Source organism: Vogesella indigofera, from assembly GCF_028548395.1.
Classification (GTDB): Bacteria; Pseudomonadota; Gammaproteobacteria; order Burkholderiales; family Chromobacteriaceae; genus Vogesella; species Vogesella indigofera_A.
This window is the reverse complement of the sequence record NZ_JAQQLA010000009.1, coordinates 109454-165750: the sequence shown is the minus strand read 5'-3', so window position 1 is coordinate 165750 and position 56297 is coordinate 109454. Positions and strand designations below refer to the sequence as shown.

The following is a 56297-nucleotide window of genomic DNA, read 5'->3' as shown; positions in this document are numbered from 1 at the left end:
TTGCTGTCCGCGCCCGTTCCTGCGCCGTCCGCGTCGGCACCGCGCGGCGACCACCGCGCTGTGGCGCCGGCCGCAGCGCGGCCGCCGGCAGTGACAGCAGAGTCGACACCGATACCGGTCGCGCGTCGCGCCACGCCTGCCGCAGCCGCGCCACCCGCGACGGCACTGGCGGCCGGCAAGGCCGCACCTGCTAGCGGGAGCGCGCCGGCCAGTGCCAGTAGCAGCACGGGTAGCAACGCTGCGGCCAACCTTGCCCCGGCTGTCGCCGGTGCGGCCTCACCGCCAGCCGGTGATGGCAACACTGCCGCCGGTGTGGAAAAGACAGGCGAAAGCCGCGCGGTGCGGGTACGCTTTGCGCCGAAGCCTGCCTATCCGGCGCTGTCGCGCGAGCTGGGCGAGGAAGGTGTGGTGTTGCTGCGCATCTCGGTCAGTGCCGGCGGGCAGTTCGAGCAGGTGCAGCTGTTGCGCTCCAGCGGTTTTATCCGCCTCGATCGTGCCGCACGCGACGGCGTGCGCAGCTGGCGCTTCGACGCCGCGTGGCAGGGCGGGCAGCCGGTGGCGGACAGTATCGATATCCCGGTACGCTTCCGCCTCGACGAGTTGTAGCCGGTCGCACTGCCCGCAGGTGGCGATGTCGCGCTGCCGCTGGCGGTTTTTTCGTGAAAATTACGCTTTTGGCCGGCAAAACCGAAAAATCGAGCGCGTTTTCGATAGAGAATGGCCAATGACGCGAGGGTGGTCACCGTTTGCGTTGCGACGTTTGTTATAATACTGTCCTGAATAATGGCCACAGCAGTGGATAAGGCTCGATGAGCGACATACAAATAGGCTTGCTGATGCTGGGGGGGATCGTCATCGCCCTGGTGTTCGCCTTCAATACATACCAGGAATGGCGCTTTCGCAAGCGGACCCGCCAGGCCTTTTCACGTCATCACGCCGATGTGCTGCTGGACGTGCCCAAGAATCATGTCCGCGACGGCAAGCAGGAACGGCTGGAGCCGGTGCTGCTGCAGGACGAGGACGATACCCCTGCCTACCTGAACGACACCCCGCCGCTGCACGCCTTTACGCCGCCGCCCGCCGTCAGCGAGCCGCAGCCGGAAGAGGACGACGAGGTGGTGGCAATGGATGCCGCCGATCACCAGGCGCTGGTGGTGGCGCTGCTGGATCCGTCGCTGGATTTCATCGCCGAGGTGGTGTTTAGCCGGCCGCTGACGCTGTCGTCGCTGCCGCGCTTCAATGTCGCCAAGCGGGTACAGGCCATCCTGCGCAGCGAGCGCGGGCTGTGGACGCCGGCCGAGCTGCTGCCGGGCACCCGTTACAAGCAGGTCAACTTTGGCCTGCAGCTGGTTGACCGCAGTGGCGCAGTCACCGAGCAGGAGCTGGCCAGCTTCTGCCAGCAGATCAACCATTACGCCGAGCAGTTCGATGCCCAGGTCAGCTTCCCGCAACGGCAGCAGAAACTGGTGGCCGCACGCGAGCTGGACCGCTTCTGTGCCGACGTCGACGTGCTGATAGGCATCAATATCGTGCCGGTGGCGCCGATCTCCGGCGCGCGCCTGCGCAGCGTGGCCGAAGCCGCCGGCCTGCAGCTGGAGCCGGACGGCCAGTTCCACTACCTGGCCGACTCCGGCAACTCGCTGTACTCGCTGGCCTCGGCCGACCAGACGCCGTTCACGCTGCACAACCTGCTCGACAAGTCGTTCCCGGCGCTGACGCTGCTGTTTGACGTGCCGCGCGTGGCCGGCGGTGCCGCGGTGTTCGACCGCGCCATTGCCTTCGCGCTGCAGCTGACGCAGGAATTCGATGCGCGGCTGGTCGACGACAACCGTCGCGAACTGAGCGAAGCCGGACTGCTGAAGATCCGCGAGCAGCTGGTACGCATCTACGGCAATATGGACGACCGCGGCATCGCGCCAGGCAGTGTCGCCGCCTTGCGCCTGTTTGCCTGATTCCTGCCGTTTCATTGTTTCCGCACGCCGGCCCTTGCCGGCGTGCTGCATTTCCGGGGCCGCAACATGACCGAAGCCACTTCCGAACAGCGCCAGCGCGCGCAAGCCTTGGCCGCGCTGCTGGAGCGCTACAACCACGAGTACTACGTGCTGGACGCGCCGACGGTGCCGGATGCCGAGTACGACCGCCTGTTCCGCGAGCTGCAGCAGCTGGAGGCCGACTGCCCGGCGCTGTCCGGCGACAGCTCGCCGACGCGCCGCGTGGGCGGTGCGCCGTTGCCTGCGTTTGACAGCGTTATCCACACGGTGCCGATGCTGTCGCTGTCCAACGCCTTTTCCGACCTGCAGCAGGACGACTTTGGCCTTCGTCATGCCGAGCTGATCGCCTTCGACGAACGGGTCAGCAAGGACCTCGCCGCAGCCAAGGTCGAGTACGCCACCGAACCCAAGTTCGACGGCCTCGCCGTGAGCCTGCTGTATCGCGACGGCGTGCTGGTGCAGGCCGCCACCCGCGGCGACGGCAGCAGCGGCGAGAACGTCACCGCCAATATCCGCACCGTGCGTTCGGTGCCGCTGAAGCTGCATGCGGCCAACGTGCCGGCGCTGCTGGAAGTGCGCGGCGAGGTGCTGATGCTGAAGCGCGACTTCGAGCGCCTGAACGACGCGCAGCGCGAGCGTGGCGACAAGACCTTTGCCAACCCGCGCAATGCCGCCGCCGGCAGCCTGCGGCAGCTGGATTCGCGCATCACCGCGCAGCGGCGCTTGTCGTTCTTTGCCTATGCCATCGCCCAGGTGGAGGGCGCCGACTGGCCGGCCAGCCACGCCGGCGAGATGGACTGGCTGGCAGAACTGGGCTTCCCGGTGGTCGCGGCCGAGCTGCGCCCGGTGGTGCAGGGCGCCGCCGGGCTGGCCGGCTACTACGAAGGCGTGCTGGCGCAGCGCGCCAGCCTGCCGTTCGAGATCGACGGCGTGGTGTACAAGGTGAACAGCCGCGTACTGCAGCAGCGGCTGGGCTTCGTGTCGCGCGCGCCGCGCTGGGCGATTGCCCACAAGTTTCCGGCCGAGGAGGCGCTGACCCGGGTGGAGGCCATCGAGGAACAGGTTGGCCGCACCGGCGCCATCACCCCGGTGGCGCGGCTGAAGCCGGTGTTCGTCGGCGGCGTCACGGTGACCAACGCCACGCTGCACAACGAGGACGAAGTGCGGCGCAAGGATGTGCGTGTCGGCGACACGGTGATCGTGCGTCGCGCCGGCGACGTGATTCCGGAAGTGGTGTCGGTGGTGCTGGACCAGCGCCCGATGCGGCCAACGTCCGGCGGCGACCTGTTCAGCAGTAGCGAGGAGCCGCAATACCCGGCCTACCGCCTGCCAAGCGCCTGCCCTGTGTGCGGCAGCCACGTGGTGCGCGAGGAGGGCGAGGCCATCGCGCGCTGCTCCGGCGGGCTGGTGTGCAAGGCGCAGCGCACACAGGCGATCCAGCACTTTGCCGGCCGCCGCATGATGGACATCGACGGCCTCGGCGAGCGCTACATCGACAAACTGGTGGAGTTCGACTACGTGCATAGCGTGGTCGACCTGTACCGGCTGACGCTGGATGACCTGCTGCAGATGAAGCGCCGTGCCGACGAGCAGGAGGGCATCACGCCGGAAACCGTCAAGGCCGGCAAGGTGGCCACCAAGTGGGCCGACAACCTGATCGAGGCCATTGCTGCCAGCAAGACCCCGCCACTGGCGCGCTTGCTGTTCGCGCTGGGCATCCGCCACGTCGGCGAATCCACTGCCAAGACCCTGGCCGACTGGCTGGGTACGCTGGATAACGTGCGCCGCGCGCCGCGTGCGGTGCTGGCGGCGCTGCCGGACATTGGCGGCGTGGTGGCCGATGCCATCGCCGAATTCTTTGCCGAGGCGCAGAACGAACAGGTGATCGATGCGCTGCTGGCCGCCGGCGTGGCACCGGCCGACGAGCACGCGCCCAAGGCGCAGTTGCGCGACAAGCTGGCTGCGGCCAACCTTTACGCGCGGCTGAACGTGCCGCGGCTGACCGAGGTGCGCGCGCAGCAGCTGGCGGCGCAGCAGGGCGAGCTGGCCACGTTGGCCGCGCTGCCGCGCGTGGCGGTGATCCAGCTTGAGCTGCCGGCCGAGGTGGTCAACGCGCTGGCCGACTGGCTGGGTGAGCCTGACCACCGTGCCCAGCTGCAAGCCATCGCCGCTTACTGTGAGGGCATCCTAGCGGCAGCGCCGCAGGTGGAAGCCGGCGCCGACAACGCCACCGTGGCCGGCAAGACCTTCGTGCTCACCGGCACGCTGCCCACCATGGGTCGCGACCAGGCCCGGGCGCTGATCGAGGCGGCTGGCGGCAAGGTGTCCGGTAGCGTATCGAAGAAGACCCACTACGTGGTGGCCGGCGCCGAGGCGGGCAGCAAGCTGGACAAGGCTGTGGAGCTGGGGGTGGCGGTGCTGGACGAAGCCGGCCTACTGGCCTTGCTGGCGTCGTGACGGCAGGCAAAACTAGAGCGGTGGCGATAAAACGCCTACAATTGCCCGCTACTTAACATGTTGTCCGGATAAAAAGACTCATCATGCAAAAAGTTACCAAAGCGGTATTTCCGGTGGCCGGCATGGGCACCCGCTTCCTGCCCGCCACCAAGGCCAGTCCGAAAGAGATGCTGCCCATCGTCGACAAGCCGCTGATCCAGTACGCGGTGGAAGAGGCGGTGGCCGCCGGCATCACCGAGCTGATCTTCATCACCGGTCGCAACAAGCGCAGCATTGAGGACCACTTCGACAAGGCCTACGAACTGGAAACCGAGCTGGAAAACCGCAACAAGAAAAAACTGCTGGAAACGGTGCAGGAGATTCTGCCGGCCAACGTTAGCTGCATCTACATCCGTCAGGCGGAGGCGCTGGGACTGGGGCACGCGGTGCTGTGCGCCAAGCCGGTGGTCGGCAACGAGCCGTTCGCGGTGATCCTGGCCGACGACCTGATCGACGGTGAGCCGGGGGCGATGGAGCAGATGGTGCGCGTGTTCAACGAGACCCACAGCTCGGTGCTGGGCGTGGAAACGGTGGCGCGCGAGGAAACCGGTTCCTATGGCATCGTCGAGGTGGCCGCCGATGGCAATGGCCGACAGCAGGTATCCAGCATCGTGGAGAAACCGCATCCCGACGTGGCGCCGTCCAACCTGGCGGTGGTCGGTCGCTACATTCTGACGCCGCGCATCTTCGACAAGCTGCTCAATACCGTGCCGGGCGCCGGCGGCGAAATCCAGCTCACCGACGGCATCGCCGCGTTGCTCAAGGACGAACCGGTACTGGCCTATCCGTTTACCGGCAAGCGCTACGATTGCGGCTCGAAACTGGGCTATCTTAAAGCCACGGTAGAGTACGGCCTCAAGCATCACGAGGTCGGCAGCGATTTTGCCGACTTCCTGTCCCGCCTGCCACGCGACTGAGCGCAAACCCATCCATCACGCCGCCTGCCGTGTCAGGCGGCGTGCCGTTTTCTTGAATAAGGACTCATCATCATGGCTAATGTTGCCGAAGCCCGTGGCATTCTGAATAGCTCGGACATCCTGTTTTCCGCCGAAGAGGTCAATGCCGCGGTCGACCGCATGGCCGCCGACATCACCTCCGAGCTGGGAGAAAGCTATCCGCTGGTGTTGTCGGTGATGGGCGGGGCGGTGGTGTTCACCGGCCAGCTGCTGCCGCGCCTGATCTTCCCGCTCGATTTCGACTACGTGCACGTGTCCCGCTACGGCGACAAGACCCAGGGTGGCGAGCTGGTGTGGAAGACCGCGCCGAAGGAAGACGTGCGCGACCGCGTGGTGCTGGTGCTGGACGACATCCTGGACGAAGGTCACACCATGGCTGCGATCCGCGACAAGGTGCTGGCCATGGGTGCCAAGGCCTTCTACAGCGGCGTGTTCGCCAACAAGCTGATCAGCAAGGATAAGCCGATCAAGGCCGATTTCGTCGGCATCGACGTGCCGGACCGCTACGTGTTCGGCTACGGCATGGACGTGCGCGGCGCCTGGCGCAACCTGCCGGCCATCCATGCGCTGAAGTAAGCCTGGCGATATATCCCGGCCAGCCCGCAACCGTAAATGTTGCGGGCTTTTTTCATGCCTGCGGATTAGAATTCGGCACAGAGCAGCCATAACAAGGAGAACGTCATGCTCGCCATCATCGGAGGCAGTAGCCTCGCCAAATTGCCCATTCTCGAAGTGAACCATCGCCAGGTTGTGCGTACCCCGTACGGCGATCCGTCCTGCGCGCTGACCTTCGGCCGCATCGGCATGCAGAACGTGGTGTTCATTGCCCGCCACGGCTATGGCAACTCCATCGCCCCGCACGAGATCAATTACCGCGCCAATATCTGGGCCTTGCACAGTGTCGGCGTCAAGGGGGTGATTGCCATCGGTACCGTCGGCGGCATCCGCCCGGACATGGTGCCGGGCAGCCTGGTGATCCCCGACAATATTGTCGACTACAGCTGGGGTCGCAAGCACACCTTCTTCGAGGGACCGGAAAAGCCGGTGGTGCACGTCGACTTCACTTGGCCGTTTGACCGCGAGCTGCGCGCCCGCCTGGTACAGACCAGTCGCGAGGCCGGCTTGAGCGTGATCGACGGCGCGGTCTATGCCTGTACCCAAGGACCGAGGCTGGAGAGTGTGGCGGAAATCCGCCGTATCGAGCGGGACGGCGCCGACATGGTCGGCATGACCGGCATGCCGGAGGCGGCACTGGCGCGTGAGTTGGCGCTGCCATATGCCAATCTCAGCCTGGTGGTGAACTGGGCGGCCGGCAAGGGCAATAGCAGCGATACGGTTGCCCTGCCGGAGACGGTGTTCGAGCAGGGGGTCAGCAAGATCTTGGCCGTGCTGACGCAGCTGGCAAAATGAGCAACTACTGGCATTCAGGGAAGAGACGATGGCAGAAACCCAATTGAAAAGCATGATCGCCCCCGCGTATCTGGCGCAGTTTTCCTGTCTTGGGCCGGCGTGCCCCGACACCTGCTGCTATGGCTGGCGAGTACCTGTCGAGCACGAGGCTTACCTTCGGCTGAAGAACCTTCCCGATAAAGAGCTGAAACCGCTGCTCAAGAAAGCGTTGCACCGCGGTTCAGGTAGGAGCGGTAGCAGGGATTTCGGTTTTCTGTCGATTAGTCACGCGGAGCACGCGCGTTGTGAGTTGTTGGGAGACGATGGTCTGTGTCAGCTTCACAAAAAGTGTGGCGAACAGATATTGCCCGATGTCTGTGCCACCTATCCCCGTGCCACCAAGTCGGTGGCCGGCGTGCTGGAGCAGTTTGCCTCGCCATCCTGCCCGGAAATCGCACGCCTGATCATCGAAAACGAGCGCGCCTTGCAGCTGCAGCAGCTGCAACTGCCTGCCCGTGCCAGTACGATTGCCAGTATCCCAGAGGCGATTGCCAGTCCGGAAATGGAGCAGGTACGCGCGTTTTTCCTGGCTATTCTGGGGGCAGCGGAAGTGCAGTTATGGCAAAGGCTGGCCTTGCAACTGCTGATCGCGGAATCATTGCAGCAGACGGTGGATCAGTTCGATGCGACCTCTGGTGCGGTATTGCTGGACGACATCGCGGCCCTGTTGCTCGACTGGCAGCAACAGCTGCAGAACGGGCAGGCGCTTGCCGCGCTGCAAGGCTGGCAGCGCCACGAGCAGTTGCACATCAAAACGTTGGCCGCTGCCAGCCGGGTGCGGGCCGATCTGCACTTCAATCGCCCGCGTTACCTGGAGCTGATTACCGAGGCATTGCAAGCGCTTGGGGCGGGCCAGCTGGAGGCGGAGGTGGATGAGGCGGTGCTGTGCCGGACTTTCGCCGCAACGGCGTTGTCCGCCGAGGTCGAACAATGGCTGGGCCGCATCCTGCTCAATCACGCCTATACCGGTTACTTCCCACTGCAAGGACAGGTCGTGCAGGATGTGCAGCAGCTGTGCATGGAGTACCTGCTATTGCGTTTCTGGCTGGTGGGCCTGACCGCAGCAAGGCAGCGGCAGCTTGAGGCCAAGGAAGTCATTGAGCTGGTGTACCTGTTTTATAGAACCAGCATTCATCAGGAAAACTATTTGCCTTCCTGCATGGCCGGCTTCGAACAGGCGGGTATGGTGAAGCCGGAGCACTGGCTGTTGTTGCTGCCTGATTAAAAATTTTCACCGGATTGCTAAAGCTTTCTTTCGACGGTCCGATAAAGCTTGGGAAGGCGGTAGCAGCGGCACGGGGCCGGCTGGTACAACGCCCAGATTGATGATTCCAAGGAGCAACCATGCTGACCATCAACACTAACGTGGCTTCGCTGAACTCGCAGCGTAATATGTCCGGTTCCCAAAGCGCCTTGTCCACCTCGCTGCAGCGCCTGTCGTCCGGCCTGCGCATCAACAGCGCCAAAGACGATGCCGCCGGTCTGGCCATCTCCGAGCGCATGGGCGGTCAGGTTCGCGGTATGGATCAGGCTCGTCGCAACGCCAATGATGGCGTGTCGATGGCGCAGACTGCTGAAGGCGCACTGTCTTCCGCTGGTAACATCCTGCAGCGTGTCCGTGAGCTGGCGGTACAGTCGTCCAACTCCAGCAACTCGGCTTCCGACCGTCAGGCTTTGCAGTCCGAAGTGACGCAGCTGACCTCCGAACTGGACCGTATTTCCCAGACTACCGAATTCAACGGCCAGAAGCTGCTGGATGGCTCGTCCGGCACCCTGACCTTCCAGGTCGGCGCCAACGCCAACCAGACCATCCAGGCTACCGGTTCCAACTTCCGCACCAGCAACTACGGCAACAACAACGTCACAGTAGCAGGTACTGCTAGTAAAACGGCAACCAACGTGGTTGCGGCTAAAGACATTACCGTTGCCGGTTCGCTGGGTTCGGCCAAGTACACAACTGTGGCAACCGACAGCGCCAAGACCATTGCGGCCAACGTCAACAAGCTGACCTCGCAGACCGGTGTCACCGCTTCCGCCAAAACCGAGTCCAACTTGACCCTGGCCGCCAGCGGTACATTCGCGGTGAACATCACTTCCGACAACGCTACCGCGGTGACCGTATCGTTCCGTACTGGTGCATCGGTGAGCAGCGCCGATGACTACTCCGAAGCGATCAATGCCATTAACGCCGCCAGCGGCAAAACTGGTGTGACCGCAGAGTTTGATTCGTCGCTGGGCGGCATCAAGCTGACCAACGCTACCGGATCGGATATCCAGCTTGCCAACCAGGCAGGTTCTGGCAACATTACAATGGCGACCTACAACAATACCGGCACCACGCCGGCGCTGGTTGCCGCTCCAGGTGCCACTGCTGCTGGCGCCACCACCATCGCAAACGGTACCGTGGTGTTTGACTCCGACAAGAGTTTCTCGGTGACCGACGCTGGTTCCGGCTTGGTACTGGGTGGTTCGTCGACCCTCAAAACCGTGGCTTCGTTGGACGTGACTTCGTTCGCCAACTCGCAGAATGCGATCAAGATCGTTGACTCCGCACTGCAGGCGATCAACGGCCAGCGTGCCCAGTTCGGTGCCCTGCAGTCCCGCTTTGAGAACACCATCTCCAACCTGCAGTCTTCGTCGGAGAACCTGAGTGCCTCGCGTAGCCGTATTCAGGATACCGACTTTGCCGCAGAAACAGCTAAACTGAGCCGTAACCAGGTGTTGCAACAGGCTGGTACCGCCATGCTGGCGCAGGCCAACCAGCTGCCACAGCAAGTACTGTCGCTGCTGCGTTAATCTAGGTGGGTGAGGGCGTGGCCCTCCTGTAACCCAGCGTGCCTGGCGTGGCCTCCACGCCAGGCTTTTCGTCTTGGAGGTGTACTATGTCGTCATTATCACCACTGTTGCCTGTTGCCACACCTGTTACCACCGCCTTGTCTGACAGTGCCGGTCGCTCTGTGCCGTTGCCGGCCCAGCAAGCCAGCGCCCCGACGGTGCCGGTTTCTGCCGGTGCGGTGCAAGCGCTGTCCAGTGCTGCTGCCGGTGGTCAGGGCAAGAACGTGCTGGACAAGGAAGAGCTGGCGCAAGCTACGGAAAAGATCAGCAAGCTGGTCGCCACCTTTGCCAGCGAACTGAACTTCTCCATCGATGAAGATCTGGGCGTGCCGATTGTGAAGGTGATCGACAAGCACACCGACAAGGTGATCCGCCAGATTCCGACCGAAGAAGTACTGGAACTGTCCAAGAACCTGGACAAGCTGGTCGGTGTTTTGTATCAGAGCAAGGCGTAATTTTGGTTGCAGCAAGCGTAGTGCCGGCTGGCCCTACGACTGAATAATGGCGGGAGAAATATCATGGCATTGAGTTCGAGTGGTCTTGGTTCCGGGATGGATATTGACAGCCTGGTTTCCAAGCTGATGAATATTGAAACCCGTCCGTTATTGAAGCTGCAGCAGAAGCAACAGGTTTTCGAAAGCAAGATCTCGGCGGTCGGTCAGGTTAAGAGTGGCCTGGCGTCATTCCAGGCCGCGCTGAAGGCACTGCAGGATCCGGCCAAATACCAGACATTGTCGTCGACCACCTCCGACAAGGACGTGGCAGAGATCAGCGCCGGAGCCAAGGCGCCGGTGGGCGGCTTCAGCCTGAAGGTGGAAACGCTGGCCGCAGCGCAGAAGCTGTCGTCGAGTATTTTCACCAGCAGCAAGACCGCCATCAATGGCGCGACCGAGGAGACACTCAGTTTTTCCTTTGGTACCACCTCCGGTGCCACCTTCACTCCGCTCTCCGGCTCGACCCAGAAGGATGTCAAGATCCCGGCCAATGCCACGCTTGAGCAGGTGCGCGATGCGGTCAACAAGGCCAATATCGGTGTCAGCGCCAGTATCGTCAATGACGGCAGCGGTTATCGGCTGATCTACTCCTCTGGCAAGACCGGGACCGAGAGTACGCTGAAGGTCACGGCTGCCGGCGGCGCCACTTCGTCTCTGGCGAACCTGACCCATGATCCGGCGGGCACGACAATGACGGTGTTGCAGCCGGCCAAGGATTCCGTGTTTTACGTCGATGGTCTGAAAATCACCAAGCAGTCCAACACCGTCAGCGACGCTATCGATGGCGTGACGCTGACGCTGAAGAAAGAGCAGGAAGCAGGCGATGCGGCGCTGAAGATGAGTGTCAGCCGCGACACTGCCGGCATCAAGAAAACACTGGAAGACTTTGTGAAGTCGTACAACGACTTCACAAAGGTGTTGAAGGAGACCACGGCGGCGACGCCCGGTAACGCACCCGGCGAGGCCGGCTCATCGTCACCGTTGAGTGGTGTGACGGCGATTCGTGGTATCGAAACGCAATTGCGTGCCGCTTTTGGCGCCGCCACCAAGAATAGCGGCAGCTACCAGGTTGCCAGCCAGCTGGGACTGGCCTTTGCCAAGGATGGCAGTCTGAGCCTGGACTCGAGCAAGCTGAGCAAGGCGATCGAAGCCTCGCCCGATGATGTGGCCAAGTTTTTTGCCACCGGTGCCCAGATCGATGGCAAGGGCATGTCCTATGTGTCGAGTACTGCCAAGACCGTGGCGGGCAGCTACGAAGTCTCCGTCAGCGCCCTGACCAACGGTTACAATCAGGCTGGCAACGTGCCGACGCTGCCGGTATCCGGCACCAACGCGTTTTCGGTCATGGTCGACAACACTACCGTCAACGCTCAGGTTACCGGTACCTATAATAGTGCCACCGAATTGGCCAAAGCGCTGGAAACTGCCATCAATGGTGATGCCGGCCTGACTGCAGCCAAAGGAAAGGTTTCAGTCAGCGTCGATGAGGATAGCGGCAAATTGCTGATTTCTTCGGTCAAGACCGGCATCGATTCCAAGGTCAACGTGCTGAGTGGGCTGGATTTTGCAGGCTTTGCCGCCGCTAGCGGTGTCGCCGGCTCGGCGAGTGTGGCCGGTACCATCGGCGGTTACGCGGCACGTGGTGACGGTAGCAAGCTGATCGGGGCGATCGGCACCCCGGTGGAAGGCCTGACCATCGACCTCAGCGGTGGTACCATCGGTGACCGTGGCTCGCTGACCTACACGCAGGGCTTCTCCTTCAATCTGGACAAGAAGCTGGAGGGGATGCTCAGCACCAATGGCACACTGGACTCGTTTAACAAGGGCCTGAACGCGTCGCTGAAAGACTTGCAGAAACAGCAGGACACCATGGCCAAGCGCCTGGAGACAACCGAGGCCCGCTACAAGGCCCAGTTCAATGCGATGGACCGCCTGCTGGCGCAACTGAACGCCAGCAGCTCGTTCCTGACCCAGCAAATCAGCAGCATGCAAAAGAGTTCCTGAACTGGATAACATCGATTAAGGCTTCATCATGGCACTTTCTAGGCATATGCAGGCCGCTTACGGTCGCTCCGCACTTGAGACCGAGGTATTGGTAGCGACCCCTCATAAACTGGTGCTCATGTTGCTGGATGGTGCGCTGCAGGCGATCCGGCGCGCAAAGATCGCGATGGAAGCCGGGCAAGTTGCTGACAAAGGCATGCTGATCGGCAAGGCGATCTCGATCGTGGACGAAGGACTGCGCCTGGCGCTCGATCACGAAAAAGGCGGCGACATTGCCAGCAACCTTGACCAGCTTTACGAATACTGCACCCGCCAGTTGTTCCAGGCCAACATCAATAACGACCCCGCGTTGCTAGACCAGGTGTGTGCACTGTTGAATGAAATCCGCGATGCTTGGGTACAGATCGGGGTGCCGGCCAACGCGCAGGGCAGTGCGCCGGGTGACGCAGGAAAAGTGTATGGCGCAGCCTGAGCTGGCGGAAGACTGGCGCGCCTGGCTGTCGCTGGCGCAAGTGCTGTCAGCCGCGGTCGAGTCCCAGGACTGGGAGCGGGCGGTAATGCTCGCGGAGCAACTGGTGGCGGCACAGGCAACACTGTCGCCATTGTCGGCGCTACCTGCCGCAGCGCATGACGGGGTGTTGGCCGAACTGCTCAGCGCGCAGCGTTTGCTGCAAGCCCTGACCCAGCAGGTCACCGCCAGCAAAGGCCAGTTGCAACCGGAACTGGCGCTGCTGAAAACGCGGCAAAACCTGCTTTCTACCTATAAAGACAGCCTCTAGCCGGCACCGTTTTACGGTGTGGAGCGGGGCTTTTGCCGTTGCGGCCAAGCTGCAAACGACGCTGTTATCCTGCCGATTGCGTGCCATAGTAAAAGCAGTGTTGCCGTGCCGCACCGTGTTCCTGGATGACTGAGGGCAGGCCGGCATCGCTTGTGATCGTTACCCTGCCAGCATCAACAAGCTTGAGGACATTCGCTCTTTACCTGAGCCAGAGGGAGTGTCCGTGTTACCGGAGTCGTGATCATGACCATTTATCTGGTGTTGCTGATTGGCCTGATGATCGCGCAGGCCGTTGCAATCTTCTATCTGTGGCAACGGCTGTTGCGCATCGAATCCGAGCGCGCGGTCGAGGCGGTCAGCCATGAGCAGCTGCAGAAGCAGTTGGCGGCCGCACAGCGCAATATCCAGGACATTGCGCTGATGGCACAACAGAAAGTGCTCGAACACGAGCCGCGCCAGCAGTTGCCGGCCGCCAGCAGCGAGGGCATCAGCCCCTACAATCAGGCGGTAGAAATGTTCAAGCGTGGCCTGGGCAGCGCCGATGTTGCCGAGCGCTGCGGCATTTCCCGCAGCGAGGCCGAGCTGATTCTGTCGCTGTACCGCAATAGCCCCACTTCATGATTTCCCTGCCCCCGATTCTGGCACCGGGCAAACAGTCGACCGGTGCGGCCGAAGCGTCGACGATTGTTGCCAATCGCCCCGGCCGCGAGACGACGCGCAGCCCGGTCGAGGTTGCCTCCTCGCCCGCACGCTTGCCGGCATTGCAGTCCGGCGAGACCGTCACCGCCCACATCACCGAACGCCTGCCGGATGGCAAGTTGGCCGCCACCATCAAGGGTGAGGCCTTCGTGCTAAGTCTGCCCAAGGGCATGACCGCCGATGGCAATGCGCTGTCGCTGCGCGTGACCACCGGGCCGCCGCTGTCGTTCAATCTGCTGGACGTGCTGCAGGACCCGGCGACGGCGCTGCGCAGCAGCGAGCTGGCGCGGGCGGTGTCGGCTGCACTGCAGGACGACAACAGTACCGCGCTGCAAACCCTGTCGCAGCCGGGGCGGCTGCCCGATCTCGCCCGTGGCGAGGTGGTCACCGGCCGGCTGGCGGAGCGTTTGGCGGACGGCAGCGCGATGGTGCTGATCAAGAATGCGGTGTTTAACCTGAAGGCACCGGCGGACGGTCTGCTGACCAGGGAGCCGATGCTGTTGCGGGTAGGCGCGACCATGCCGCTGCTGCAGTTCGACCTGTTACGCCTCAATGCACTGCCGGACGAAAAGTCGGTACCGGTCGCCTTTACCTCGGCCGGCCGCTATCTGAACGGTTTGCTGGATGCGGCCTCAACACAGTCGGCGGCACGTGGCAGCCTGACCCTGCTGACCGACCCGGCGGCGCCGGGTGCTGGCGAGCAGCTACGGCAGTCGGTGGAAAAAAGCGGCGTCTTCTACGAGTCGCACCAGCGGGCATGGGTCGATGGCCGCCTGTCGCTGGAAGAGCTGAAGCTGGAGCCGCAAGCCAAGCTGCTGCACGAGGGCCGGGCCGGGCTGTCGCCGGAACTGGGGCAGCTGGTGCAGAAGCAGCTGGAAGTGCACGAGCAGAAAGTGCTGGTGTTCCAGGGGCAGGCGTGGCCGGGACAGGCGGTGGACTGGGAAATCCAGCGCGAGGAAGTCGCCGAGCGCGAAGCGGATGGCGAGCTGGAACTGCCGGTGTGGCAAACGCGACTGAATCTGGAACTGCCGGCACTGGGTGGCGTCGGGGCACGGCTGCGCATGGTGGGCAAGCAGGTGCAGGTGGTGTTCGATGCCGATGATGGGCAGACCGCACTGCTGATCGAACAGTATCGCAGCCGGCTGGGCTCGGCGCTGGAGGGGGCCGGTCTGGCACTGGCCAGCCTGCTGGTCAAGCACGAGGCCGACGATGAAGCCTGAGCATCGCCGTTCTGCGGTCGCGCTGCGCTACAGCGAGGACAGCGCGGCGCCAAAAGTGGTGGCCAAGGGCTATGGCCGCATGGCCGAGCGTATCATCGAGCAGGCGAAGGAAGCCGGTGTTTTCGTGCACGACTCGCCGGAGCTGGTCAACCTGCTGATGCAGGTAGACATGGACAGCCACATCCCGCCGGAGCTGTATCGCGCGGTGGCCGAAATCCTCGCCTTCCTGTATTTCCTCGAACACCAGGCCACCGGCAAGGACATGAATTTCGAACAGTGGCTGGCACAGCGCCAGCCGCCTCCATCCTGAGCCGGCGAGTGGCCGGCTTGGATTTCTCTGCTTAGGAACATGATGAAAGTTGCGTATATCGGTCTGGGGATCATGGGGCGCCCGTGTGTGGAAAACCTGCTCAAGGCCGGACATGAAGTCTGGGTCTGGGCACGGCGGCGCGAAAGCGCCGAGCCGCTGCTGGCGCAGGGCGCGCACTGGGCGGACAGCCCGCAGGCACTGGCGGCCAACGTCGAGGTGCTGGTGACCAATGTTTCCGATACCGCCGACGTCGAGGCGGTGCTATTGGGCGAGCACGGCGTGGTGCACGGTGCGCGGCCGGGGCTGGTGTGCGTCGACATGAGCACCATTTCGCCGATCGGCGCCCGCGAGATCGCCGCCAAGCTGGCCGCCAGCGGCATCGACTTCCTCGATTGCCCGGTGTCCGGCGGTGAAGTCGGCGCCATCAACGGCACGCTGACAATCATGGTCGGCGGCAAGGCGGCGGCGCTGGCCACCGCGCGGCCGGTGCTGCAGGCGATGGGCAAGACCATTACCCATATCGGCGACAGCGGGGCAGGCCAGGTGGCCAAGGCCTGCAACCAGATCGCGGTCGGCGTCGGCGTGGCGGCGGTGGCGGAAGTGATGAAGCTGGCCAAGGCTTGCGGCGTGGACCCGGCGCCGGTGCGCGAGGCGCTGCTGGGCGGCTTTGCCAGCAGCCGGGTGCTGGATGTGCACGGCCAGCGCATGATCGACGACAACTACGCGCCGGGTTTCAAGGCCAAGCTGCACCAGAAGGACATGGGCATCGTGCTGGACACCGCGGCGTCGCTGGGCATCAAGCTGCCGGAGGCCGCGCGTGTCGCTGGCCTGATCGACCAGCTGGTGGCCAATGGCGAGGGCGAGCTGGACTCTTCCGCCATCGCGCGCCTGATCTGGCAGGACAATGACTGAGCCGTGCTGAAAAAAATGCGGCCAACCTTGTTGCAAGGTTGGCCGCAATGGCGTCTGCGTCTCGGTGACTAATGCTTACTCGACGTTCTGAATCTGCTCGCGCATCTGCTCGATCAGCACCTTCAGCTCCACCGAGGCCTGCGTGGTTTCGGTGGCGACCGACTTGGAGCCGAGGGTGTTGGCTTCGCGGTTGAGTTCCTGCATCAGGAAGTCCAGCCGCTTGCCGACCTGGCCGCCGGTTTTCAGGATGCGACGGATTTCGGAGAGGTGCGTGCTCAGGCGCTCCAGCTCCTCGTCAACGTCGATCTTCTGCGCGAACAGGGCGAACTCCTGCTTGATGCGGTCGTCGTCGACATTGCCCAGCGCCTCCTGTAGCCGTGCCGACAGCTTGGCACGATAGGCATCCAGGATCAGCGGCAGGCGTGGCTTGATGTCGCTGATGATCTGCGCCATCGATTCCAGCCGGTCGCGCAGCACCTGCGCCAGTTTTTCGCCTTCGCGACCGCGGGTGGCGCGGAAGTCTTCCAGCACCACCTTCAGGCCGTCGAGGCACAGCTGTTGCAGCACTTCCGGCGGCAGCGAATTGGATTTCAGCACCCCCGGCCAGCGCAGCAGCTCGCCCATGCCCAGCTCGCGCATTTGCGGCGCGATGGTCTTGACCTGGTTGCTGATCGCCAGCAGGCGCTGCACCATGTCCGGGTTCAGTTCCAGCTGCTGGTTGTCGTTGTCGTTCTGGCTGATGCCGACGCGGCATTCCACCTTGCCGCGGGTGACGCGGCCGGCGATCAGCTCGCGCAGTTGCGCCTCGATCACGCGCAGCTCTTCCGGTAGCCGCATCTGCACGTCGAGGTAACGGTGGTTCACCGCGCGTAGTTCAATGGATAATAGGCCGCCCGGGAAGTCACGGGTGGCGGAGGCAAAGCCTGTCATACTCAGGATCATGGGAGCTCCGGCTGTCATGGTTTTCAGGAAGACATGCCCCGAATAGCTAGGGTTCCGATTCAGGGGCCGCTACACTATAACAATGCACATGACGCAATCCAAGCAAAGCGCACTGCCCGCCGGCTTCCGGCTGGATGACTACACCATCGTCCGCGAGCTCAGCTCCGGCGGTTTCAGTCAGGTCTACCTGGCGCTGGATCACTACGACCGCAAGTTTGCGATCAAGGAATACCTGCCGCTGGACATGACCAGCCGCCAGCCTGGCGGTGAGGTCACCATCATCGACGAGCTGGACCGCGAGGCGTTCCGTGTCGGCCTGAAGTGCTTCTTCGAAGAGGCGCGGGTGCTGGCCGGCATCCAGCATCCCAATATCGTGCGGGTGGTGAACTTCTTCCGGGCCAATAACACGGTATACATGGTGATGGAGTACACCGAGGGCCGGCCGCTGAGCAAGGAACTGACGCTGGCTGCCGGCAGCCTGCCGGAGGCGCGGCTGCGCAAGTTGTTTGCCGAGCTGATCGGCGGCCTGCGCGAGGTGCACCAGCAGCAGCTGCTGCACCTCGACATCAAGCCGGCCAACATCTACCTGCGCCGCAACGGCTCGCCGGTGCTGCTTGATTTCGGTGCCGCGCGCCAGGCGCTGCGGCGACCGGGGCAGGCGCTGACCGCGATGTTCACACCGGGCTATGCCGCACCGGAACAGTACGACGCCAAGGCCAAGCTCGGGCCGTGGACCGATATCTACGGTCTCGGCGCCAGCCTGTACGCGATGCTGGGCGGTGGCCGCCTGCCGTCGGCGGACGAGCGGCAGCAGGCCGATACGCTGCAACCGGCCAGCCAGCGCTTTGCCCGCCACTATTCGCCGCAATTGCTGGCGCTGGTCGATGCCTGTCTGCAGCTGGAGCCACAGCGGCGGCCGGACAGTCTGGAGCAGATGCAGCAGCGCCTGCTGGCCACTGACTATGTCACGCCGCTGCCCTCGCTATGGCAGAAGGCCGGCGCCTGGCTGACGGGGAAAAAGCGATGAAGTTTGCGCTGGCAGTCGATTCCCGCATCGGCGGACGCGGCAATAACGAAGACCGCCTGGCGGTGACCTGCTCCAGCGAGTGCGTGCTGCTGGTGGTGGCCGACGGCATGGGCGGCCATATCGACGGCGAAGTGGCGGCGCGGATCGCCACCGAGGTGCTGGTGCAGCAGTTCCGCTGCCAGGCCACCCCGCGGCTGCTGCAGCCGGGCGACTTCCTGCGCTGGGCGCTGGGCGAGGCGCACCAGGCCATCATCGACCACGCGATCGCCCACCACCTGCGCGAGATCCCCAGCACCACGGTGGTGGTGGCCATCGTGCAGGACGATACCGTGTACTGCGCCTACGTCGGCGATTCGCGGCTGTATCTGCTGGAGCAGGGCGCGGTGCGTTTCCGCAGCCGCGACCATTCCCACGTACAGCGCCTGATCGACAGCGGCCAGCTGAGCGAGGCCGAGGCCGCGGTGCACCCGGCGCGCAACCGCATCTACAACTGCCTGGGTGCGATGGGCGAGCCGGAAGTCAGCGTTCTCCATCCGCTGCCGCTGCAGGCCGGCTGCAGCGTGCTGCTGTGCAGCGACGGGCTGTGGAGCGTGGTGCCTGACCCGGAGTTGGCGCGCGTGTTCAACGGGCGGGTGGCGCCGGCGGTGCTGCCGGCGCTGATGGCGGTGGCGGAAAAACGCGGCGGCGAGCGCGGTGACAACCTGTCGGCGGTGGCCTTCACCCTGCTGCCGGCGGATGCGGTGCTGGACGGTCGCAGCGGCTTCATCGACAGCCACACGCTGGCCGGTTTCCTGCCCGATGACGCCATCCCCGGTCTGCTGATGGAGCATGAGCTGGCCGCCGAACTGTTGCCCCGGCAGCCGCACTGAGCGGCAAGCCGCCGCGCATGGCAGGGCGATCGGGTAGAATCCCGCATTATCCCTGACAAGAGCCTCGCGCCATGCGTTCATCCCAACGACTTGCCGACGCGCTGCGCAGCGTCCGCATTACCCGCAACTACACCCGCCACGCCGAAGGATCGGTGCTGATCGAGTTCGGCGACACCAAGGTGATCTGCACCGCCAGCATTGACGAAACGGTGCCCGGCTTCCTGAAGGGCAAGGGCCAGGGCTGGGTCACCGCCGAATACGGCATGCTGCCGCGCTCGACCCACAGCCGCATGCGCCGCGAAGCGGCCAGCGGCAAGCAATCCGGTCGCACCCAGGAAATCCAGCGCCTGATCGGGCGCAGCCTGCGCGCGGTGGTGGACCTGACCAAGCTTGGCGAGCGCCAGATCCAGATCGACTGCGACGTGATCCAGGCTGACGGCGGCACCCGCACCGCCAGCATCACCGGTGCCTACATCGCGCTGGCCGATGCCATCAACGGCCTGCTGGCCGCCGGCAAGCTCAGCGAAAACCCGCTGCGCCAGCACGTGGCGGCGATTTCGGTCGGTATCGTCGACGGCGTGCCGCTGCTGGATCTCGACTACGAGGAAGACTCCGGCTGCGAAACCGACATGAACGTGGTGATGACCGGTGACGGCCACTTTGTCGAGGTGCAGGGCACCGCGGAAGGCGTACCGTTCAGCCGCGAAGAAATGAACGCCTTGCTGCAACTGGCGGAGAAGGGTATCGCCGAACTGGTGTTACTGCAGCGCGAGGCGCTGGCGGAGTAACGGACGATAAAACAATGGCGCCATGAACAAACAGGGTTGGCCGCATGCGGCCAACCCTGTTTTGCTTGATGCCGTCGCCCGCGCTGACGCGGGGCGGTATCGCGCTGACAGCTTACTGAGCTGGTTTGGTTTCAGCTGGCTTAACCACTTTTTTAGCAGCGGTCTTTTTGGCTTTAACGATCTTGTGCTCAACTTTTGCCGGTGCTTTTTTCGCAGCTGGTGCAACGGCGGCAGGCGCGGAAGCGGCAATAACCGGCTTTTTGGCATCGGCGGCAAAGCCTGCGGAAGCTGCAACGGCGAATGCCAGGCCACTTACTACCAGAGTCAGTTTTTTCATGATCAATCCTTTGAACGTTATCGAGGCTTCAGGAGTTGCCGCCAACGCGACGGCATGGACACATGCTACGACCCGGGACTGACTGGCGTCTGTTGGCAATTGTTGTCATGTGTAACGCTTTGTAACGGCCAGCACAGACTCACTTGCGCCCCCTGCCACGGGCTGTCCTCGATGCTGACGCGACCGCCATGCGCCTGCATGATCTGGCTGACGATGGCCAGCCCGAGGCCGAGCTGACCCTTGCTGCGTGCCGCGCCGCCCTCCAGCTGCACGAAGGGCTCCAGCACCCGTACCCGCTGTTCCGGCGGGATGCCGGGGCCATCATCGGCCACGCGCAGATACTGCCAGCCATCCGCTACGGCAAAGCTCAGTCGGATGTGCTGTCGTGCGTAGCGAGCGGCGTTGTTCAGCAGATTGTCCAGCGCCCGCCCCAGCAAGGCCGGGTCCGCGCTCAGCTGTGGGGCGCCGACCTCCAGCTCGCCCCACGAGGCGTGCTGCTGCAGCGCCGGGGCCTCGTGCAGATGGGCCGCCAGCCAGGGCTGCGCGGCAAAGGTCTGCTGCTGCAGCGCGAGGTCGGGGCGCGCCAGTTGCGCGTGCAGCAGCAACTCGTCGATCAGTGCGCCGATGTCGCCCAGGTCGCGCTCGACGCCGGCATCGGTGGCGGCGGCATTGCTGCCGTCGCGCAGCACCAGTCGGTAGCGCAGCCGCGCCAGCGGGGTGCGCAACTCGTGGGCTACGGCATTGAGCAGGGTCTGCTTGCTGTCCAGCAGCAGTTGCACGCTGTCCGCCATGTGATTGAAGCCCTGCGCCAGCGGTTGCAGGCCGGATTGCGGTGGCAGCGCGACACGGACATCGAATTGGCCGTCGGCCAGTGCGCGCGCGCTGCGCTCCAGTTGTTGCAGCTCACGCCAGTGCGGCCGCATCCACAGGAACACCGGCAGCGCCAGCAGCACGCCGATCAGGCCGAGCAGGGCAATGTCGACCCAGCGCAGTTGCTGTAGGAACACCAGATACGGCATCGGTCCGGCAATCAGCACATAGGGGGTGCGATCCAGACGCTGCAGGTAGGTGGTCTCGTCTTCCTGCATGATGATCTCGCCGCTGCGCAGCGCGTGCATCGCCTCGGCGTCAATCTGCAGCGTCTCCAGCCGGGTCAGCCGCAGCTGGAAACCGAGATCATGATCCAGCGCCGCCAGTGCCTGTGGCCACTGCGGCTGCGGTACGGTGCGCAGCTCGGACTCGATCAGCGCCAGCGTGGTGCGCAGCAGGTCGGTCAGCAGGCGGGTGCCGGTGGTGTCGGCGACTTCTCGGTACACCAGGCCGACCAGCAAGGCGCCAACGCTGAAACAGATAATCAGCAACAGGTAAAACTGGATGAACAGGCGGCGCATGACGACTTACCAACCGGAGGGTGACAGCAGATAACCCTTGTTGCGGATGGTCTTGATCCGCACCGGCGCCACCGGATCGTCACCCAGCTTCTTGCGCAGTCGCGAGATGGCGATATCGATGCTGCGGTCAAAACCGTCATAGCTAAGGCCGCGCATCAGCTGCAGCAGGGTGTCGCGATCCTGCACCTCGCCGGCGTGGCTGGCCAGCTGCCACAGCAGGTCAAAGTCGGTGGTGGACAGCACGATGCGCTGCCCGTCGAGGCTGACGTCGCGGCTGCGGGCGTCAAGATGCAGGCCGCCCAGACGAAGCTGCTGGGCGGGCGCCGCCGGTGCCGCCTGCGGCAGGCTGCGGTACTGGCGCAGCTGGGCATTGAGTCGCGCGGCCAGCACCGGCGGCGGCGTGGTCTTGAGGATGTAGTCGTTGGCGCCCAGCTCCAGCCCCATGATCTGGTTCAGGTCGCTGTCCAGCGAGGTGAACATCACGATCGGTGCGGCAAAGGTTGGCCGCAGCTCGCGGCACAGCGTCAAGCCGTCCTTGCCGGGCAGCAGCACGTCGAGCAGCAGCAGGTCCGGCTGCTCGCGCGCGATCGCCGCCGCCACCTCGTCACCATGACTGACGATGATCACCTCGAAGTCGTGACGGGCCAGAAAGGTCTGGATCAGCGTGGCCAGTTCGGCGTCGTCTTCGGCAAACAGCACTTTGCAGCTCATCGGACATTCCTGCGCAAAAACGCGAGTATCCCCCTCGTGGGGCGCCAACGGCAAGTGGCGGGTAGTCGGGCCGGCCGGTCACGGCGCCTTGCCCTCCGCACCGCGACTTGCTTGACCATACCTTGCCGGGGCGGGGATAATTCCGATCCTTTTCATACGCTTATCACCGCCCCGGTCTCGCCGCACCGTTGTTCCGGTGCCGTTTGCTGCCGGCCACGGAGAAAGCGAGCCAAGCTGTCTACATGAACCCTCAAGATTTGCCGGGCACCCACCCGGAACGCACTAGCGCGATCCTGCCATCGCGCCGCCTGTCCGTGGCCCCGATGCTGGACTGGACCGATCGCCACTACCGCTATTTCGCGCGCCTGATAACCAAGAATACCTGGCTGTACACCGAGATGGTGACCACCGGTGCGCTGCTGCACGGTGATGTGCCGCGCCATCTGCGCTACCACGACGCCGAACACCCGATCGCGCTGCAGCTGGGCGGCTCCGAGCCGCAGGAGCTGGCGCAGTGCGCCAGGTTGGCCGCAGAGTGGGGCTACGACGAGGTCAACCTCAACGTCGGCTGTCCGTCGGAGCGGGTGCAGAAGGGCGCCTTCGGCGCCTGCCTGATGGCCGAGCCGCAACTGGTGGCCGACTGCGTGAAGGCGATGCGCGACGCGGTCGACATCGACATCACCGTCAAGCACCGCATCGGCATCAACGACATCGACAGCTACGATGCGATGCGCGCCTTTGTCGACGTGGTCGCCGACGCCGGCTGCCACACCTTCATCGTGCATGCGCGCAACGCCATCTTGAAGGGCCTGAGCCCCAAGGAAAACCGCGAGATTCCGCCGCTGAAGTACGAGTACGTGTATCGCCTGAAGCAGGAGCGGCCGGATCTGGAGATACTGATCAACGGCGGCATCAAGAGCAACGCCGAGATCAGCGAACACCTGCAGCACGTCGATGGCGTGATGGTGGGCCGCGAGGCCTATCACAATCCCTACCTGATGGCGGAGTGGGACGCGCTGTTCTACGGCGCCGACAGTCGCCCGCTGTCGCGCGGCAAGGTGGTGGAGGCGCTGCTGCCCTATGTCGCGGCGCGACTGCAGGACGGCAGCAACGTGCGCCACATCGCGCGCCACGTGCTGGGGCTGTTCCAGGGGCAGAAGGGCGCGCGGCAATGGCGGCGCATGCTGTCCGACAGCAAGGAGCTGCACGGTGCCGACGAGAGCCTGTTCATCCGCGCGTTGCTGGCGACGCAGGGTTGAACGGTCACGCATTCCTTGCCCGTATTCCTTGTTAAGATACGTCAGATACCCCCACGCCCGGTTCGCCGGGCTTTTTGGTTTTCAAGCGCGTAGCGCTGGCGGCCGCAAGCTAGGCCGCGCTACCCGCCGTCGGAGCAAAGCATGATCGAAAAACTGGTGCTGGCCAGCAACAACGCCGGCAAGCTGAAAGAATTCGCCGCCCTGCTGGCGCCGCTGGGCATCGAGGTGATTCCGCAGGGCCGCCTCAACGTGCCGGAGTGCGCGGAGCCGCACTACACCTTCCTCGAAAACGCGCTGGAAAAGGCGCGTCACGCCAGCCACATGACCGGGCTGCCGGCGCTGGCCGACGATTCCGGCATCTGCGTCGAGGCGCTGGGCGGCAAGCCCGGCGTGCTGTCGGCGCGCTTTGCCGGCGAGCCGAAGTCGGACGAGCGCAACAACGCCAAGCTGGTGGAAAAGCTGCACGGCAAGGCCAACCGCCGCGCCTATTACTACTGCGTGCTGGTGCTGGTGCGCCACGCCGACGATCCGCAACCGCTGGTGGTCGATGGCGCCTGGTACGGCGAGGTGGTGGACACGCCGTCCGGTAACGGCGGCTTCGGCTACGACCCGTACTTCTGGCTGCCAAGCCACGGCTGTACCGTCGCCGATCTGCCGGCCGGGGTGAAGAACGGCATCAGTCACCGCGGCCAGGCGATGCAGGCGCTGTTGGCGAAACTGCAGGCGCAGCTGGCATGAGCGTGGTCGATCTGTCTGCACTGAAAGGCGGCTTGCGCGAGCTGCCGCCGCTGTCGCTATACATCCACTTCCCGTGGTGCGTGAAGAAGTGCCCGTACTGCGACTTCAACTCGCACGAGTTCAAGCCGGTGCCGGGCGCTATCGCAATTCAGGCCGCCGACAACGTTGGTCGCAGCCGCGTCGGCGACGGCTTCGACGAGATGGCCTATGTCGAGGCGCTGCTGCGCGACTTCGAGTACAGCCTGCCGGCTATCTGGGGGCGGCCGATCACCACCATCTTCATGGGCGGCGGCACCCCCAGCCTGTTTTCGCCGGAGGCGATGGACGCGCTGCTGGCCGGCTTGCGCGCGCGCGCGCGCATCCACCCCGACGCCGAGATCACCATGGAGGCCAACCCCGGCACCTTCGAATACGAGCGTTTTGCCGGCTATCGCGCGGCCGGCATCAACCGGCTGTCGATCGGCATCCAGAGCTTCGATCCACGGCAGCTCAAGGCGCTGGGCCGTATCCACGACGGTGACGAGGCGCGCCGCGCGGTGGAGATCGCGCTGACGCACTTCGATAATGTGAACCTCGACCTGATGTACGCGCTGCCGAACCAGACGCAGGCAGAGGCACTGGCCGACATCGACACCGCCATCGCCTTTGGCGTCACGCACATCTCCGCCTACCACCTCACCATCGAGCCGAACACGCTGTTCGCGGTGCAGCTGCCGGCCAACCTGCCGGACGACGACATCTCCGCCGACATGCAGGAGGCGATCGAGGCGCGGCTGGAAGGCGCCGGTTACGTGCACTACGAGACCTCCGCCTTCGGCAAGCCGGGCCGCTTTGCCCGCCACAACGTCAACTACTGGCAGTTCGGCGACTACGTCGGCATCGGCGCCGGCGCGCACGGCAAGATCAGTTCGCACGAGGGCGTGGTGCGCGAGATGCGCTACAAGCAGCCGGCCGCCTATCTGCAGGCGGTGGCCGAAGGCAAGCCGGTGCAGACCAGCCACAAGGTTGGCCGCAAGGAGCTGCCGTTCGAGTTCATGATGAATACCCTGCGGCTGACCGGCGGCTTCGAGACCAGACTGTTTAGCGAACGCACCGGTTTGCCGGTATCCTGTATCCAATCGCAATTGCGGCAAGCGCAGGCGGACGGGCTGATCGAACAGGATCTCACCCATCTGCGGCCAACCTTGAAGGGCCAGCGCTTCCTCAACGACCTGTTAACCCTGTTCCTGCACGACGAAGGAGAAAATTGATGGCCAAGGAAATCATCCACACCGACAACGCCCCGGCGGCAATCGGCGCCTACTCGCAAGCGGTCAAGGCCGGCAACACCGTGTACCTGTCCGGCCAGATCCCGCTGGACCCGGTGACCATGACGGTGGTGGAAGGCGGCTTTGCTGCGGAAACCCACCAGATGTTCAAGAACCTGAAAGCCGTATGCGAAGCCGCCGGTGGCTCGCTGGACCAGATCGTGAAGCTGAATGCCTTCCTCACCGATCTGTCCAACTTCGGCACCTTCAACGAGATCATGGCGCAGTACATGAGCCAGCCGTTCCCGGCACGTGCCGCCATCGGCGTTGCTAGCCTGCCTAAAGGCGTGCAGGTGGAAGCCGACGCGGTGATGGTGCTGGGCGAGTAAGTCCCCGTTATTTGGTGGAATGCAAAGCGGCCTGCGGGCCGCTTTTTTATTGCCTGACGTGAGGCTGGCTGCTCGTGCCAGACCACAAACGGGAATGAATTATCTTTTTGACATGATCGGGGGTCGCTCGTACTCTTTTGTGCCAATGGCGATAGTGCATGTCGGGTGTGAAGTTGTGGCGTGCAGTCATGGTATGCCGCCTTAGAGATATTGTTCCAGAAGTGATCGCTATAGGAAATGAGCAGCATTATGGCTGCTTTACAGACAGAGGTCAGTGATGCACCGGTATCGGTGTAAATCCAAGCATTGAGATCGTTATGAACTTCACAAAGATCATTCTCCCCGTCATTTTGTCATCGTTATCGTTTGCATCGCTGGCTTCAAGCGCCACGGAAAATGCAGATGTAGCCATGGGTATCTTTCTCGATTCCTGCGCGAAAAATTATGGGAATAATGCTGACTCATCCAAGTGGGCAGCAAGCCACATGACACGAGCGAACCCTGATTTTTCAAGCAAGATTCTTCGGGGCCAGTCCGGTGAGGTGTGGGGGGCCGCGGGAAATTACCTGCTGGTGTTAACGACTAACAGTTGCGCAGTATGGTCAAGAAGGGCCGACGCTAAAACAATCAATGCCAATGTGGAAAAGCTGGCTCAAAAAATAGCACGTCCGGGTATTGATGTGAAAAAGCTCATCGATAAAACCTCTGAGGGGTATGGCGGTCAGTACCGGCAATACGGTTTCCAATTTGCGGCGCCAAAGGCAACGCAAGGCATGATTCTGCTGGCGACCACCACTGAATCAGCAACGGCCGAAGTTCAGGCTCGCATAACACTTTCTCCGGTCAAACTGTGATCCTGTTGCCAACCGGATCGGGCAGATGTAAGCCGACACGTTAGTAGTGCTGGACGAGTGATTGCCCGGAATCCGGAAGTAGAACAAAAAGCGGCCTGCGGGCCGCTTTTTTCATGGCCGCCGCGCTGGGGAATGGCCATCCGGAATGTTTTCACTTGATTGACATCTGCCGGTGGCATGCATAGTTTGAATGGATGCAGCAAGCACTGTTGCTTGTAAGGCAGTGACGGTTTGATTGCGACTCAGCAACTGGCACTTCATCACAGCAAGCCTGATCCCGGGGAATGCAGCATGACCAATCATCTAAGGCTGTCCGAAAAATGGTTTAACCGCGGATTGTGGCTGATTGCCTTTTTGTTTGCCTATTTCCTGATTGGTCTGGGCGGCACCATTGTTGGCGACCTGCCCAAGGTGGAAAGCAGGCTGTCAACGGAGGATTTTGTCGACAAGGCACTGAAGTCCAAATTAACGCTGCAGCTCAAAAAGCTGGATCAGGAAGTCATCATTGCCTCCGACAAACTGGATCAGGCAAAGCTGCAGTTGCAAACCGCGCGTGCGGATTATCAGGCAGCCAGGCAGGCGTTTGAGGCGTGGGTGACGACCAGAAATGCTACCCAAAATGCAGGCCAGGACCAGGATCTGCTGACGCGCACGTCAAAGCTGGAGAGACTGAAAATACGCGAGCGCGAGTCCTTGCTGGCCGTTGAGTCGATTCAAAAGCAACAGCTCGATACGCTGCAGGAAAAAGACCGGATCAATCGCGAAATGGCGGCATTGCAGGAGGCAGCCAGGGTCAGGTTTGAAGAGAGTTACAAGCAGATAGAGCTGCGCATCTTTGCCTATCGACTCGCCTTTGTCTTGCCGCTGCTAGCCACCGCCAGCTACCTGTTTGCGAAACATCGCAAGAAATCATACTGGCCCTTTGTCTGGGGCTTCATCATTTTCAGTCTGTTTGCCTTCTTTGTAGAGTTGGTGCCTTATTTGCCAAGTTATGGTGGCTATGTCAGATATACGGTTGGTGTGGTTGTAACATTGGCCGTCGGCAAGTATTCAATAGCCGCGCTGCAAAAATACCTTGAGCAGCAGCGTGAGTTAGAGCAGCAGCCTGATTTTCAGCGGAAAAATGACATCCAGTATGATTTGGCGCAGACCAGAATCGTGAAAGGCATTTGTCCAAGTTGCGAGCGTCCGATTGCTAAGGAGAATGACAATTTCTGCCAGCATTGCGGCATCGAGATATTTGATAAATGTGCAGGCTGTGGCACGCGGAAAATTGCATTTTCAAAATTCTGCTTTCATTGTGGCAAGAAAACAGAGAAGGATCAGCCCTAGCCGGCCGTTGTTGCTGATACGTTGTTAGTGCCCAGCCTGCGCTGTTGTCCGGAAAAATGGCAGTGAACTGTTGGCTGGTCGAGACCGTTGTTTTGCGCTTGCAGCTGTCAACAGGTGCCTGCCAGCAAACATGGGACGCAAAAAAGCCCGCTTATCGGAGCGGGCTTTTTGTTTTGATGCGGCGCTAAACGCTTAGCCGTTCTGGTGTGCCAGCTGCGGTGCGCTTTCTTCTACGTCACCGGCGGCCCGCGGCTGAGCGCAAGGTTGGCCGCAAGCCTTATCGCCGCCACGGCGCAGAATTCTCTTTTTGCCAAACCGGCCTGTTGCCGCCAGCGGCGTTGCGCTAGCGTGGAGCCGGTGATCAATGACGAAGGGGAGGGTGGCTCATGGTGGCGGGGTCGACGTTATCGTTGTTTCTGCTGGCGGTGCTGGTGTTGATGTTGTCGCCGGGGCCGAACATGGCCTTCGTGCTGTCGCACGGCATGGCGCTGGGGCCAAGGGGCGGGCTGGCTGCGGCGCTGGGCATTGCCGCCGCCGATCTGGTGCTGACGCTGCTCACCGCCAGCGGTGTCACCGCGCTGCTGGCGGCGTGGGCGCCGATGTTCGACCTGCTGCGGCTGGCCGGTGCGCTGTACCTGTTGTGGCTGGCGTGGCAGGCATGGCGTCAGCCCGGCGTCGTCCGCTTCGGCGCGCACGAGCGGGTGCCGCTGGGGCGGGTGTTCCGCATGGCGCTGCTGGGCAGCCTGCTCAACCCCAAGGCCCTGCTGTTCTTCATGGTGTTCCTGCCGCAGTTTGTCGATGCCGGCCGTGGCGACATCGTGCTGCAGCTGACGCTGCTGGGCGTGGTGCTGTCGCTGGTGGCCCTACTGTTCAACAGCGTGCTGGGCAGCTGCAGCGGCCAGCTCGGGCGTCTGCTGCCGCGCCATCCGCGCGCGGCATACTGGCAGCGCTGGGCACTGGTGGCGGTGCTGCTGGGGCTGGTACTGCGGCTGTTGCTGCTGGAGCGGCCGCTGCCGCGTTGAGGACGGACCAAGGTTGGCCGCAATAAAAAGACACTGCACGGTTCTTTCTTGCCGACAGCAGCGACGCTCAGGCGCGGCGGTGTGCCAATGCGGTCGGATTCGACCGTTTGTGCCGGCAGGGCGGTGCTGAGCATCGTCAAGTCCAAGAGGCCGTAGCATGACGGTGCGGCCAGGCTCGCTTCCGGCCACAAAAAAGCCCGCTCATCCGAGCGGGCTTTGTCCTTGCTGCAATCCGGAAGCGCTTAGCCGTTCTGGCGTGCCAGTTGCGGAGCGGCTTCTGTTTCGGTCACGTCACCGGCTGCGATGCAGGCGGCAGCGGTGAACAGCACGTCGGTGGAGCTGTTGAGCGCGGTTTCGGCGGAATCCTGCACCACGCCGATGATGAAGCCGACGGCGACGACCTGCATCGCGATGTCGTTGCCGATGCCGAACAGGCTGCACGCCATTGGGATCAGCAGCAGCGAACCACCGGCCACGCCGGAGGCACCGCAGGCGGCGACGGTGGACACCACCGACAGCAGCAGCGCGGTCGGCACGTCCACATGGATGCCCAGGGTGTGTACCGCGGCCAGGCTCAGCACCGAGATGGTGATGGCGGCACCGGCCATGTTGATGGTGGCGCCCAGCGGGATCGACACCGAGTAGGTGTCTTCATTCAGCCCCAGCTTCTTGCACAGGTTCATGTTGACCGGGATGTTGGCCGCCGAGCTGCGGGTAAAGAAGGCGGTGACGCCGCTTTCGCGCAGGCAGGTGAATACCAGCGGGAACGGGTTGCGGCGCAGGGTCAGGCCGACGATCAGCGGGTTGACCACCAGCGCGATGAACAGCATGGCGCCGACCAGTACCAGCAGCAGCTGGCTATAGCCCAGCAGCGACGACAGGCCGGTGGTGGCCACGGCTTCTGCCACCAGACCGAACACGCCGATCGGGGCAAAGCGGATGATCACGCCGACGATGCGCGATACACCGTCAGCCACTTCGTTCAGCAGGGTCTTGGTGCTGTCGCTGGCGTGATGCAGCGCCATGCCCAGTGCCACGGCCCAGGTCAGGATGCCGATGTAGTTACCGGTGGCGATGGCGTTGATCGGATTGTCCACGATCTGGAACACCAGGTTGTTCAGTACCTGGCCGATGCCGCTGGGTGGCGTCGTACCGCCGGCGGCAGCCACCAGGGTGAGCTGGGTCGGGAAGACAAAGCTGGCCAGCACACCGGTAACGGCGGCCAGGAAGGTGCCCAGCAGGTACAGGGTGAGTACCGGGCGCATATTGGTCTGCACGCCTTGTTTCTTGTTGGCGATCGCGCTGGCCACCAGCACGAAGACCAGCACCGGTGCCACCGCCTTCAGGCCTTTGACGAACAGGCTGCCGAGGAAGGTCAGCGACTTGGCGGTGTCGGGGGAGAAACTGGCCACCGCAATACCGGCCAGCATGCCGATCAGGATCTGCAGCACGATGCTGCCGTTCATGATCCTGCTGATAATCGAAGGATTCTGCTGCATAAATTCCCTAAATCAAGATGTGTTGAGTTGCTATGGGGACAACAGCCGGCACGGTGGCAGATTCTTTTTGTCATGCGACGAGTGCTTGCGGCCAGGCTGCGGTGGCGGGGTGGAGCCCGTCACCTCGGGGGCATTGCGAAATGCCATGAAAAACAGGCACATCGGCGTAGCGGTGCGCAGTGTAACAAATTTTCCCCTGCAGAAAAAATCCAGTATCCAGTATGCGGCGGCATTGTCGCGGCCGGCGGAACACGCTGTTTCCGCTGGCGGCCTTCTGTCCGCGCCGCGGGCTGTGGCCTAATGGGCGCTTTGCCGGGCGCCGGCTACACCCCCGCGCCCCCGGCGCTGGGCCAACCTTGCCGGCCGCCGCCATAGACAGGAGCCACCATGAGCCGCAGTTATGCCTACCAGATCGTCAACGTGTTTGCCGAGAGCCGTTTCGGCGGCAATCCGCTGGCGGTGTTTACCGATGCCAGCGGCCTGTCGGACGACGACATGCAGCTGATCGCGCGCCAGTTCAACCTGTCGGAAACGGTGTTCCTGCTGCCGGGAGACGAAGAGGCGGCCGCCAGTCTGCGCATCTTCACCCCCGGCCATGAGCTGCCGTTTGCCGGCCATCCCACCATCGGCAGCGCCGCGGTGCTGCAGGCGCTGCACGGTCTGGGCGAGCGCTTCACGCTGCGCACCCGCGCCGGGCTGATCCCTATCCACTGGCAGGACGGCGTGTTTCGCCTCACCGCGGTGCCGGCCAGCCAGCGTGCGGCCAACTTTGCGCCGGCGGACGCCGCCGCGATGCTGGGCCTTGCCTCCAGCGACATCGCCGCCGCACCGATGTGGGTCAATGCCGGCAGCGAGCAGCTGCTGATCCGCCTGGCCAGCCGCGAGGCGGTACTGGCGGCGCGCCCGGTGCCCGAGCTGTTCCTGCGCCATGCCACGCTGCGCCCCGGGCGCAGCATCGCCTACCTGTGGCATGTGGCGGGCAACGTCGCCACCGTGCGGCTGTTTTTCGAGCAGCAGGGGGCCGTCATTGAGGATCCGGGCACCGGCAGCGCCTGCGCCAACCTCGGCGGCTGGTGCGCGCTGAACGGCCTGGCGCCGCTGTCGTGGCGCGTCGAGCAGGGCGAGGCCATCCAGCGGCCGAATGTGCTGTATCTGGACGTCGACGCCGCCGGCGCGGTGCAGGTCGGCGGCAAGGTGCAGCCCATCGCCAGCGGCCAGTTCCAACTGCCGTAAGCGACGCGTTGTGGTGTGCAGGCGACAGCGCACGGCAAGGGGCAAGCGTGGCCGCAGCCAAGGCCGGTGACGCTTGCCGCGGCGGCGGGTTGCCGGCGCGACGAGCAGGATGAATGTCACAATCAAACGATCGTTTCGTTTTCGTTGACGCTATCGGTGGCCACTGTTAGCTTTCCTGCTGGCCTGCAGTGCGACGCATCGATCCGCACGCGGCCAGACGCCCGCCACGTGCCATGACTTGGCAGTAGGCAGGCGCATGCCAACACGAGGAGAAACAACATGAACAGCGCGGCAAAATGGGCAGCGGTACTGGCAATCGGCGCGAGCGCGCAACTGGCACTGGCCGCCGGTGCTGGCGGCACCTGGAAAACCATCGACGACGAAACCAAGCAGGCCAAGGCGCTGGTGGAGATCAGCGAAACCGCCGGCGGCGAGCTGTCCGGCCGCATCGTGAAGCTGTTTGCCAATCCGGACGCGGTCTGCGACAAGTGCGACGGCCCGCTGAAGGGCAAGCCGGTGGTCGGCATGACCATCCTTACCGGCCTGAAAAAAGGCGGTGACGGCTGGGAGGGCGGCAGGATCCTCGACCCGAAATCCGGCAAGGTGTACAGCGCCAAGGCCAAGCTGGCCGAGGCCGGCAAGAAGCTGGAAGTGCGCGGCTTTATCGGCATGGCGCTGCTGGGCCGCACCCAGACCTGGGAACGCCAGTAAGCCGGCCGCAGCGGCCATCGCGGCCGCCAGGTAGCGCAATCGACGGGACAGCTTGGGCTGTCCCGTTTTGCATGGGTACAATGCCGCCATGAACTCTCCTGCCGATATCGCCGGCCAGCCGCCGCTGGCCGCGCCCGCCACCGCCAAGAAACTGGAAAAGCTCGGCATCCGCCGCCGCTTTGACCTGGTGCTGCACCTGCCGCTGCGCTACGAGGACGAGACCCACCTCTACCCGATTGCCCAGGCGCCGTACGGCCAGGCGGTGCTGGTGGAGGGCGAGGTGACGCAGTGCGAGGTGCAGTTCCGCCCGCGGCGGCAGCTGGTGGTGCAGATCGAGGACAAGAGCGGCAAGCTGGTGCTGCGCTTCATCCACTTCTACGGCAGCACGCAGCAGCAACTGGCCAAGGGCCGTCGCGTGCGGGCGCTGGGCGAGGTGCGCCGCGGTTTCTTCGGCGACGAGATGGTGCACCCCAAGATCCGCGAGGTGCACGAGGGCGATCCGCTGGCCGACAGCCTGACGCCGGTCTATCCCACCGTCAACGGTCTGACCCAGCCGGTGCTGCGCCGCCTGATCCACGCCGAACTGAAGGCGCAGCCGTTGCCGGAAACGCTGCCGGACGAGATGCGCCGCAGCCTGGGGCTGATGCCATTTGCCGATGCGGTGCAGCTGCTGCACCGCCCCGGCCCGGAGTATTCCGCCACCCAGCTGACCGACGGCAACCTGCCGGCGTGGCAGCGGCTGAAGTTCGACGAGCTGCTGGCGCAGCAGCTGTCGATGCGACTGGCCTACCGTGCGCGGCGCGAAGGCACCGCGCCGGTGATCAGCGGCGACGGCAGCCTGCGCCGCCAGCTTGCGGCCAACCTACCATTCGCCTTGACTGGTGCGCAGCAGAAAGTGTTGGCCGAGATCACCGCCGACCTGGCGCTGCCGCACCCGATGAACCGTCTGCTGCAGGGAGACGTGGGCAGCGGCAAGACCGTGGTGGCGGCGATGAGCGCGCTGGCGGCGATCGAGGCCGGCTTTCAGGTGGCGCTGATGGCGCCGACCGAGATTCTGGCCGAGCAGCACTATCTGAAACTGTCCGCCTGGCTGGCGCCGCTGGGCATCGAGGTGGCCTGGCTGTCCGGCAGCCTGCGCAAGAAGGCGCGCGGCGAGATGACCGCCAGCATCGCCAGCGGCGCGGCGCGGCTGGCGGTCGGCACCCATGCGCTGTTCCAGGACGACGTTGCCTTCAACAAGCTGGGACTGGTGATCGTCGACGAGCAGCACCGCTTCGGCGTCGGCCAGCGGCTGGCGTTGCAGGAGAAGGGCGCTGCCCCGCACCAGCTGATGATGTCGGCGACACCGATCCCGCGCACGCTGGCGATGAGCTTCTACGCCGACCTCGACGTGTCGGTGATCGACGAACTGCCGCCGGGGCGCACGCCGATCGTCACCAAGCTGATCAACGCCGCGCGCCGTGACGAGGTGGTGGCCTTCGTCGACAAGGCCTGCCGCGAGGGCAACCAGGTGTACTGGGTGTGTCCGCTGATCGAGGAGTCGGAAACGCTGCAGCTGCAGACCGCGGTCGATACCCACGCGGTGCTGGTGGAGGATTTGCCGCAGTGGGGCGTCGGGCTGGTGCACGGTCGCATGAAGGCGGCGGAAAAGGCCGAGGTGATGGGCCGCTTCATCCGCAACGAGCTGCAACTGCTGGTGGCGACCACGGTGATCGAGGTCGGCGTCGACGTGCCCAATGCCAGCCTGATGGTGATCGAGCACGCCGAGCGCATGGGGCTGGCGCAGCTGCACCAGCTGCGCGGTCGCGTCGGGCGTGGCGCGGCCAAGAGCAGCTGCGTGCTGCTGTTCGAGACGCCGTTGTCGGAGCTGGCCAAGGCGCGGCTGAAGGTGATCTACGAGAACACCGACGGCTTCGAGATCGCGCGCCAGGACCTGAATATCCGCGGCCCCGGCGAATTCCTCGGTGCACGCCAGAGCGGTCTGCCGATGCTGCGCTTTGCCGATCTGGAGGCCGACATCGAGCTGCTGGAGACGGCGCGCGAATTGGCGCCGCAGCTGCTGCAACGTTGGCCGCAATACGCCGCCGCGCACCTGACGCGCTGGCTGGCCGGGCGCGAGCACTTCCTCAAGGCCTGAGGCCGCTCGTCAGCTTGCGGCCAACCTTGCGCCATAAAAAAAAGGGCTGCCAGCGGGCAGCCCTTTTTATTACGTTGTCGCGCCTACACGAACAGCTTCACGCCGACGTAGTACAGGCTGATCGCCAGACCCATGCTCACCGGCAGGGTCAGTACCCAGGTGGTGAGGATGGTCTTGATGGTGGACAGCTGCACGCCGGAGCGGTTGACCACCATGGTGCCGGCGACGGCACTGGACAGGATCTGGGTGGTGGACACCGGCGCGCCGATCAGGCTGGCGAGACCGATAGACAGCGCCGACATGGTCTGTGCTGCCATGCCCTGCGCGTAGGTCATGTCCTTCTTGCCGATCTTCTCGCCCACGGTGTTGACCACGCGCTTCCAGCCGACCATGGTGCCCAGGCCGATGGCCAGCGCCACGGCGACGATCACCCACGTCGGGGCGTATTCGGTGGTCTGGGTCAGGTCCTTCTGGATGCCTTTCAGCTGCTTCTGGTCAACGTCGTTGATGCCCGGCACCTTGCTGATCTTCTTGGCGCCATCGGCGAGGCAGATCAGCTGGGTGCGCACGTTCCAGCGCTGCGCTTCCGGCAGGGTCTGGAACGACTTGGCGTCGCCGATCGCGCTCAGCAGCGCGCCGGCTTCTTCCACGATCTTCGACGGTTCGCACTGGTGGTTGCCCTTCACCGGGTACTTCAGATCGATGATGACCTGGTTGCGCTGGTACAGCTCTTTCAGCTGGATGGCGGCAATCTTGGTGTGCTCGATCTGGATCGGCTCGGCTTCGAGGTTGACCACGAAGTGGGCCGGCGCCAGCGCGATCAGCACCAGCATCACCAGGCCGACACCCTTCTGGCCATCGTTGGAGCCGTGGGTGAAGCTCATGCCCATCGACGATACGATTAGCATGAAACGCGCCCAGAACGGTGGATGCTTGCGGCCTTCGATCTGCTGGCGCTGGAACGGCGATTTGTGGATGTTGGACAGCGGACGCAGCTTCATCAGCGTGAACAGCATCAGGCCGGCGAGGCCGGCACCGAACAGTGGCGACAGGAACAGCGACAGGAACACGTCGATGGCCTTGCTCCAGTTGATGCCATTGACGATGGAGTCGCCGGTAAGCAGCGCGTTGCCGATGCCGACGCCGAGGATGGCGCCGATCAGGGTGTGCGAGCTGGACGCCGGGATGCCGAAGTACCAGGTACCCAGGTTCCAGACGATGGCGGAGGTCAGCAGCGCGAACACCATCACCATGCCCTGCGCCGAGTTGATGTTCAGCAGCAGGTCGGTCGGAATCAGGTTGACGATGGCGTAGGCCACGGCCAGACCGCCAAAGAACACGCCGAGGAAGTTGAAGAAGCCGGACAGCAGCACGGCGGTCTCCGGTTTCATCGACTGGGTGTAGATGACGGTCGCCACGGCGTTGGCGGTGTCGTGAAAGCCATTGATGAATTCAAAGGCGAGCACGAAGGTGATCGACAGTACCAGCGTGATCGCGAGCAGCGTGTCGAGTCCCGAAAGAAGTTCCAGCATGATTTATGTGTAAGGCGTTATCTGAAAGGCGGGATTCTTGGGGTTGGCCGATGGCACGTCAAGAGCTTGTAACAATCTTTTTGCGGTGCGTTTGAAATGTGTCAAAGGCATGAGTTTACGGCTTGACAGTGTTGTATTTTGGCAGGGTTTAGTGGCTTGATTTGAAAAGAAAAATGCCTCCGTTCTGGAGGCATTGGAAGGGCTGTAATAAAACAGTAATATTCAGCCGAATTTGCCGGTGATGTAGTCTTCGGTTTCCTTGCGCTTCGGCGCGGTGAAGATATCGTCGGTGGCACCGAACTCCATCAGTTCACCCAGGTACATGTAGGCGGTGTAGTCGGAGACCCGTGCCGCCTGCTGCATGTTGTGGGTAACGATGGCGATGGTGTAGTCCTGTTTCAGCTCGTGTATCAGTTCTTCGATGTGCGCGGTGGAGATCGGGTCCAGCGCCGAGGTCGGCTCGTCCAGCAGCAGCACTTCCGGGCGGGTGGCAACACCGCGCGCGATGCACAGCCGCTGTTGCTGGCCGCCGGACAGCGAGTTGCCGGACTGTTTCAGCTTGTCCTTCACTTCATTCCACAGCGCCGCTTTGCGCAGCGCCCATTCCACGCGATCGTCCATCTCGCTGCGCGACAGGTTCTCGTACAGCTTCACGCCGAAGGTGATGTTGTCGTAGATCGACATCGGGAACGGTGTCGGCTTCTGGAACACCATGCCGACGCTGGCACGCAGCATGTTCACGTCGACCGACTTGGCGAGGATGTTCTGGTTGTCGAGCAGGATCTCGCCTTCGGCGCGCATGCCGGGGTACAGCTCGAACATGCGGTTGAAGGTGCGCAGCAGCGTCGATTTGCCGCAGCCGGACGGGCCGATGAAGGCGGTGACCTTGCCTGCAGGGATGTCGAGGTTGACCTTCTTCAGCGCGAGGAAGTTGCCGTAGTAAAAGTTCAGGTCTTTTACCTTGAGCTTGATTGCTTGTTCAGTCATGGTGCGTCAAGCCTTAATGAGATTGGGTTTTCTGACTGCCCAGCCAGCGGGCAACGATGTTCAGGGTCAGTACGCTGAGCGTGATCAGCAGGGCGCCGGCCCAAGCCAGTGCGTGCCAGTCTTCGTACGGGCTCATCGCGAACTGGAAGATCACGATCGGCAGGTTGGCCATCGGCTGGTTCATGCCGCTCCAGAACTGGTTGTTCAGCGCGGTGAACAGCAGCGGCGCGGTCTCGCCGGAAATGCGCGCCACCGCCAGCAGGATGCCGGTAATCACGCCGGCCTTGGCCGAGCGCAGCGTCACGTACATAGTTACCTTCCACTGCGGTGCACCGAGGGCGATCGCCGCTTCGCGCAGGCTGTTCGGCACCAGGCGCAGCATGTTCTCGGTGGTGCGCACCACCACCGGAATCACCAGCAGCGACAGCGCCAGCGCGCCGGCCCAGCCGGAGAAGTGGCCCATGGTCACCACGTACATCTCGTAGATGAACAGGCCGATGACGATGGATGGCGCGGACAGCAGGATGTCGTTGATGAAGCGGGTGGCCGGTGCCAGCCAGCCGCGTTCGCCGAATTCCGCCAGGTATACGCCGGCGAGGATGCCGATCGGGGTGCCGAGCAGGGTGCCGAAGAAGGTCATCTTCAGCGAGCCGGCGATGGCGTTGATCAGGCCGCCTTCGGAGCCGGGCGGCGGCGTAATCTTGGTGAACACGTCCAGACTCATGCCGGCGAGGCCGTTGACGAGCAGGGTGTAAAGGATCCACGCCAGCCAGAACAGGCCGAACCCCATCGCCAGCAGCGAGGCGGTCATGTTGAAGCCGTTGACGAAACGGCGCCGGGCGTAGATGGCGTTGTTGCGTGAGTTTTTGCTTGGTTGTGCCGACATGGTGTTATCCGTGTTGGGCGAACGGGCGGTCAGGGTGGTAGTCATCATGCTCCCGCTCAGGAATTACGGCCTTCCTGCTTCTTCAGTTGCAGCAGCAGCAACTTGGAGCAGGACAGTACGACAAAGGTGATGAAGAACAGGATCAGGCCGAGTTCGATCAGCGCGGCCATATGGAACTCGCCGGTGGCTTCGGCAAACTCGTTGGCCAGTGCCGAGGCAATCGAGTTGCCGGGGTCGAACAGGCTGGTGGACAGGTTGGTGGAGTTGCCGATCACGAAGGTGACCGCCATGGTCTCGCCCAGCGCGCGCCCCAGTCCCAGCATGATGCCGCCGATGACGCCGGTCTTGGTGTACGGCAGGACCACGTTGCGCACCACTTCCCAGGTGGTGCCACCCAGACCGTAGGCGGATTCCTTCAGCATCGGCGGTACCACTTCGAACACATCGCGCATCACCGAGGCGATGAACGGGATCACCATGATGGCCAGGATCAGGCCGGCGGTGAAGATGCCGATGCCCATCGGCGCCCCCTGGAACAGGAAGCCGATCAGCGGCCATTCACCGAGGTTTTCCATGATCCATGGCTGCACGTGGTCGCCGAACAGCGGTGCAAACACGAACAGGCCCCACATGCCGTAAATGATGGACGGGATGCCGGCCAGCAGTTCCACCGCGATGCCCAGCGGCCGCTTCAGCAGCGGCGGGCAGATTTCGGTCAGGAAGATGGCAATGCCGAAGCTGACCGGAACCCCGATCAGCAACGCGATAAAGGAGGTCACCAGCGTGCCGAAGATCGGCACCACCGCGCCGAAGTTTTCCGACACCGGATCCCATTCGGTGCTGGTCAGGAAGCCCCAGCCAAAGTGCCGGATGCTGGGCATGGCGCCGATGACCAGCGAGATCAGGATGCCGACCAGCAGGGCCAGCACCAGGAAGGCAAAAAACCGGGTGGTCATGCGGAACAGCGAATCCAGCATCATCTGACGTTTCAGGTTGGCGCTGTTGCTTAGTTTTTCCATGAAAATCTCTTGGTCTGATTGGCAGACAAAAAGCCGAGGAGTCTCTCCCCGGCTTGTACTTCAGTGCTGCAACTGCAGATTACTTCCAGACCGGGGCGCCGGAGGTGGCGGCGATCTGTTTCCAGCTGCTGCGGATTACCGTCTTCACATTGGCAGGCATCGGCACATAGTCAAGCTGACTGGCGATGCTGTCGCCGCCCTTGTACGCCCAGTCGAAGAACTTCAGCGCTTCCTGTGCCTGTTCCGGCTTGTCCTGTTTCTTGTGCATCAGGATGAAGGTGGCGCCGGAGATCGGCCAGCTGTCCTTGCCCGGCTGGTTGGTCAGGATCAGGTAGAAGCCTGGTGCCTTGGCCCAGTCGGCGTTGGCTGCCGCGGCCTTGAAGGTGCTGTCGTCCGGATTCACGAAAGTGCCGGCGGCGTTCTGTACCTGGGCGTGCGCAATCTTGTTCTGCTTGGCGTAGGCATATTCTACATAGCCGATGGAGCCCTTGATGCGGGTCACGTAGTTGGCCACGCCTTCATTGCCCTTGCCGCCGACACCGGTCTTCCAGTTCACCGCGGTGTTTTCACCGATGGCGGACTTCCATTCCGGCGATACCTTGGACAGGTAGTTGGTGAAGATGAAGGTGGTGCCGGAACCGTCGGAGCGGCGTACCACGGTAATTTTCTGGTCCGGCAGTTTCACGCCTGGGTTCAGCTTGCCGATGGCGGCATCGTTCCAGTTGGCCACCTTGCCGAGGTAGATGTCGGCCAAGAGCGGGCCGGTCAGTTTCAGCTGGCCGGCGCCGATGCCTGGAACGTTGACGACGGGTACCACGCCGCCAATCACGGTCGGGAACTGGGTCAGGCCGTGCTTGCTCAATTCTTCCGGCTTCAGAGGCATGTCGGAGGCGCCGAAATCAACGGTCTTCGACTGGATCTGCTTGATACCACCACCCGAACCGATCGACTGGTAGTTCATGTTGTTGTTGGTCTGCGCCTTGTACGCTTCCGCCCATTTGGCGTACAGCGGGTACGGGAAGGTGGCGCCAGCACCGGTGATGTCGGCCGCAAACACATTGCTTGCAACAAAACCGGAAACCACCAGCGTGGTAGCCCAACGAATAGAATGTTTCATGCTTGCTCCTAGAGTTCACGACTTGTTTCGATGTGCGCATCCTAAGGGAGGCTCTTTGCAGAAATATTACAGTCATGACCATGCACAGCAATGTAGTACCCGCTGATATAATTTGCCCATTAAAAACAGCACTCAGGGTATTCGGCATGACGGACAAACTGGTAATCGGCAACTGGAAGATGAACGGGCGGCTTGCGGCCAACCTTGCACTGATCGACGCACTGCAGGCCGATGCGGCGGTGCAGGCGGCTCAAGTGGCGGTGACGCCACCGTTTGCCTATCTTGGCCAGGCCGCCGCGTTGCTGGCTGGCAGCAATATCGCGCTGGCGGCGCAGGATGTCAGCGCCTTTGACAAGGATGGCGCCTACACCGGTGAAGTCAGCGCCGCGATGCTGGCGGATGTTGGCTGCCGCTATGTGCTGATCGGCCACTCCGAACGCCGCCAGTACTTTGCCGAAGACAATGCCTTGCTGGCGCGCAAGCTGCAGGCGGCCGTTGCCGCCGGCCTGATCCCGGTTTATTGCGTGGGCGAGACGCTGGCCGAGCGCGAAGCCGATGCCTACAAGGCGGTAATCGCCGAGCAGCTGACGGTGCTGGGCGCGCTGGCCGGCCACGACTATGTGGTAGCGTACGAGCCGGTCTGGGCGATCGGTACCGGCAAGGTTGCCAGCGTCGAGCAGATCGACGACGTGCACCAATATATCCGGGCGACTTTGTTGCAATGCCATGGGGCTTCTGATAGTATTCGCGTCCTCTACGGAGGCAGCGTCAAGGCGGACAATGCGGATGCGATTTTTTCGCTGCAAAGTGTCGGTGGCGCCTTGGTTGGCGGGGCATCTTTAGATGTTGAGAGCTTTGGGCGAATTTGCCAGGCTGCTAAAAAAACGGTATAGTATGGAACTTCTGAATACATTAGCACTCGTCGCCATGTTGGTTTCTGCGCTGGCGATCATCGTCCTTGTCCTGATGCAGCATGGCAAGGGTGCGGACATGGGTGCTGCTTTCGGTAGTGGTGCATCGGGTAGTCTGTTTGGTGCCACCGGTTCCGCGAATTTTTTGAGTAGGGCTACTGCGATTGCGGCAGTCGTATTCTTCTCGTCCTTGATGGTTATTGGTTTCTTTCACTCCTCGGCCAAGACGGAATTGGGCGTGATGGGTGGGGTGTCCAGCCAGTCCGCATCGCCACTCCCGAGCGACGCTGATAAGAGCAAGGCCTCTGGTTCTGTGATTCCAGAGTAAAAATTGAGTTTGTATAGTGCCGACATGGTGGAATTGGTAGACACGCTATCTTGAGGGGGTAGTGGCCATAGGCTGTGTGAGTTCGAGTCTCACTGTCGGCACCACATTCAAAAAACAGGCCATCGGGAAACCGGTGGCCTGTTTTACTTGGAGCCAAGGAGGTCTTTGACCTCCTTTCTTTTAGAGGTGCGCGGGAAATGCTGCAAAATTACTTTCCCATTCTGATGTTCGTTGTCGTCGGCCTGCTGGTTGGCGTCGGTCCATTGCTTCTGGGGTGGCTGTTGGCCCCGAATCGTCCTGATCCTGAAAAGCTTTCTCCATACGAATGCGGCTTCGAAGCATTTGAAGATGCGCGTATGAAGTTTGACGTCCGGTACTACCTGGTCGCCATTCTTTTCATTCTCTTCGATCTGGAAATTGCCTTTCTCTTTCCGTGGGCGGTTGTGCTCAAAGAACTGGGCATGTATGGCTTCGGCGTCATGATTGAGTTCATCACGGTGCTGACCATCGGTTTCGTCTACATGTGGAAAAAGGGAGCTCTGGAATGGGAGTAGAAGGCGTTCTTGAAAAGGGCTTTGTCACCACCACGGCTGACAAGCTCATTAACTGGACCCGTACTGGTTCCCTGTGGCCGATGACCTTTGGTCTGGCCTGCTGTGCGGTGGAGATGATGCATGCGGGTGCTGCCCGTTATGACCTCGACCGCTTCGGCATCGTGTTCCGTCCCAGTCCACGCCAGTCCGACCTGATGATCGTCGCCGGTACCCTGTGCAACAAGATGGCTCCGGCCCTGCGCAAGGTGTACGACCAGATGGCCGAGCCACGCTGGGTGATCTCCATGGGCTCCTGTGCCAATGGCGGCGGCTACTATCACTACTCTTATTCTGTCGTTCGCGGCTGTGATCGTATTGTTCCGGTTGACGTCTATGTACCGGGCTGTCCGCCGACTGCAGAGGCGTTGCTTTACGGCATCATCCAGCTGCAGAACAAGATCAAGCGTACCAATACTATCGCCCGCTGAGGTTAAACCATGGCATCCAGAATGGAAGTGCTCAAGTCGGCGGTAGAGCGTGTGCTTGGCGACAAGGTTGTATCGGCCAAGATTGCGCTCGGTGAGCTGACTATCGTCTGTAAATCCGTGAACGTGACCGAAGCAATGACCACATTGCGCGATCACCCAGAGCTGGCGTTCGAGCAGTGTATCGACGTCTGTGGCATGGACTACAGCACCTACCAAGACCAACCACAAGACGGCCTGCGTTTTGCGGTGGTTTATCATTTGCTGTCCCTGACGCACAACACCCGCCTGCGTGTGCGCGTGTTTGCCGAGGATGACGATTTCCCGGTCGTGCCAAGCGTGGTGGAAATCTGGAACACCGCTAACTGGTTCGAGCGCGAGGCGTTCGACCTGTTCGGCATCATCTTCGAAGGTCATCCGGACCTTCGTCGCATCCTTACCGACTACGGTTTTGTCGGTCATCCGTTCCGCAAGGACTTCCCGCTGTCCGGTCATGTCGAAATGCGCTACGACGCAGCTCAGCAGCGCGTGATCTACCAGCCGGTCACCATCGAACCGCGTGAGATTACGCCACGCATCATTCGCGAGGAGAACTACGGTGGCTGACATCCGTAACTACACTCTGAACTTCGGTCCGCAGCACCCGGCCGCGCACGGCGTGTTGCGCCTGGTGCTGGAGCTGGATGGTGAAGTGGTACAGCGTGCCGACCCGCATATCGGCCTGCTGCACCGCGGCACCGAGAAGCTGGCCGAAAGCAAGACCTTCATCCAGTCGCTGCCGTACATGGACCGTCTCGACTACGTGTCGATGATGTGCAACGAGCATGCCTACTGTTTGGCGATCGAAAAGCTGGCCGGTATCGACGTGCCGGAGCGTGCCCAGTACATCCGCGTGATGTTTGCCGAGATCACCCGTATCCTCAACCACCTGTTGTGGATCGGCGCGCACTCCATCGACATCGGCGCGATGACCATGTTCCTGTACGCGTTCCGCGAGCGCGAGGACCTGATGGACTGCTACGAGGCGGTCTCCGGTGCCCGTCTGCACGCGGCCTACTTCCGTCCGGGTGGTGTCTATCGCGACTTGCCGGACAGCATGCCGCAGTACAAGGCATCCAAGATCCGCAACGCCAAGGAAATCGCGCGCCTGAACGAAACCCGCAAGGGCTCGATGCTCGATTTCATCGAAGACTTCACCAACCGTTTCCCGGCCTGTGTCGACGACTACGAGACCCTGCTGACGGATAACCGTATCTGGAAGCAGCGTACCGTCGGTATCGGCGTGGTGAACCCGGAGCGTGCCAAGAACTTGGGCATGACCGGTCCGATGCTGCGTGGTTCCGGCATCGCCTGGGACCTGCGCAAGATGCAGCCGTACGACGTGTACGACCGCATGGAGTTCGACATTCCGGTCGGCGTCACCGGCGACTGCTACGACCGCTATCTGGTGCGTGTCGAGGAAATGCGTCAGTCCAACCGCATCATCCAGCAGTGCGTGAAGTGGCTGAAAGCCAACCCTGGCCCTGTCATCACCGACAACCACAAGTTTGCTCCGCCTAGCCGCGAAGACATGAAGAGCAATATGGAGGAGCTGATCCACCATTTCAAACTCTTCACCGAAGGCATGCATGTGCCTGAAGGCGAAGCTTACGCCGCTGTAGAGCATCCAAAAGGCGAGTTCGGTATCTATCTGGTATCCGATGGCGCCAACAAACCTTATCGTCTGAAAATCCGTGCGCCGGGCTATGCCCATCTGGCCAGTCTGGATGAAATGTCTCGTGGCCACATGATCGCCGACGTTGTCGCGATCATTGGTACTCAGGACGTGGTATTTGGGGAGATCGACCGCTGATGCTATCCGCACAATCGCTTGCAAAAATTGACTACGAACTGGCCAAGTATCCTGCCGACCAGTTCCGGTCTGCCATCATGGGTGCGTTGCGCATTGCACTGGTCGAGCGTCGTGAAACCGGCAACACGCCGGAAGAGCGCTGCCTCAATGCCGACGTGATCGAGTTCGTGGCCAACTACGTGGGTATTCCGCCGGTTGCCGCCTACGAAGTCGCCACCTTCTACAACATGTACGACATGAAGCCGGTCGGCAAATACAAGCTGACCGTCTGCACCAACCTGCCTTGCGCGCTGCAAGGCGGCGTCAATGCCGCGCACTACATCGGTGAAAAGCTGGGTATCGGTATCGGTGAAACCACCGCCGACGGCAAGTTCACCCTGCTGGAAGGGGAGTGCATGGGCGCCTGTGGTGATGCACCGGTACTGCTGGTGAACAACCACAAAATGTGCAGCTTCATGACGCGCGAAGCTATCGATAAGAAACTGGCGGAGTTGGAATAATGGCAGTTTTCGTCAATGGCGTGATTTTCGAGGGCGTGGACACCGCCGCTCCGGACTGCTGGCGCCTCGAGTCCTACATGGCTCGCGGTGGCTATCAGGCCCTCAAGAAAATTCTGGATAACAAGATCCCTCAGGAAGACGTGATCGCCGAAGTGAAAAACTCCGGCTTGCGTGGTCGTGGTGGTGCAGGTTTCCCGACCGGCCTGAAGTGGAGCTTCATGCCGCGTTCCTTCCCGGGTGACAAGTACGTGGTCTGTAACACCGACGAAGGCGAACCGGGCACGTTCAAGGATCGCGACATCATCGTCTACAACCCGCACGCACTGATCGAAGGCATGATCATTGCCGGCTACGCGATGGGTTGCAAGGCGGGTTACAACTACATCCACGGTGAAATCTTCGAGGCCTACGAGCTGTTCGAAGAGGCGCTGGACGAGGCCCGCAAGGCCGGTCTGCTGGGACAGAACATCCTCGGCACCGACTTCAGCTTCGACCTGTTCGCGCACCACGGTTACGGCGCCTACATCTGCGGCGAAGAAACCGCGCTGCTGGAATCGCTGGAAGGCAAGAAAGGCCAGCCGCGCTTCAAGCCGCCGTTCCCGGCCAGCTTCGGCCTGTACGGCAAGCCGACCACTATCAATAACACCGAGTCGTTCGCCTCCGTGCCGTTCATCATCCGTGACGGCGGCCAGAAGTTCCTGGAAGCGGGCAAGCCGAACAACGGCGGCACCAAGCTGTTCTCCATCTCCGGTCACGTCAACCGTCCGGGCAACTACGAGATCCCGCTGGGCACCCCGTTCGCCACGCTGCTGGAAATGGCCGGCGGCATGAAGGACGGCAAGAAGCTGAAGGCGGTGATTCCGGGTGGTTCGTCCGCGCCGGTGCTGCCGGGCGAGGTGATGATGGAACTGACCATGGATTACGACAGTATTTCCAAGGCCGGTTCGATGCTGGGTTCCGGCGCGGTCATCGTGATGAACGAGGACGTGTGCATGGTCAAGGCGCTGGAGCGTCTGGCCTACTTCTATCACGAAGAGTCCTGCGGTCAGTGCACGCCATGCCGTGAAGGCACCGGCTGGCTGTACAAGGTAATCCATCGCATCGCCAATGGCGAAGGCCGTGACGGCGATCTGGAGTTGCTGGAATCTGTCGGGAACAATATGGCGGGCCGCACGATTTGCGCCCTGGCTGACGCAGCCGTGTTCCCTGTTCGTAGTTTCACCAAGCACTTCCGCAATGAGTTTGAACATCTCATTAAGCACAAGAAGGCCTTGGTGGATCACAAATGGTGTTGAGCGATGCTTGAAATCGAAATCGACGGAAAAAAACTGACGGTCAATCAGGGCATCACCATCATGGATGCTGCCCATACCGCCGGTACACATATTCCCCACTTCTGCTACCACAAGAAGCTGTCCATTGCGGCCAACTGCCGCATGTGCCTGGTGGAAGTGGAAAAGGCGCCCAAGCCTTTGCCGGCCTGTGCCACTCCGGTCACCGACGGCATGAAAGTTCATACCGCCTCGCCACTGGCCAAGAAGGCCCAGGCCGGGGTGATGGAGTTCCTGCTGATCAACCACCCGCTGGATTGCCCGATCTGCGATCAGGGCGGTGAGTGCCAGCTGCAAGATCTGGCCGTGGGTTACGGCAACTCCTCCTCCCGCTATCAGGAAGAAAAACGCGCCGTGGTCGGCAAGGACATGGGGCCGCTGGTTTCCGCCGAGGAAATGAGCCGCTGCATCCATTGCACCCGCTGTGTCCGCTTTACCGAAGAGATCGGTGGCTTCCAGGAAATCGGGATGGCCAACCGCAGTGAATTCTCGGAAATCCTGCCCTTCCTCGGCAAGACCGTGAATTCGGAAATCTCCGGCAACGTCATCGACCTGTGCCCGGTTGGCGCACTGACCTCCAAGCCGTTCCGCTACGCCACCCGTGCCTGGGAGCTGTCGCGCCGCAAGTCGGTCAGCCCGCACGACGGTCTGGGCAGCAACCTGATCGTGCAGGTCAAGCAGAACCAGGTGATGCGCGTCTTGCCGCTGGAAAACGAAGACATCAACGAGTGCTGGATCGCCGACCGCGACCGCTTCTCGTACGAAGGCCTGAACAGCGCCGAGCGCCTGCAAAAGCCGATGATCAAGTTTGACGGCAAGTGGCACGAAACCGACTGGCAGACGGCACTGGACTACGTGGTCAAGGGCCTCAACGGTGTGGCCAACGATCACGGCAAGGATGCCATCGGCTTCCTGGCCAGCCCGCACAGCACCACCGAAGAGCTGTACCTGGCGCAGAAACTGGCGCGCAGCTTCGGCGTCAACAATATCGATGCCGCACTGCGTCGCAGCGACAAGCGTGTCGCCGCGGCACAGCAGGGCGCACTGTGGCTGGGTTCCAGCATCGTCGAATTGCTGGCCGCCAAGTCGGTGCTGATGGTGGGTTCCACCCAGCGTACGGAGCAGCCATTGCTGGCATCGCGCCTGCGCCAGTCTGTCAAGAAGGGCATGGCACTGAACGTGATCCATACCAGCGACGACGAGCTGCTGACCCGCATCAATGCCAAGCTGATCGTGTCGCCGCTGGCGCTGGTTAACGCGCTGGCACAGGTGCTGAAAGCCGCGCTGGAAATCAAGTCCGCGTCGACCGCACTGGATCTGTCTGCGGCCAACGTTAGCGCCGAGGCTCGCGCCATTGCCGACAGCCTGTGCGCCGCCGAATCGGCTGCCGTGGTGCTGGGTAACGTGGCACAGCATCACCCGGCATTTGTCGAGCTGCTGTCGCTGGCCCAGGAAATCGGCCGTGTGACCGGCGCCCGTTTCGGTATCGCTGCCGAAGCCGCCAACAGCGTCGGTGCCGACATCGCCGGTGTCAATCCGCAACGTGGCCCGATGGGCAAGGCTGTCAGTGCCGGTCTCGGCGCCAGCGAGATGCTGGCCGCACCGCACAAGGCTTACGTGCTGCTCAACAGCGAGATCGAAGCCGACGCCTACAACAGCCAGCAGGCCGTGGCCGCGATGAAGCAGGCCGCCACCGTGATTGGGCTGACCGCATTCAAGGGTGACGCACTGCTGGACTACGCCGACGTGCTGCTGCCGATCGCGCCGTTCTCCGAAACCGCCGGCTCCTTCGTCAACATGGAAGGCAAGCTGCAGCCGTTCAACGGTGTGGTGCGTCCGCTGGGCGAGACCCGTCCGGCCTGGAAAGTGCTGCGCGTACTGGGCAATATGCTCAACCTGTCCGGCTTCGACTTCAACAGCGCGGAAGACGTGCGTGCCGAACTGCTGGCGCAGGGCGACATCGCCGCGGCACTGAACAACCAGCTGAACAGTGTTGCGGCCAACGTTGCGGCCGGCGATGCACTGGTGCGTATCGGTGAAGTGCCGATGTACCAGACGGATGCCATCTGCCGCCGTGCCGGCTCGCTGCAGAAGACCGCCGCGGCCGCCGCGCCCGTGATTGCCCTCAATCCGCAAGACATCGCCAAACTGGGTCTGGAAGCAGGTCAGCCTGCCATCGTCAGCCAGGGTGAGGCCGAAGTTCGCCTGCAACTGGTAGCCGACGCTGCCGTTGCCGCCGGTGCGGTCCGTGTCGCTGCTGCCCATCCGGCAACGCAGGCACTGGGTGGTCTGTTCGAACCGATTCAGATCAAGCGAGGATAAGTCATGGAATTGCTGCAAAACTTGCTGGGGACCGAGGCCGGTCTGGCAGTGTGGACACTGCTGAAGATTCTGGCCATCGTTGCCCCGCTGATGATCGGTGTGGCCTACCTGACGCTGGCAGAGCGCAAGGTGATCGGCTACATGCAGATCCGTATCGGCCCTAACCGTGTCGGCCCGAAAGGGCTGTTGCAGCCACTGGCTGACGGCGTGAAGCTGCTGATGAAAGAGATCATCCTGCCGACCAAGTCGAGCAAGGGTCTGTTTCTGGTGGCGCCGGTGCTGTCCATCATGCCGGCACTGGCTGCCTGGGCGGTAATCCCGTTCACCGACACCATGGTGCTGGCCAATATCGACGCATCGCTGCTGTTCATCATGGCGATCACCTCGATGGGCGTGTACGGCGTGATCGTGGCCGGCTGGGCGGGTAACTCCAAGTACTCCTTCCTGGGCGCACTGCGTTCCTCGGCCCAGATCGTGTCCTACGAGATCTCAATGGGCTTCGCGCTGGTCGGCGTACTGATGGTGTCCGGCAGCCTGAACCTGGTCGACATCGTCAACCAGCAGGGCCACGGTATCGGTGGCGGCTCGGCACTGTCGTGGAACTGGCTGCCGCTGTTCCCGCTGTTCCTCGTGTACCTGATTTCCGGCGTTGCCGAAACCAACCGTGCCCCGTTCGACGTGGCGGAAGGTGAATCGGAAATCGTTGCCGGTTTCCACGTGGAATACTCGGGTATGGCCTTCGCCGTGTTCTTCCTGGCGGAATACGCCAACATGATCCTGGTGTCGGCACTGACCGCCATCATGTTCATGGGCGGCTGGCTGTCGCCGTTCCCGGCTTCCTGGGGCGCGCTGGGCGCATCCGGCGTGATCTGGCTGCTGGTCAAGATTTCCCTGGTGCTGTTCCTGTTCCTGTGGTTCCGTGCCACCTTCCCGCGCTATCGCTACGACCAGATCATGCGTCTGGGCTGGAAAATCTTCATCCCGGTATCGCTGGTTTGGGTGCTGGTTGTCGGCGCCTGGATGATGAGCCCACTGTCGCTGTGGAACTGATACGGATTGGATGAATAGCATGGAAATGATCCGAAATTTTTTCAAAACCTTCCTGCTGGTAGAACTGGTGCAGGGCCTGATGGTGACCGGTCGTCACTTCTTCGCCCGCAAGATCACCGTCCAGTTCCCGGAAGAGAAGACCCCGATCTCGCCGCGCTTCCGCGGCCTGCACGCGCAGCGCCGTTACGCCAACGGCGAAGAGCGCTGCATCGCCTGTAAGCTGTGCGAGGCGGTGTGCCCGGCGCTGGCCATCACCATCGAGTCAGAGCAGCGTGACGACGGTACTCGTCGTACCAGCCGCTACGACATCGATCTGACCAAGTGCATTTTCTGCGGTTTCTGTGAAGAAGCCTGCCCGGTCGACGCCATTGTGGAAACGCACATTTTTGAATACCACGGCGAAAAACGTGGCGACCTCTACTACACCAAGCCGATGCTGCTGGCGGTGGGTGACAAGTACGAGGCTGAAATTGCGGCCAACAAGGCTGCTGATGCCAAGTATCGCTAAGGGGGAGACATGAGCTTTCAAGCTGTTGTGTTTTATGTGCTGTCGTTGATCCTGATCGTTGCCGCGTTCCGCGTGGTGACGGCCAAAAACCCGGTTCATGCGGCCTTGTATCTGGTGCTGGCGTTCTTTACCGCCTCCGGCCACTGGCTGCTGCTGCAGGCGGAGTTCCTCGCCATTGCGCTGGTGCTGGTCTATGTCGGTGCGGTGATGGTGTTGTTCCTGTTCGTGGTGATGATGCTGGACATCAACATCGAGAAGCTGCGTGAAGGCTTCTGGCAGAACTTCCCGCTGGCCGGCACCGTGGCGCTGGTGATGGTGGCCGAAATGCTGCTGATCCTGTCCAGCCCGGAGGCTAACCTTGCCGGCTTCCAGGCCGGGCCTGCGGTTGCGGCCGATGCCAGCAACGTACGCGAACTGGGTCGCCAGCTGTATACCGTTTATCTGCTGCCATTCGAGGCCGCGGCGGTCGTGCTGCTGGTGGCGATGGTTGCCGCCATCGGTATCACCATGCGTAAGCGTGCTGACAGCAAGTACATCAATCCGGCGGAGCAGGTGCGGGTGCGTCGTAATGACCGCGTGCGCGTGGTTCAGGTTCAGGCGGTGAAGCCTGAAGCGGACACTGCTTCTGACACCAACGAGCAACAGGCCTGACGGCCGATTAGGAGGACACGTGCTTTCACTCACACACTTCCTGGTTCTGGCCGGCATCCTGTTTGCCATCAGCGTACTGGGTATTTTCCTGAACCGGAAAAACCTGATCATCCTGCTGATGGCCATCGAACTGATGTTGCTGGCGGTGAACTACAACTTCATCGCGTTTTCGCACTATCTGTCTGATACGGCTGGGCAGATCTTCGTCTTCTTCATCCTTACCGTTGCGGCGGCAGAATCGGCGATTGGTCTGGCGATTCTGGTGGTGCTGTTCCGTAAACTGGACAGCATCAACGTAGAAGACTTGGGCAGCCTCAAAGGCTAAGGCAACCGGATACCACTTTAAAAAGCACGACAAACATGGATATGAAGAGCTTATACCTGCTGATTGCGCTCTCACCACTGGTGGGGTCGGTCATTGCAGGCCTGTTTGGATGGGCGATTGGTCGCCGTGCTGCACACGTTGTTACCATTCTTGGCGTGGCAGTTTCGGCGGTTCTCTCGATTGGCGTACTGAAGGGCTTCCTTGACGGCAGCACCCAGGTATTCAATGCCCCTGTATACACTTGGCTGACGGTCGGTGGTTTCGAGTTCTCCGTCGGCTTCCTCGTTGACTCGCTGACTGCGATGATGCTGGTGGTGGTGACCAGCGTGTCGCTGATGGTGCATATCTACACCATCGGCTACATGCACGAAGATCCGGGTTACCAGCGCTTCTTCAGCTACATCTCGCTGTTTACCTTCTCGATGCTGATGCTGGTGATGTCCAACAACTTCATCCAGCTGTTCTTCGGCTGGGAAGCGGTGGGTCTGGTCTCCTATCTGCTGATCGGTTTCTGGTTCAAGCGTCCGACTGCGATCTTCGCCAACCTGAAGGCCTTCCTGGTCAACCGTGTCGGTGACTTTGGCTTCCTGCTCGGTATCGGCCTGGTACTGGCCTATTTCGGCGGTTCGCTGAACTACAGCGACGTGTTCGCTGCGGCGCCGGCGCTGGCCAGCAAGACCATCCAGATCATTCCAGGGGTGGAGTGGTCGCTGCTGACTGTAACCTGCATCCTGCTGTTTATCGGCGCGATGGGTAAGTCGGCGCAGTTCCCGCTGCACGTGTGGCTGCCGGACTCGATGGAAGGTCCGACGCCGATCTCGGCACTGATCCACGCGGCAACCATGGTGACCGCCGGTATCTTCATGGTATCGCGCATGAGCCCGCTGTTCGAAATGTCGGATACCGCACTGAACGTGGTGATGGTGGCCGGCTCGATCACCGCGCTGTTCATGGGTTTCCTCGGCGTGGTGCAGAACGACATCAAGCGCGTGGTGGCTTACTCCACCCTGTCGCAGCTGGGTTACATGACCGTAGCGCTGGGCGCTTCCGCCTACTCGGTGGCCATGTTCCACGTGATGACGCACGCGTTCTTCAAGGCCCTGCTGTTCCTCGGCGCCGGTTCCGTGATCATGGGCATGCATCATGACCAGGACATGCGCAATATGGGCGGCCTGCGCAAGTACATGCCGATTACCTGGATTACCTCGCTGCTGGGTTCGCTGGCGCTGATCGGTACCCCGTTCTTCTCCGGTTTCTACTCCAAGGATTCCATCATCCTGGCCGTGGAACACAGCAACCTGGCGGCTTCCGGCTTTGCCTACTTTGCCGTGATCGCCGGCGTGTTCGTGACCGCGTTCTACTCTTTCCGCATGTACTTCCTGGTCTTCCACGGCAAGGAACGCTGGATGGAGAACCACGGTTCGCACCACGCCCATGAAGGCGATCATGACGACGAAGAACCGTCCGATGACCACCACCATGGTCTGGGTCCGAACGACAAGCCGCACGAGTCGCCATGGGTGGTGACGCTGCCACTGGCACTGCTGGCGATTCCTTCGGTGCTGATCGGCTTCTTCGCCATCCATCCGCTGGTCGGTGGCAAGTTCTTCAACGGCGTGATCTTCACCAATCTGGAAGCACATCCGGGCCTGGAAGCAGCAATGCATCATGCCCACGATGCGATGGCCATGGGCCTGCACGCCTTCGTGACCTTGCCGTTCTGGCTGGCTGCCGCCGGTGTGGCGCTGGCCTGGTTCTTCTACATGAAGGCGCCGCACATCCCGGCCGCCATCAAGCAGAAATTCTCCGGCGTGCACACGCTACTCGAGAACAAGTACTACATGGACGAGCTGTACTTCGCCGTGTTTGCCAAAGGTTCGCGCGCACTGGGCACTTTCTTCTGGAAAGTCGGTGACATGCTGCTGATCGATGGCTTGCTGGTGAATGGCAGTGCCCGTCTGGTCGGCTCGGTATCCAGAGCGGTCCGCAAGCTGCAAACCGGTTTCATCTACAGCTACGCTGCGGTGATGATCATCGGGGTGCTGGTTCTGATGACGTACTGGTTCAAGCCGCTGATCCTCCGTTAAGGATCGGTACCGGAATCGATATAACAAATTAGGTTCTCGATATGTTTGCTAATCCTTTGAGTCTGGTGATCTGGACCCCCATCGTAGCCGGCCTGCTGGTGCTGGCGACCGGTGGCGACCAGCGCGCACCGCTGGCGCGCTGGCTGGCGCTGGCTGGTGCCGTGCTGGGGTTCCTGGTATCGCTCCCGTTGTTTACGCAGTTCGACAACCTGCATGGCGGCATGCAGTTTGTCGAAAACATGCCGTGGATCGAATCCCTCGGTATCAACTACCACCTGGGGGTGGACGGCATCTCGATGCTGTTCATCGTGCTGAACAGCTTCACCACGCTGATGGTGATCCTGGCCGGCTGGGAAGTGATCCAGAAGCGCACCGCACAGTACATGGCCGCGTTCCTGATCATGTCCGGCCTGATCAACGGTGCCTTCGCCGCGCTGGACGCGATCCTGTTCTACGTGTTCTTCGAGGGCATGCTGATCCCGATGTACCTGATCATCGGTGTGTGGGGCGGTCCGCGTCGCGTTTACGCCTCGATCAAGTTCTTCCTGTACACGCTGCTGGGTTCGCTGCTGATGCTGGTAGCGTTCATCTACCTGTACTTCCAGGCCGGCAAGAGCTTTGACATCCAGGCCTTCCAGGCACTGAAGCAGATCCCGCTGCAGGTGCAGATCCTGCTGTTCATCGCCTTCTTCCTGTCGTTTGCGGTGAAGGTGCCGATGTGGCCGGTACATACCTGGTTGCCGGATGCCCACGTGGAAGCACCGACCGGCGGTTCCATGGTGCTGGCGGCGATCACGCTGAAGATCGGTGCCTACGGCTTCCTGCGATTTGCGCTGCCTATCGTGCCGGATGCCTCGATCGAGCTGTCCCCGATCATTATCGGCCTGTCGCTGGTGGCGGTGGTGTACATCGGTCTGGTGGCACTGGTGCAAACCGACATGAAGAAACTGGTGGCCTACTCCTCCATTTCCCACATGGGCTTCGTGACCCTGGGCATGTTCCTGTTCACTGGCAGCCAGATGAATGCGTGGGCGGTGGAAGGTGCACTGGTGCAGATGGTGTCGCACGGCTTCGTTTCCGCCGCGATGTTCTTCTGCATCGGCGTGATGTATGACCGCGTGCACAGCCGCAACATCGCCGACTACGGTGGTGTCGCCAACAAGATGCCGATCTTCGCCGCCTTCATGATGCTGTTCGGCATGGCCAACTCCGGTCTGCCGGCCACTTCCGGCTTCGTCGGCGAGTTCATGGTGATCATGGGTGCGGTGCAGGTGAACTTCCTGGTTGCCGCGCTGGCTGCCACCACCCTGATCTTCGGTGCCGCCTACACCCTGTGGATGTACAAGCGCGTGATCTTCGGTGAGGTGGGCAACCACCACGTGGAAGAGATGAAGGACGTCAACAAGCGTGAATTCCTGATTCTGGTGATCTTGGCCGTGACCGTACTGGGCATGGGTCTGTACCCGCAGCTGTTCGTTGAAAAGATGCACCTGTCTGTCAATGAACTGATCGCGCACGTTGCGCAAAGCAAGCTCTAAGAGGCCACAAGGAATACGAAATGAATTGGGCTGATCTCAATCTGATGCCGGCTTTGCCAGAGATGTTCCTGCTGGGGGCTCTGTCGGTAATCCTCATTCTTGACCTGTTTATCTCGGACGCCAAGCGCGGCATTACCTACGCACTGTCGCTGCTGACACTGCTGGTTTGTGCCGTGATCCAGGTTTCCACTTTCGAGCCGTTCGCCACCATCACCCTCAGTGGCATGTTTGTCGATGATCCGCTGTCGGACATCGTCAAGGTGGCGATGTACGGCGTGACGGCACTGGTGCTGGTTTACACCCGCCAGTACGTCAAGGATCGCGACCTGTTCAAGGGTGAATACTTCACCCTGACCCTGTTCGCCCTGCTGGGCATGAACCTGATGGTGTCGGCCAGCAACTTCGTCAGCCTGTACATGGGCCTGGAACTACTGTCGCTGTCGCTGTACTCGCTGATTGCCTTGCAGCGTGAGTCCGGTCGCGCCATCGAAGCCGCGATGAAGTACTTCGTGCTCGGCGCGCTGGCTTCCGGCTTGCTGCTGTACGGTGTGTCGATGGTGTACGGTGCCACCGGCTCGCTGGAACTGGCCAAGGTCGCTCAGGCGATCGCCTCGGGCAGCGCCAACCAGACACTGCTGGTCTTCGGCCTGGTGTTCATCGTGGCTGGTCTCGCATTCAAGCTGGGCGCGGTACCGTTCCACATGTGGGTGCCTGACGTTTACCAGGGCTCGTCCACCGCGATGACGCTGATGATCGGTGCCGCACCGAAACTGGCGGCCTTCGTGTTCGTGATCCGCATCTTGGTGCAGGGTCTGGGCGAAATGGTGGCCGACTGGCAGGGTATGCTGGTGATTCTGGCTGTGCTGTCGATGGCCATCGGTAACCTGACTGCCATTGCACAGACCAACCTCAAGCGCATGCTGGCCTATTCGACCATCTCGCACATGGGTTTCCTGCTGCTGGGCCTGATCGCCGGTAATGCCGAAGGCTACTCCGCCGCACTGTTCTACGTGATCGTTTACGTGCTGACCTCGCTGGCCGGTTTCGGCATCCTGCTGGGCCTGTCGCGTGCCGGTTTCGAGTGCGAGACGCTGGACGACCTGAAAGGCCTCAACGGCCGCAACAGCTGGTACGCGCTGCTGATGTTGCTGGCGCTGTTCTCGATGGCCGGTATTCCGCCGCTGGCGGGCTTCTACGCCAAGTTTGCGGTGATCCAGGCCATCGTCAACGTCAACCTGCTGTGGCTGGCGATCGTGGCGGTGCTGATGTCGCTGATCGGTGCCTTCTACTACCTGCGCGCGGTCAAGGTGATGTACTTCGACGACGTGCAGGATCACAGCCCGATCACCATCTCCGGTGACATGAAACTGGTGCTGTCGCTCAATGCCGTGGCCTTGCTGGTACTGGGTGCGATGCCGGAACGTCTGATCGCAATGTGTGTCGAAGCGATGAAACAATCCCTCGTCGTCCTGTAAGGAATCAGCATGGAAGTCAGCGTCATCGTTCTGTTACTGCTCGCGTTTGTTGCGGCCAACCTGCCATTCATGACCCGGCGTGTTGCCGGCATCTGGCAGGTCGCCAACAAGCACTTTGGCTGGCAGTTGCTGGAACTGGTGGCGCTGTACCTGCTGCTGGGCGTGCTGGCACAGCTGCTGGAAGGCCGCTATTCCCCGGTACACGTGCAGAAGTGGCAGTTCTATGTCA

Annotated in this window: 56 protein-coding genes and 1 tRNA gene (2 of these 57 running past the window's edge); 47 read left to right on the top strand and 10 right to left on the bottom strand. The window is 62.0% G+C overall.

The genetic code is table 11. The features are described from left to right. From PQU89_RS14395 to PQU89_RS14320, 16 genes are all read left to right on the top strand, one after another. Positions 1-606 carry the 3' portion of an energy transducer TonB gene (locus PQU89_RS14395; protein WP_272766420.1) on the top strand. It extends 108 nt beyond the left edge of the window, so only the last 606 of its 714 coding nucleotides appear in the window; the start codon falls outside the window, past its left edge; its stop codon occupies positions 604-606. A 203-nt stretch (positions 607-809) separates the two neighbouring features. After that, positions 810-1952 carry a cell division protein ZipA C-terminal FtsZ-binding domain-containing protein gene (locus tag PQU89_RS14390; RefSeq protein WP_272766419.1) on the top strand — a complete coding sequence of 381 codons (1143 nt, stop codon included), beginning with the start codon at positions 810-812 and terminating at the stop codon, positions 1950-1952. 66 nt (positions 1953-2018) lie between these two features. After that, complete coding sequence (gene ligA, locus PQU89_RS14385) at positions 2019-4448, top strand: NAD-dependent DNA ligase LigA (protein WP_272766418.1); 2430 nt, start codon at positions 2019-2021, stop codon at positions 4446-4448. Positions 4449-4531: 83 nt separating this feature from the next. Beyond that, positions 4532-5404, top strand: a complete 873-nt coding sequence (gene galU / locus PQU89_RS14380; RefSeq protein ID WP_272766417.1) for a UTP--glucose-1-phosphate uridylyltransferase GalU — start codon at positions 4532-4534, stop codon at positions 5402-5404. A 72-nt stretch (positions 5405-5476) separates the two neighbouring features. After that, positions 5477-6019: a hypoxanthine-guanine phosphoribosyltransferase gene (locus tag PQU89_RS14375; protein ID WP_272766416.1), complete on the top strand. Its 543-nt coding sequence runs from the start codon at positions 5477-5479 to the stop codon at positions 6017-6019. Positions 6020-6124: 105 nt separating this feature from the next. Beyond that, positions 6125-6853, top strand: coding sequence for an S-methyl-5'-thioinosine phosphorylase (locus PQU89_RS14370; RefSeq protein WP_272766415.1), 729 nt, complete (start codon positions 6125-6127; stop codon positions 6851-6853). Positions 6854-6881: 28 nt separating this feature from the next. Continuing rightward, positions 6882-8117 (top strand): flagellin lysine-N-methylase, encoded by a 1236-nt coding sequence (fliB, locus tag PQU89_RS14365; protein WP_272766414.1) that lies wholly within the window; start codon positions 6882-6884, stop codon positions 8115-8117. 119 nt (positions 8118-8236) lie between these two features. Next, entirely contained in the window at positions 8237-9688 is a 1452-nt protein-coding gene (locus PQU89_RS14360) for a flagellin N-terminal helical domain-containing protein (protein WP_272766413.1), read from the top strand. 161 nt (positions 9689-9849) lie between these two features. Further along, positions 9850-10182 (top strand): flagellar protein FlaG, encoded by a 333-nt coding sequence (locus PQU89_RS14355; RefSeq protein ID WP_272766412.1) that lies wholly within the window; start codon positions 9850-9852, stop codon positions 10180-10182. A 63-nt stretch (positions 10183-10245) separates the two neighbouring features. Beyond that, positions 10246-12225: a flagellar filament capping protein FliD gene (gene fliD, locus PQU89_RS14350; protein ID WP_272766411.1), complete on the top strand. Its 1980-nt coding sequence runs from the start codon at positions 10246-10248 to the stop codon at positions 12223-12225. Positions 12226-12253: 28 nt separating this feature from the next. Next, positions 12254-12697, top strand: a complete 444-nt coding sequence (fliS, locus tag PQU89_RS14345) for a flagellar export chaperone FliS (RefSeq protein WP_047968302.1) — start codon at positions 12254-12256, stop codon at positions 12695-12697. Then, positions 12684-13004 carry a hypothetical protein gene (locus PQU89_RS14340; RefSeq protein ID WP_272766410.1) on the top strand — a complete coding sequence of 107 codons (321 nt, stop codon included), beginning with the start codon at positions 12684-12686 and terminating at the stop codon, positions 13002-13004. The genes fliS and PQU89_RS14340 overlap by 14 nt, the downstream gene beginning before the upstream one ends. A 243-nt stretch (positions 13005-13247) precedes the next feature. Then, positions 13248-13625, top strand: a complete 378-nt coding sequence (locus tag PQU89_RS14335; RefSeq protein ID WP_272766409.1) for a DUF2802 domain-containing protein — start codon at positions 13248-13250, stop codon at positions 13623-13625. Then, positions 13622-14923 (top strand): flagellar hook-length control protein FliK, encoded by a 1302-nt coding sequence (gene fliK / locus PQU89_RS14330; protein WP_272766408.1) that lies wholly within the window; start codon positions 13622-13624, stop codon positions 14921-14923. Before PQU89_RS14335 ends, fliK begins: the two co-directional genes overlap by 4 nt. Next, the gene (locus PQU89_RS14325; protein WP_272756652.1) at positions 14913-15233 is read left to right on the top strand and encodes an EscU/YscU/HrcU family type III secretion system export apparatus switch protein; all 321 of its coding nucleotides are present in this window, start codon (positions 14913-14915) and stop codon (positions 15231-15233) included. Before fliK ends, PQU89_RS14325 begins: the two co-directional genes overlap by 11 nt. Positions 15234-15272: 39 nt before the next feature. Continuing rightward, positions 15273-16145, top strand: coding sequence for an NAD(P)-dependent oxidoreductase (locus PQU89_RS14320; protein WP_272766407.1), 873 nt, complete (start codon positions 15273-15275; stop codon positions 16143-16145). A gap of 75 nt (positions 16146-16220) precedes the next feature. Here PQU89_RS14320 and PQU89_RS14315 read toward each other — a convergent pair whose 3' ends face one another. Next, the gene (locus PQU89_RS14315) at positions 16221-17087 is read right to left on the bottom strand and encodes a YicC/YloC family endoribonuclease (protein ID WP_272766406.1); all 867 of its coding nucleotides are present in this window, start codon (positions 17085-17087) and stop codon (positions 16221-16223) included. Between the two features lie 88 nt (positions 17088-17175). Between PQU89_RS14315 and PQU89_RS14310 the strand changes: the two genes are divergently transcribed. The 3 genes from PQU89_RS14310 (at position 17176) to rph (ending at position 19771) form a co-directional block, all read left to right on the top strand. Further along, positions 17176-18114, top strand: a complete 939-nt coding sequence (locus tag PQU89_RS14310) for a serine/threonine-protein kinase (RefSeq protein ID WP_272766405.1) — start codon at positions 17176-17178, stop codon at positions 18112-18114. Beyond that, positions 18111-18983, top strand: coding sequence for a PP2C family protein-serine/threonine phosphatase (locus PQU89_RS14305; protein ID WP_272766404.1), 873 nt, complete (start codon positions 18111-18113; stop codon positions 18981-18983). Before PQU89_RS14310 ends, PQU89_RS14305 begins: the two co-directional genes overlap by 4 nt. A 71-nt stretch (positions 18984-19054) precedes the next feature. After that, on the top strand, positions 19055-19771 hold the full coding sequence (gene rph / locus PQU89_RS14300) for a ribonuclease PH (protein WP_272766403.1): 717 nt from the start codon (positions 19055-19057) through the stop codon (positions 19769-19771). A gap of 112 nt (positions 19772-19883) precedes the next feature. Here the strand turns inward: rph and PQU89_RS14295 are convergent, their stop codons facing one another. The 3 genes from PQU89_RS14295 to rstA all read right to left on the bottom strand — a co-directional run bounded on the left by PQU89_RS14295 (position 19884) and on the right by rstA (position 22210). After that, positions 19884-20108 (bottom strand): hypothetical protein, encoded by a 225-nt coding sequence (locus PQU89_RS14295; RefSeq protein ID WP_272766402.1) that lies wholly within the window; start codon positions 20106-20108, stop codon positions 19884-19886. Between the two features lie 65 nt (positions 20109-20173). Continuing rightward, positions 20174-21499, bottom strand: coding sequence for a two-component system sensor histidine kinase RstB (rstB, locus tag PQU89_RS14290; RefSeq protein ID WP_272766401.1), 1326 nt, complete (start codon positions 21497-21499; stop codon positions 20174-20176). Between the two features lie 6 nt (positions 21500-21505). Further along, positions 21506-22210, bottom strand: coding sequence for a two-component system response regulator RstA (gene rstA / locus PQU89_RS14285; RefSeq protein ID WP_272766400.1), 705 nt, complete (start codon positions 22208-22210; stop codon positions 21506-21508). A gap of 242 nt (positions 22211-22452) precedes the next feature. On the opposite strand from rstA, the gene dusA reads away from it, so the two are divergent. From dusA to PQU89_RS14250, 7 genes are all read left to right on the top strand, one after another. After that, positions 22453-23469 (top strand): tRNA dihydrouridine(20/20a) synthase DusA, encoded by a 1017-nt coding sequence (gene dusA, locus PQU89_RS14280; protein WP_272766399.1) that lies wholly within the window; start codon positions 22453-22455, stop codon positions 23467-23469. A 141-nt stretch (positions 23470-23610) separates the two neighbouring features. Then, a complete protein-coding gene (gene rdgB, locus PQU89_RS14275; protein WP_272766398.1) occupies positions 23611-24207 on the top strand; it encodes an RdgB/HAM1 family non-canonical purine NTP pyrophosphatase in 597 nt (198 codons plus the stop codon). Beyond that, entirely contained in the window at positions 24204-25457 is a 1254-nt protein-coding gene (hemW, locus tag PQU89_RS14270) for a radical SAM family heme chaperone HemW (RefSeq protein WP_272766397.1), read from the top strand. Before rdgB ends, hemW begins: the two co-directional genes overlap by 4 nt. Further along, a complete protein-coding gene (gene ridA, locus PQU89_RS14265; RefSeq protein ID WP_255909098.1) occupies positions 25457-25843 on the top strand; it encodes a deaminase RidA in 387 nt (128 codons plus the stop codon). The genes hemW and ridA overlap by 1 nt, the downstream gene beginning before the upstream one ends. A gap of 317 nt (positions 25844-26160) precedes the next feature. Beyond that, the gene (locus tag PQU89_RS14260) at positions 26161-26697 is read left to right on the top strand and encodes an NMCC_0638 family (lipo)protein (RefSeq protein WP_272766396.1); all 537 of its coding nucleotides are present in this window, start codon (positions 26161-26163) and stop codon (positions 26695-26697) included. Between the two features lie 291 nt (positions 26698-26988). Further along, on the top strand, positions 26989-28029 hold the full coding sequence (locus PQU89_RS14255) for a double zinc ribbon domain-containing protein (protein WP_272766395.1): 1041 nt from the start codon (positions 26989-26991) through the stop codon (positions 28027-28029). 386 nt (positions 28030-28415) lie between these two features. Beyond that, the gene (locus PQU89_RS14250) at positions 28416-29051 is read left to right on the top strand and encodes a LysE family translocator (RefSeq protein ID WP_272766394.1); all 636 of its coding nucleotides are present in this window, start codon (positions 28416-28418) and stop codon (positions 29049-29051) included. A gap of 242 nt (positions 29052-29293) precedes the next feature. Here the strand turns inward: PQU89_RS14250 and sstT are convergent, their stop codons facing one another. Further along, the gene (sstT, locus tag PQU89_RS14245) at positions 29294-30550 is read right to left on the bottom strand and encodes a serine/threonine transporter SstT (RefSeq protein WP_272766393.1); all 1257 of its coding nucleotides are present in this window, start codon (positions 30548-30550) and stop codon (positions 29294-29296) included. A 387-nt stretch (positions 30551-30937) separates the two neighbouring features. Between sstT and PQU89_RS14240 the strand changes: the two genes are divergently transcribed. From PQU89_RS14240 to recG, 3 genes are all read left to right on the top strand, one after another. Then, complete coding sequence (locus PQU89_RS14240; protein ID WP_272766392.1) at positions 30938-31783, top strand: PhzF family phenazine biosynthesis protein; 846 nt, start codon at positions 30938-30940, stop codon at positions 31781-31783. 279 nt (positions 31784-32062) lie between these two features. Further along, a complete protein-coding gene (locus PQU89_RS14235; protein WP_272766391.1) occupies positions 32063-32494 on the top strand; it encodes a DUF2147 domain-containing protein in 432 nt (143 codons plus the stop codon). An 88-nt stretch (positions 32495-32582) separates the two neighbouring features. After that, positions 32583-34631 carry an ATP-dependent DNA helicase RecG gene (recG, locus tag PQU89_RS14230; RefSeq protein WP_272766390.1) on the top strand — a complete coding sequence of 683 codons (2049 nt, stop codon included), beginning with the start codon at positions 32583-32585 and terminating at the stop codon, positions 34629-34631. A gap of 83 nt (positions 34632-34714) precedes the next feature. Here the strand turns inward: recG and PQU89_RS14225 are convergent, their stop codons facing one another. The 5 genes from PQU89_RS14225 to pstS all read right to left on the bottom strand — a co-directional run bounded on the left by PQU89_RS14225 (position 34715) and on the right by pstS (position 40172). After that, on the bottom strand, positions 34715-36163 hold the full coding sequence (locus tag PQU89_RS14225) for an inorganic phosphate transporter (protein WP_272766389.1): 1449 nt from the start codon (positions 36161-36163) through the stop codon (positions 34715-34717). A gap of 222 nt (positions 36164-36385) precedes the next feature. After that, entirely contained in the window at positions 36386-37150 is a 765-nt protein-coding gene (pstB, locus tag PQU89_RS14220) for a phosphate ABC transporter ATP-binding protein PstB (protein WP_047966920.1), read from the bottom strand. A gap of 13 nt (positions 37151-37163) precedes the next feature. Then, entirely contained in the window at positions 37164-38036 is an 873-nt protein-coding gene (pstA, locus tag PQU89_RS14215; RefSeq protein ID WP_272758033.1) for a phosphate ABC transporter permease PstA, read from the bottom strand. Positions 38037-38092: 56 nt separating this feature from the next. Beyond that, positions 38093-39055: a phosphate ABC transporter permease subunit PstC gene (gene pstC, locus PQU89_RS14210; protein WP_047966921.1), complete on the bottom strand. Its 963-nt coding sequence runs from the start codon at positions 39053-39055 to the stop codon at positions 38093-38095. A 79-nt stretch (positions 39056-39134) separates the two neighbouring features. Then, positions 39135-40172, bottom strand: a complete 1038-nt coding sequence (pstS, locus tag PQU89_RS14205) for a phosphate ABC transporter substrate-binding protein PstS (RefSeq protein WP_272766388.1) — start codon at positions 40170-40172, stop codon at positions 39135-39137. A gap of 146 nt (positions 40173-40318) precedes the next feature. Between pstS and tpiA the strand changes: the two genes are divergently transcribed. The 18 genes from tpiA to PQU89_RS14115 all read left to right on the top strand — a co-directional run. Further along, positions 40319-41065 carry a triose-phosphate isomerase gene (gene tpiA, locus PQU89_RS14200; protein ID WP_272766490.1) on the top strand — a complete coding sequence of 249 codons (747 nt, stop codon included), beginning with the start codon at positions 40319-40321 and terminating at the stop codon, positions 41063-41065. 1 nt (position 41066) lies between these two features. Beyond that, on the top strand, positions 41067-41411 hold the full coding sequence (secG, locus tag PQU89_RS14195) for a preprotein translocase subunit SecG (RefSeq protein WP_047966922.1): 345 nt from the start codon (positions 41067-41069) through the stop codon (positions 41409-41411). An 18-nt stretch (positions 41412-41429) separates the two neighbouring features. Beyond that, positions 41430-41515, top strand: a tRNA-Leu gene (locus PQU89_RS14190). 93 nt (positions 41516-41608) lie between these two features. Continuing rightward, on the top strand, positions 41609-41965 hold the full coding sequence (locus PQU89_RS14185; protein ID WP_047966923.1) for an NADH-quinone oxidoreductase subunit A: 357 nt from the start codon (positions 41609-41611) through the stop codon (positions 41963-41965). Beyond that, entirely contained in the window at positions 41956-42432 is a 477-nt protein-coding gene (locus tag PQU89_RS14180) for a NuoB/complex I 20 kDa subunit family protein (RefSeq protein ID WP_047966924.1), read from the top strand. Before PQU89_RS14185 ends, PQU89_RS14180 begins: the two co-directional genes overlap by 10 nt. Positions 42433-42441: 9 nt before the next feature. Further along, complete coding sequence (locus PQU89_RS14175) at positions 42442-43035, top strand: NADH-quinone oxidoreductase subunit C (protein WP_120809251.1); 594 nt, start codon at positions 42442-42444, stop codon at positions 43033-43035. Then, on the top strand, positions 43028-44281 hold the full coding sequence (locus PQU89_RS14170) for an NADH-quinone oxidoreductase subunit D (RefSeq protein WP_272766387.1): 1254 nt from the start codon (positions 43028-43030) through the stop codon (positions 44279-44281). The genes PQU89_RS14175 and PQU89_RS14170 overlap by 8 nt, the downstream gene beginning before the upstream one ends. Beyond that, positions 44281-44781, top strand: coding sequence for an NADH-quinone oxidoreductase subunit NuoE (gene nuoE / locus PQU89_RS14165; protein ID WP_272766386.1), 501 nt, complete (start codon positions 44281-44283; stop codon positions 44779-44781). Before PQU89_RS14170 ends, nuoE begins: the two co-directional genes overlap by 1 nt. Then, entirely contained in the window at positions 44781-46076 is a 1296-nt protein-coding gene (gene nuoF / locus PQU89_RS14160; protein ID WP_272766385.1) for an NADH-quinone oxidoreductase subunit NuoF, read from the top strand. Before nuoE ends, nuoF begins: the two co-directional genes overlap by 1 nt. A gap of 3 nt (positions 46077-46079) precedes the next feature. Then, positions 46080-48434, top strand: a complete 2355-nt coding sequence (nuoG, locus tag PQU89_RS14155; RefSeq protein WP_272766384.1) for an NADH-quinone oxidoreductase subunit NuoG — start codon at positions 46080-46082, stop codon at positions 48432-48434. A 3-nt stretch (positions 48435-48437) separates the two neighbouring features. Then, the gene (gene nuoH, locus PQU89_RS14150) at positions 48438-49484 is read left to right on the top strand and encodes an NADH-quinone oxidoreductase subunit NuoH (protein ID WP_272766383.1); all 1047 of its coding nucleotides are present in this window, start codon (positions 48438-48440) and stop codon (positions 49482-49484) included. Positions 49485-49512: 28 nt separating this feature from the next. Then, on the top strand, positions 49513-49992 hold the full coding sequence (gene nuoI, locus PQU89_RS14145; RefSeq protein ID WP_202902727.1) for an NADH-quinone oxidoreductase subunit NuoI: 480 nt from the start codon (positions 49513-49515) through the stop codon (positions 49990-49992). 9 nt (positions 49993-50001) lie between these two features. Next, positions 50002-50643, top strand: coding sequence for an NADH-quinone oxidoreductase subunit J (locus PQU89_RS14140; RefSeq protein WP_272766382.1), 642 nt, complete (start codon positions 50002-50004; stop codon positions 50641-50643). 19 nt (positions 50644-50662) lie between these two features. Next, a complete protein-coding gene (gene nuoK / locus PQU89_RS14135; RefSeq protein WP_047966932.1) occupies positions 50663-50968 on the top strand; it encodes an NADH-quinone oxidoreductase subunit NuoK in 306 nt (101 codons plus the stop codon). Between the two features lie 35 nt (positions 50969-51003). Beyond that, a complete protein-coding gene (gene nuoL / locus PQU89_RS14130; RefSeq protein WP_272766381.1) occupies positions 51004-53055 on the top strand; it encodes an NADH-quinone oxidoreductase subunit L in 2052 nt (683 codons plus the stop codon). Positions 53056-53096: 41 nt separating this feature from the next. Continuing rightward, positions 53097-54593, top strand: coding sequence for an NADH-quinone oxidoreductase subunit M (locus tag PQU89_RS14125; protein WP_272766380.1), 1497 nt, complete (start codon positions 53097-53099; stop codon positions 54591-54593). A gap of 20 nt (positions 54594-54613) precedes the next feature. Next, complete coding sequence (nuoN, locus tag PQU89_RS14120; RefSeq protein WP_272766379.1) at positions 54614-56068, top strand: NADH-quinone oxidoreductase subunit NuoN; 1455 nt, start codon at positions 54614-54616, stop codon at positions 56066-56068. Positions 56069-56077: 9 nt separating this feature from the next. Beyond that, positions 56078-56297, top strand: partial view of a DUF2818 family protein gene (locus PQU89_RS14115; RefSeq protein WP_272766378.1) — the 5' portion only. Its footprint extends 77 nt past the window's final position; only the first 220 of its 297 coding nucleotides appear in the window; the start codon lies at positions 56078-56080; its stop codon lies off the right edge, out of view.

Coding starts and splice junctions, on each gene's coding strand:
- fliK (WP_272766408.1), top strand. CDS start 13,622: ATGATTTCCCTGCCCCCGATTCTGGCACCGGGCAAACAGTCGACCGGT.
- PQU89_RS14255 (WP_272766395.1), top strand. CDS start 26,989: ATGACCAATCATCTAAGGCTGTCCGAAAAATGGTTTAACCGCGGATTG.
- pstA (WP_272758033.1), bottom strand. CDS start 38,036: ATGTCGGCACAACCAAGCAAAAACTCACGCAACAACGCCATCTACGCC.
- PQU89_RS14340 (WP_272766410.1), top strand. CDS start 12,684: ATGGCGCAGCCTGAGCTGGCGGAAGACTGGCGCGCCTGGCTGTCGCTG.
- PQU89_RS14335 (WP_272766409.1), top strand. CDS start 13,248: ATGACCATTTATCTGGTGTTGCTGATTGGCCTGATGATCGCGCAGGCC.
- secG (WP_047966922.1), top strand. CDS start 41,067: ATGGAACTTCTGAATACATTAGCACTCGTCGCCATGTTGGTTTCTGCG.
- nuoF (WP_272766385.1), top strand. CDS start 44,781: ATGGCAGTTTTCGTCAATGGCGTGATTTTCGAGGGCGTGGACACCGCC.
- fliB (WP_272766414.1), top strand. CDS start 6,882: ATGGCAGAAACCCAATTGAAAAGCATGATCGCCCCCGCGTATCTGGCG.
- pstB (WP_047966920.1), bottom strand. CDS start 37,150: ATGACTGAACAAGCAATCAAGCTCAAGGTAAAAGACCTGAACTTTTAC.
- rstA (WP_272766400.1), bottom strand. CDS start 22,210: ATGAGCTGCAAAGTGCTGTTTGCCGAAGACGACGCCGAACTGGCCACG.
- PQU89_RS14320 (WP_272766407.1), top strand. CDS start 15,273: ATGATGAAAGTTGCGTATATCGGTCTGGGGATCATGGGGCGCCCGTGT.
- PQU89_RS14295 (WP_272766402.1), bottom strand. CDS start 20,108: ATGAAAAAACTGACTCTGGTAGTAAGTGGCCTGGCATTCGCCGTTGCA.
- ridA (WP_255909098.1), top strand. CDS start 25,457: ATGGCCAAGGAAATCATCCACACCGACAACGCCCCGGCGGCAATCGGC.
- pstS (WP_272766388.1), bottom strand. CDS start 40,172: ATGAAACATTCTATTCGTTGGGCTACCACGCTGGTGGTTTCCGGTTTT.
- fliS (WP_047968302.1), top strand. CDS start 12,254: ATGGCACTTTCTAGGCATATGCAGGCCGCTTACGGTCGCTCCGCACTT.
- PQU89_RS14125 (WP_272766380.1), top strand. CDS start 53,097: ATGTTTGCTAATCCTTTGAGTCTGGTGATCTGGACCCCCATCGTAGCC.
- rdgB (WP_272766398.1), top strand. CDS start 23,611: ATGATCGAAAAACTGGTGCTGGCCAGCAACAACGCCGGCAAGCTGAAA.
- hemW (WP_272766397.1), top strand. CDS start 24,204: ATGAGCGTGGTCGATCTGTCTGCACTGAAAGGCGGCTTGCGCGAGCTG.
- dusA (WP_272766399.1), top strand. CDS start 22,453: ATGAACCCTCAAGATTTGCCGGGCACCCACCCGGAACGCACTAGCGCG.
- PQU89_RS14140 (WP_272766382.1), top strand. CDS start 50,002: ATGAGCTTTCAAGCTGTTGTGTTTTATGTGCTGTCGTTGATCCTGATC.
- nuoL (WP_272766381.1), top strand. CDS start 51,004: ATGGATATGAAGAGCTTATACCTGCTGATTGCGCTCTCACCACTGGTG.
- PQU89_RS14305 (WP_272766404.1), top strand. CDS start 18,111: ATGAAGTTTGCGCTGGCAGTCGATTCCCGCATCGGCGGACGCGGCAAT.
- PQU89_RS14225 (WP_272766389.1), bottom strand. CDS start 36,163: ATGCTGGAACTTCTTTCGGGACTCGACACGCTGCTCGCGATCACGCTG.
- pstC (WP_047966921.1), bottom strand. CDS start 39,055: ATGGAAAAACTAAGCAACAGCGCCAACCTGAAACGTCAGATGATGCTG.
- sstT (WP_272766393.1), bottom strand. CDS start 30,550: ATGCAGCAGAATCCTTCGATTATCAGCAGGATCATGAACGGCAGCATC.
- PQU89_RS14390 (WP_272766419.1), top strand. CDS start 810: ATGAGCGACATACAAATAGGCTTGCTGATGCTGGGGGGGATCGTCATC.
- nuoG (WP_272766384.1), top strand. CDS start 46,080: ATGCTTGAAATCGAAATCGACGGAAAAAAACTGACGGTCAATCAGGGC.
- PQU89_RS14250 (WP_272766394.1), top strand. CDS start 28,416: ATGGTGGCGGGGTCGACGTTATCGTTGTTTCTGCTGGCGGTGCTGGTG.
- PQU89_RS14240 (WP_272766392.1), top strand. CDS start 30,938: ATGAGCCGCAGTTATGCCTACCAGATCGTCAACGTGTTTGCCGAGAGC.
- tpiA (WP_272766490.1), top strand. CDS start 40,319: ATGACGGACAAACTGGTAATCGGCAACTGGAAGATGAACGGGCGGCTT.
- PQU89_RS14360 (WP_272766413.1), top strand. CDS start 8,237: ATGCTGACCATCAACACTAACGTGGCTTCGCTGAACTCGCAGCGTAAT.
- recG (WP_272766390.1), top strand. CDS start 32,583: ATGAACTCTCCTGCCGATATCGCCGGCCAGCCGCCGCTGGCCGCGCCC.
- PQU89_RS14370 (WP_272766415.1), top strand. CDS start 6,125: ATGCTCGCCATCATCGGAGGCAGTAGCCTCGCCAAATTGCCCATTCTC.
- PQU89_RS14180 (WP_047966924.1), top strand. CDS start 41,956: ATGGGAGTAGAAGGCGTTCTTGAAAAGGGCTTTGTCACCACCACGGCT.
- ligA (WP_272766418.1), top strand. CDS start 2,019: ATGACCGAAGCCACTTCCGAACAGCGCCAGCGCGCGCAAGCCTTGGCC.
- PQU89_RS14325 (WP_272756652.1), top strand. CDS start 14,913: ATGAAGCCTGAGCATCGCCGTTCTGCGGTCGCGCTGCGCTACAGCGAG.
- nuoH (WP_272766383.1), top strand. CDS start 48,438: ATGGAATTGCTGCAAAACTTGCTGGGGACCGAGGCCGGTCTGGCAGTG.
- PQU89_RS14310 (WP_272766405.1), top strand. CDS start 17,176: ATGACGCAATCCAAGCAAAGCGCACTGCCCGCCGGCTTCCGGCTGGAT.
- PQU89_RS14235 (WP_272766391.1), top strand. CDS start 32,063: ATGAACAGCGCGGCAAAATGGGCAGCGGTACTGGCAATCGGCGCGAGC.
- nuoN (WP_272766379.1), top strand. CDS start 54,614: ATGAATTGGGCTGATCTCAATCTGATGCCGGCTTTGCCAGAGATGTTC.
- PQU89_RS14175 (WP_120809251.1), top strand. CDS start 42,442: ATGGCATCCAGAATGGAAGTGCTCAAGTCGGCGGTAGAGCGTGTGCTT.
- PQU89_RS14315 (WP_272766406.1), bottom strand. CDS start 17,087: ATGATCCTGAGTATGACAGGCTTTGCCTCCGCCACCCGTGACTTCCCG.
- PQU89_RS14185 (WP_047966923.1), top strand. CDS start 41,609: ATGCTGCAAAATTACTTTCCCATTCTGATGTTCGTTGTCGTCGGCCTG.
- fliD (WP_272766411.1), top strand. CDS start 10,246: ATGGCATTGAGTTCGAGTGGTCTTGGTTCCGGGATGGATATTGACAGC.
- PQU89_RS14260 (WP_272766396.1), top strand. CDS start 26,161: ATGAACTTCACAAAGATCATTCTCCCCGTCATTTTGTCATCGTTATCG.
- rph (WP_272766403.1), top strand. CDS start 19,055: ATGCGTTCATCCCAACGACTTGCCGACGCGCTGCGCAGCGTCCGCATT.
- nuoE (WP_272766386.1), top strand. CDS start 44,281: ATGCTATCCGCACAATCGCTTGCAAAAATTGACTACGAACTGGCCAAG.
- galU (WP_272766417.1), top strand. CDS start 4,532: ATGCAAAAAGTTACCAAAGCGGTATTTCCGGTGGCCGGCATGGGCACC.
- PQU89_RS14375 (WP_272766416.1), top strand. CDS start 5,477: ATGGCTAATGTTGCCGAAGCCCGTGGCATTCTGAATAGCTCGGACATC.
- rstB (WP_272766401.1), bottom strand. CDS start 21,499: ATGCGCCGCCTGTTCATCCAGTTTTACCTGTTGCTGATTATCTGTTTC.